The sequence below is a fragment of the Mycolicibacterium diernhoferi genome (genome assembly GCF_019456655.1).
Classification (GTDB): domain Bacteria; phylum Actinomycetota; class Actinomycetes; order Mycobacteriales; family Mycobacteriaceae; genus Mycobacterium; species Mycobacterium diernhoferi.
Map to the genome: position 1 here is coordinate 3,421,136 of NZ_CP080332.1, position 54,848 is coordinate 3,475,983.

At 68.6% G+C, this 54,848-nt stretch carries 62 protein-coding genes (2 of these 62 running past the window's edge); 21 read left to right on the forward strand and 41 right to left on the reverse strand.

Features of this window, described 5'->3' with window-relative positions; all coding sequences use genetic code 11:
• The 9 genes from K0O62_RS16240 to K0O62_RS16280 form a co-directional block, all read right to left on the reverse strand.
• On the reverse strand, positions 1-53 hold the start of the coding sequence (locus K0O62_RS16240) for a 4-hydroxyphenylacetate 3-hydroxylase family protein (protein WP_073858122.1). The gene continues 1,396 nt to the left of window position 1, outside the view; only the first 53 of its 1,449 coding nucleotides appear in the window; the start codon lies at positions 51-53; its stop codon lies off the left edge, out of view.
• On the reverse strand, positions 50-577 hold the full coding sequence (locus K0O62_RS16245) for a flavin reductase family protein (protein WP_165637017.1): 528 nt from the start codon (positions 575-577) through the stop codon (positions 50-52). The genes K0O62_RS16240 and K0O62_RS16245 overlap by 4 nt, the downstream gene beginning before the upstream one ends.
• 100 nt (positions 578-677) lie before the next feature.
• The gene (locus K0O62_RS16250) at positions 678-1,694 is read right to left on the reverse strand and encodes a putative NAD(P)H-quinone oxidoreductase, PIG3 family (protein WP_079244107.1); all 1,017 of its coding nucleotides are present in this window, start codon (positions 1,692-1,694) and stop codon (positions 678-680) included.
• Positions 1,691-2,500, reverse strand: a complete 810-nt coding sequence (locus K0O62_RS16255) for an alpha/beta fold hydrolase (protein WP_079244108.1) — start codon at positions 2,498-2,500, stop codon at positions 1,691-1,693. Before K0O62_RS16255 ends, K0O62_RS16250 begins: the two co-directional genes overlap by 4 nt.
• A gap of 136 nt (positions 2,501-2,636) precedes the next feature.
• Positions 2,637-3,560: a LysR family transcriptional regulator gene (locus tag K0O62_RS16260; RefSeq protein WP_234800210.1), complete on the reverse strand. Its 924-nt coding sequence runs from the start codon at positions 3,558-3,560 to the stop codon at positions 2,637-2,639.
• Complete coding sequence (locus tag K0O62_RS16265; RefSeq protein WP_073858124.1) at positions 3,557-4,837, reverse strand: TRAP transporter large permease; 1,281 nt, start codon at positions 4,835-4,837, stop codon at positions 3,557-3,559. Before K0O62_RS16265 ends, K0O62_RS16260 begins: the two co-directional genes overlap by 4 nt.
• The gene (locus K0O62_RS16270) at positions 4,834-5,409 is read right to left on the reverse strand and encodes a TRAP transporter small permease (RefSeq protein WP_079244109.1); all 576 of its coding nucleotides are present in this window, start codon (positions 5,407-5,409) and stop codon (positions 4,834-4,836) included. Before K0O62_RS16270 ends, K0O62_RS16265 begins: the two co-directional genes overlap by 4 nt.
• The gene (locus K0O62_RS16275) at positions 5,406-6,206 is read right to left on the reverse strand and encodes a maleate cis-trans isomerase family protein (RefSeq protein ID WP_079244110.1); all 801 of its coding nucleotides are present in this window, start codon (positions 6,204-6,206) and stop codon (positions 5,406-5,408) included. The genes K0O62_RS16270 and K0O62_RS16275 overlap by 4 nt, the downstream gene beginning before the upstream one ends.
• Entirely contained in the window at positions 6,203-7,099 is an 897-nt protein-coding gene (locus K0O62_RS16280; protein WP_073858125.1) for a TRAP transporter substrate-binding protein, read from the reverse strand. The genes K0O62_RS16275 and K0O62_RS16280 overlap by 4 nt, the downstream gene beginning before the upstream one ends.
• On the opposite strand from K0O62_RS16280, the gene K0O62_RS16285 reads away from it, so the two are divergent.
• Complete coding sequence (locus tag K0O62_RS16285; RefSeq protein ID WP_073858126.1) at positions 7,098-7,358, forward strand: hypothetical protein; 261 nt, start codon at positions 7,098-7,100, stop codon at positions 7,356-7,358. The two genes, K0O62_RS16280 and K0O62_RS16285, sit on opposite strands and share 2 nt — an antisense overlap.
• A gap of 281 nt (positions 7,359-7,639) precedes the next feature.
• On the opposite strand, the gene K0O62_RS16290 is transcribed toward K0O62_RS16285, so the two are convergent.
• The 10 genes from K0O62_RS16290 to secA2 form a co-directional block, all read right to left on the reverse strand.
• On the reverse strand, positions 7,640-8,260 hold the full coding sequence (locus K0O62_RS16290) for a MerR family transcriptional regulator (RefSeq protein ID WP_073858127.1): 621 nt from the start codon (positions 8,258-8,260) through the stop codon (positions 7,640-7,642).
• 195 nt (positions 8,261-8,455) lie between these two features.
• Complete coding sequence (locus tag K0O62_RS16295) at positions 8,456-8,950, reverse strand: bifunctional nuclease family protein (protein WP_073858128.1); 495 nt, start codon at positions 8,948-8,950, stop codon at positions 8,456-8,458.
• Between the two features lie 46 nt (positions 8,951-8,996).
• Complete coding sequence (gene ftsR, locus K0O62_RS16300) at positions 8,997-9,743, reverse strand: transcriptional regulator FtsR (protein WP_073858129.1); 747 nt, start codon at positions 9,741-9,743, stop codon at positions 8,997-8,999.
• Between the two features lie 29 nt (positions 9,744-9,772).
• Positions 9,773-10,303 carry an oxoglutarate dehydrogenase inhibitor Odhl gene (odhI, locus tag K0O62_RS16305; protein WP_276036050.1) on the reverse strand — a complete coding sequence of 177 codons (531 nt, stop codon included), beginning with the start codon at positions 10,301-10,303 and terminating at the stop codon, positions 9,773-9,775.
• 146 nt (positions 10,304-10,449) lie between these two features.
• On the reverse strand, positions 10,450-10,845 hold the full coding sequence (gene gcvH / locus K0O62_RS16310) for a glycine cleavage system protein GcvH (protein ID WP_073858131.1): 396 nt from the start codon (positions 10,843-10,845) through the stop codon (positions 10,450-10,452).
• A 32-nt stretch (positions 10,846-10,877) separates the two neighbouring features.
• Positions 10,878-11,675 (reverse strand): DUF881 domain-containing protein, encoded by a 798-nt coding sequence (locus K0O62_RS16315; RefSeq protein ID WP_073858132.1) that lies wholly within the window; start codon positions 11,673-11,675, stop codon positions 10,878-10,880.
• A 3-nt stretch (positions 11,676-11,678) separates the two neighbouring features.
• Entirely contained in the window at positions 11,679-12,011 is a 333-nt protein-coding gene (locus tag K0O62_RS16320; RefSeq protein ID WP_073858133.1) for a small basic family protein, read from the reverse strand.
• A 43-nt stretch (positions 12,012-12,054) separates the two neighbouring features.
• Positions 12,055-12,975, reverse strand: a complete 921-nt coding sequence (locus tag K0O62_RS16325) for a DUF881 domain-containing protein (RefSeq protein WP_073858134.1) — start codon at positions 12,973-12,975, stop codon at positions 12,055-12,057.
• Positions 12,968-13,567: a CDP-alcohol phosphatidyltransferase family protein gene (locus K0O62_RS16330; protein ID WP_073858255.1), complete on the reverse strand. Its 600-nt coding sequence runs from the start codon at positions 13,565-13,567 to the stop codon at positions 12,968-12,970. Before K0O62_RS16330 ends, K0O62_RS16325 begins: the two co-directional genes overlap by 8 nt.
• Before the next feature lie 10 nt (positions 13,568-13,577).
• Positions 13,578-15,920 carry an accessory Sec system translocase SecA2 gene (secA2, locus tag K0O62_RS16335; protein ID WP_234800216.1) on the reverse strand — a complete coding sequence of 781 codons (2,343 nt, stop codon included), beginning with the start codon at positions 15,918-15,920 and terminating at the stop codon, positions 13,578-13,580.
• A gap of 137 nt (positions 15,921-16,057) precedes the next feature.
• On the opposite strand from secA2, the gene K0O62_RS16340 reads away from it, so the two are divergent.
• Complete coding sequence (locus tag K0O62_RS16340) at positions 16,058-17,998, forward strand: ABC transporter ATP-binding protein/permease (protein ID WP_073858136.1); 1,941 nt, start codon at positions 16,058-16,060, stop codon at positions 17,996-17,998.
• A gap of 103 nt (positions 17,999-18,101) precedes the next feature.
• Here K0O62_RS16340 and K0O62_RS16345 read toward each other — a convergent pair whose 3' ends face one another.
• The 3 genes from K0O62_RS16345 to K0O62_RS16355 are packed head-to-tail and all read right to left on the reverse strand — an operon-like array spanning position 18,102 to position 20,857.
• Positions 18,102-19,601 carry an FAD-binding protein gene (locus K0O62_RS16345; RefSeq protein WP_073858137.1) on the reverse strand — a complete coding sequence of 500 codons (1,500 nt, stop codon included), beginning with the start codon at positions 19,599-19,601 and terminating at the stop codon, positions 18,102-18,104.
• A complete protein-coding gene (locus K0O62_RS16350) occupies positions 19,598-20,092 on the reverse strand; it encodes a VOC family protein (protein WP_073858138.1) in 495 nt (164 codons plus the stop codon). The genes K0O62_RS16345 and K0O62_RS16350 overlap by 4 nt, the downstream gene beginning before the upstream one ends.
• Before the next feature lie 45 nt (positions 20,093-20,137).
• Positions 20,138-20,857, reverse strand: coding sequence for a TetR/AcrR family transcriptional regulator (locus K0O62_RS16355; protein ID WP_073858139.1), 720 nt, complete (start codon positions 20,855-20,857; stop codon positions 20,138-20,140).
• Positions 20,858-20,956: 99 nt separating this feature from the next.
• Between K0O62_RS16355 and K0O62_RS16360 the strand changes: the two genes are divergently transcribed.
• Positions 20,957-21,397, forward strand: coding sequence for a nitroreductase/quinone reductase family protein (locus tag K0O62_RS16360; RefSeq protein ID WP_073858140.1), 441 nt, complete (start codon positions 20,957-20,959; stop codon positions 21,395-21,397).
• Here K0O62_RS16360 and K0O62_RS16365 read toward each other — a convergent pair.
• The 5 genes from K0O62_RS16365 to K0O62_RS16385 form a co-directional block, all read right to left on the reverse strand.
• Positions 21,310-22,056 (reverse strand): Rv1815 family serine proteinase, encoded by a 747-nt coding sequence (locus K0O62_RS16365; protein ID WP_079244112.1) that lies wholly within the window; start codon positions 22,054-22,056, stop codon positions 21,310-21,312. The genes K0O62_RS16360 and K0O62_RS16365 overlap by 88 nt on opposite strands.
• 205 nt (positions 22,057-22,261) lie before the next feature.
• Positions 22,262-22,885, reverse strand: coding sequence for a LysM peptidoglycan-binding domain-containing protein (locus tag K0O62_RS16370; protein WP_073858141.1), 624 nt, complete (start codon positions 22,883-22,885; stop codon positions 22,262-22,264).
• 117 nt (positions 22,886-23,002) lie between these two features.
• On the reverse strand, positions 23,003-24,409 hold the full coding sequence (locus K0O62_RS16375; RefSeq protein ID WP_073858142.1) for an NAD(P)/FAD-dependent oxidoreductase: 1,407 nt from the start codon (positions 24,407-24,409) through the stop codon (positions 23,003-23,005).
• Between the two features lie 9 nt (positions 24,410-24,418).
• Positions 24,419-25,369 (reverse strand): sterol desaturase family protein, encoded by a 951-nt coding sequence (locus K0O62_RS16380; protein WP_073858143.1) that lies wholly within the window; start codon positions 25,367-25,369, stop codon positions 24,419-24,421.
• 54 nt (positions 25,370-25,423) lie between these two features.
• Positions 25,424-26,974, reverse strand: coding sequence for a carboxylesterase/lipase family protein (locus tag K0O62_RS16385; protein ID WP_073858144.1), 1,551 nt, complete (start codon positions 26,972-26,974; stop codon positions 25,424-25,426).
• A 135-nt stretch (positions 26,975-27,109) separates the two neighbouring features.
• Here K0O62_RS16385 and K0O62_RS16390 point away from each other — a divergent pair, with 135 nt between their 5' ends.
• Genes K0O62_RS16390 through K0O62_RS16405 form a run of 4 tightly spaced genes read left to right on the forward strand, consistent with a single transcriptional unit; the run spans position 27,110 to position 30,149 of the window.
• The gene (locus K0O62_RS16390) at positions 27,110-28,363 is read left to right on the forward strand and encodes an acyl-CoA dehydrogenase family protein (RefSeq protein WP_073858145.1); all 1,254 of its coding nucleotides are present in this window, start codon (positions 27,110-27,112) and stop codon (positions 28,361-28,363) included.
• Between the two features lie 10 nt (positions 28,364-28,373).
• Positions 28,374-29,468, forward strand: a complete 1,095-nt coding sequence (locus K0O62_RS16395; RefSeq protein ID WP_073858146.1) for a hypothetical protein — start codon at positions 28,374-28,376, stop codon at positions 29,466-29,468.
• Positions 29,469-29,487: 19 nt separating this feature from the next.
• Complete coding sequence (locus K0O62_RS16400; RefSeq protein ID WP_073858147.1) at positions 29,488-29,829, forward strand: DMT family transporter; 342 nt, start codon at positions 29,488-29,490, stop codon at positions 29,827-29,829.
• Positions 29,829-30,149 carry a DMT family transporter gene (locus tag K0O62_RS16405; protein ID WP_073858148.1) on the forward strand — a complete coding sequence of 107 codons (321 nt, stop codon included), beginning with the start codon at positions 29,829-29,831 and terminating at the stop codon, positions 30,147-30,149. The genes K0O62_RS16400 and K0O62_RS16405 overlap by 1 nt, the downstream gene beginning before the upstream one ends.
• Here K0O62_RS16405 and K0O62_RS16410 read toward each other — a convergent pair.
• On the reverse strand, positions 30,121-31,311 hold the full coding sequence (locus K0O62_RS16410) for an MFS transporter (RefSeq protein ID WP_073858149.1): 1,191 nt from the start codon (positions 31,309-31,311) through the stop codon (positions 30,121-30,123). The two genes, K0O62_RS16405 and K0O62_RS16410, sit on opposite strands and share 29 nt — an antisense overlap.
• 94 nt (positions 31,312-31,405) lie before the next feature.
• Between K0O62_RS16410 and malQ the strand changes: the two genes are divergently transcribed.
• From malQ to K0O62_RS16425, 3 genes are all read left to right on the forward strand, one after another.
• Complete coding sequence (gene malQ / locus K0O62_RS16415; protein WP_073858150.1) at positions 31,406-33,526, forward strand: 4-alpha-glucanotransferase; 2,121 nt, start codon at positions 31,406-31,408, stop codon at positions 33,524-33,526.
• A gap of 64 nt (positions 33,527-33,590) precedes the next feature.
• The gene (locus K0O62_RS16420) at positions 33,591-34,034 is read left to right on the forward strand and encodes a hypothetical protein (protein WP_073858151.1); all 444 of its coding nucleotides are present in this window, start codon (positions 33,591-33,593) and stop codon (positions 34,032-34,034) included.
• A gap of 22 nt (positions 34,035-34,056) precedes the next feature.
• Entirely contained in the window at positions 34,057-35,448 is a 1,392-nt protein-coding gene (locus K0O62_RS16425; RefSeq protein WP_073858152.1) for a serine/threonine-protein kinase, read from the forward strand.
• 7 nt (positions 35,449-35,455) lie between these two features.
• On the opposite strand, the gene K0O62_RS16430 is transcribed toward K0O62_RS16425, so the two are convergent.
• Positions 35,456-35,935: an NUDIX hydrolase gene (locus tag K0O62_RS16430; protein ID WP_073858153.1), complete on the reverse strand. Its 480-nt coding sequence runs from the start codon at positions 35,933-35,935 to the stop codon at positions 35,456-35,458.
• 109 nt (positions 35,936-36,044) lie between these two features.
• On the opposite strand from K0O62_RS16430, the gene K0O62_RS16435 reads away from it, so the two are divergent.
• Positions 36,045-36,305 carry a hypothetical protein gene (locus tag K0O62_RS16435; RefSeq protein ID WP_131817437.1) on the forward strand — a complete coding sequence of 87 codons (261 nt, stop codon included), beginning with the start codon at positions 36,045-36,047 and terminating at the stop codon, positions 36,303-36,305.
• 10 nt (positions 36,306-36,315) lie between these two features.
• Here K0O62_RS16435 and K0O62_RS16440 read toward each other — a convergent pair whose 3' ends face one another.
• From K0O62_RS16440 to K0O62_RS16450, 3 genes are read right to left on the reverse strand one after another with little or no spacing between them, the layout of a single operon-like run.
• The gene (locus tag K0O62_RS16440) at positions 36,316-36,708 is read right to left on the reverse strand and encodes a DUF732 domain-containing protein (protein ID WP_073858155.1); all 393 of its coding nucleotides are present in this window, start codon (positions 36,706-36,708) and stop codon (positions 36,316-36,318) included.
• Positions 36,709-36,728: 20 nt separating this feature from the next.
• Positions 36,729-37,328: a hypothetical protein gene (locus tag K0O62_RS16445; protein ID WP_073858156.1), complete on the reverse strand. Its 600-nt coding sequence runs from the start codon at positions 37,326-37,328 to the stop codon at positions 36,729-36,731.
• A gap of 30 nt (positions 37,329-37,358) precedes the next feature.
• Positions 37,359-38,192 carry a ketosteroid isomerase family protein gene (locus K0O62_RS16450; RefSeq protein WP_073858157.1) on the reverse strand — a complete coding sequence of 278 codons (834 nt, stop codon included), beginning with the start codon at positions 38,190-38,192 and terminating at the stop codon, positions 37,359-37,361.
• 37 nt (positions 38,193-38,229) lie between these two features.
• On the opposite strand from K0O62_RS16450, the gene K0O62_RS16455 reads away from it, so the two are divergent.
• Positions 38,230-38,613, forward strand: a complete 384-nt coding sequence (locus tag K0O62_RS16455; protein WP_073858158.1) for an Rv0313 family protein — start codon at positions 38,230-38,232, stop codon at positions 38,611-38,613.
• Positions 38,614-38,653: 40 nt separating this feature from the next.
• Complete coding sequence (locus K0O62_RS16460) at positions 38,654-39,058, forward strand: hypothetical protein (protein ID WP_073858159.1); 405 nt, start codon at positions 38,654-38,656, stop codon at positions 39,056-39,058.
• Here K0O62_RS16460 and K0O62_RS16465 read toward each other — a convergent pair.
• Positions 39,055-40,227 (reverse strand): alpha-hydroxy acid oxidase, encoded by a 1,173-nt coding sequence (locus K0O62_RS16465; protein ID WP_073858160.1) that lies wholly within the window; start codon positions 40,225-40,227, stop codon positions 39,055-39,057. The genes K0O62_RS16460 and K0O62_RS16465 overlap by 4 nt on opposite strands.
• Positions 40,224-41,144, reverse strand: coding sequence for a cyclase family protein (locus K0O62_RS16470; RefSeq protein ID WP_073858161.1), 921 nt, complete (start codon positions 41,142-41,144; stop codon positions 40,224-40,226). Before K0O62_RS16470 ends, K0O62_RS16465 begins: the two co-directional genes overlap by 4 nt.
• A 68-nt stretch (positions 41,145-41,212) precedes the next feature.
• Here K0O62_RS16470 and K0O62_RS16475 point away from each other — a divergent pair, with 68 nt between their 5' ends.
• Entirely contained in the window at positions 41,213-42,427 is a 1,215-nt protein-coding gene (locus tag K0O62_RS16475; protein WP_073858162.1) for a cytochrome P450, read from the forward strand.
• 21 nt (positions 42,428-42,448) lie between these two features.
• Here K0O62_RS16475 and K0O62_RS16480 read toward each other — a convergent pair whose 3' ends face one another.
• Positions 42,449-43,054: a TetR/AcrR family transcriptional regulator gene (locus tag K0O62_RS16480; protein WP_073858163.1), complete on the reverse strand. Its 606-nt coding sequence runs from the start codon at positions 43,052-43,054 to the stop codon at positions 42,449-42,451.
• Between the two features lie 141 nt (positions 43,055-43,195).
• Between K0O62_RS16480 and K0O62_RS16485 the strand changes: the two genes are divergently transcribed.
• The 6 genes from K0O62_RS16485 (at position 43,196) to K0O62_RS16510 (ending at position 48,553) form a co-directional block, all read left to right on the forward strand.
• On the forward strand, positions 43,196-43,816 hold the full coding sequence (locus K0O62_RS16485) for a carboxymuconolactone decarboxylase family protein (protein WP_073858164.1): 621 nt from the start codon (positions 43,196-43,198) through the stop codon (positions 43,814-43,816).
• Positions 43,813-44,337, forward strand: a complete 525-nt coding sequence (locus K0O62_RS16490) for a nuclear transport factor 2-like protein (RefSeq protein WP_073858165.1) — start codon at positions 43,813-43,815, stop codon at positions 44,335-44,337. Before K0O62_RS16485 ends, K0O62_RS16490 begins: the two co-directional genes overlap by 4 nt.
• Before the next feature lie 12 nt (positions 44,338-44,349).
• Positions 44,350-45,552, forward strand: coding sequence for a cytochrome P450 (locus K0O62_RS16495; protein ID WP_073858166.1), 1,203 nt, complete (start codon positions 44,350-44,352; stop codon positions 45,550-45,552).
• A gap of 112 nt (positions 45,553-45,664) precedes the next feature.
• Complete coding sequence (locus K0O62_RS16500) at positions 45,665-46,225, forward strand: hypothetical protein (protein ID WP_073858167.1); 561 nt, start codon at positions 45,665-45,667, stop codon at positions 46,223-46,225.
• A 1-nt stretch (position 46,226) separates the two neighbouring features.
• Complete coding sequence (locus tag K0O62_RS16505; RefSeq protein WP_073858168.1) at positions 46,227-47,552, forward strand: Dyp-type peroxidase; 1,326 nt, start codon at positions 46,227-46,229, stop codon at positions 47,550-47,552.
• Entirely contained in the window at positions 47,549-48,553 is a 1,005-nt protein-coding gene (locus K0O62_RS16510; protein WP_073858169.1) for a hypothetical protein, read from the forward strand. Before K0O62_RS16505 ends, K0O62_RS16510 begins: the two co-directional genes overlap by 4 nt.
• 5 nt (positions 48,554-48,558) lie before the next feature.
• Here the strand turns inward: K0O62_RS16510 and K0O62_RS16515 are convergent, their stop codons facing one another.
• The 5 genes from K0O62_RS16515 to K0O62_RS16535 all read right to left on the reverse strand — a co-directional run bounded on the left by K0O62_RS16515 (position 48,559) and on the right by K0O62_RS16535 (position 53,313).
• On the reverse strand, positions 48,559-49,851 hold the full coding sequence (locus K0O62_RS16515; protein WP_220045464.1) for a DUF7159 family protein: 1,293 nt from the start codon (positions 49,849-49,851) through the stop codon (positions 48,559-48,561).
• 176 nt (positions 49,852-50,027) lie between these two features.
• Positions 50,028-50,726: an ABC transporter permease gene (locus K0O62_RS16520; RefSeq protein ID WP_165637024.1), complete on the reverse strand. Its 699-nt coding sequence runs from the start codon at positions 50,724-50,726 to the stop codon at positions 50,028-50,030.
• Positions 50,727-50,827: 101 nt separating this feature from the next.
• Positions 50,828-51,796 (reverse strand): aliphatic sulfonate ABC transporter substrate-binding protein, encoded by a 969-nt coding sequence (locus K0O62_RS16525; protein ID WP_073858171.1) that lies wholly within the window; start codon positions 51,794-51,796, stop codon positions 50,828-50,830.
• The gene (locus K0O62_RS16530; RefSeq protein ID WP_097933545.1) at positions 51,793-52,575 is read right to left on the reverse strand and encodes an ABC transporter ATP-binding protein; all 783 of its coding nucleotides are present in this window, start codon (positions 52,573-52,575) and stop codon (positions 51,793-51,795) included. The genes K0O62_RS16525 and K0O62_RS16530 overlap by 4 nt, the downstream gene beginning before the upstream one ends.
• Before the next feature lie 84 nt (positions 52,576-52,659).
• On the reverse strand, positions 52,660-53,313 hold the full coding sequence (locus K0O62_RS16535; protein WP_073858173.1) for a TetR/AcrR family transcriptional regulator: 654 nt from the start codon (positions 53,311-53,313) through the stop codon (positions 52,660-52,662).
• Between the two features lie 91 nt (positions 53,314-53,404).
• Between K0O62_RS16535 and K0O62_RS16540 the strand changes: the two genes are divergently transcribed.
• A complete protein-coding gene (locus K0O62_RS16540; RefSeq protein ID WP_073858174.1) occupies positions 53,405-54,562 on the forward strand; it encodes an acyl-CoA dehydrogenase family protein in 1,158 nt (385 codons plus the stop codon).
• Between the two features lie 29 nt (positions 54,563-54,591).
• Here K0O62_RS16540 and K0O62_RS16545 read toward each other — a convergent pair whose 3' ends face one another.
• Positions 54,592-54,848 carry the 3' portion of a YdeI/OmpD-associated family protein gene (locus tag K0O62_RS16545; protein ID WP_073858175.1) on the reverse strand. 13 nt of this gene lie beyond the right edge of the window, so only the last 257 of its 270 coding nucleotides appear in the window; its start codon lies beyond the right edge, outside the window; it ends in the stop codon at positions 54,592-54,594.

Sequence of the window (54,848 nt, forward strand, 5' to 3'; positions counted from 1 at the left end):
ATCTCGCGTCCGGTGTTGATGGACTCCCGGTATTCGTCTCCGGTCTTGATCATGCGAGCTGTCCTTCCGTGTTGTGGGCCGAGAGCGTGCGGTACGTGCCGCGCAGATGCAGCAGGGGTTCGGCGTCGGTGTGCACCACATGGCGCACCTCGCCGAGGTAGAGGTGGTGGGATCCGATATCGGTGACGCTGTGCAGCACGCACTCGAAGGCGGCCACGCTGTCGGCGTAGACCGGCAGACCGTTGCGGCCGTCGGCCCATTCGCCCTCGGCGAAGGTGAAAGGCGCCCGGCCGTCACGCGAGCGTCCGGCGAACGTGTCTGCGGCGACGTGATGTTCGGGCCCCAGCAGGGACACATTGAACGCGCCGGTGGCGCAGATCGCGGCGTTCATGGGGCTGCGCCGGTTGATACAGACGCCCAGGATGGCAGGTTCGTCGGAAACCCGGCTCACCGCGGAGACGGTCTGTCCCCAGCGCAGGTTGTCGGCGTCGGTGGTGACGATGGTGACGGGTGTCGCGGCACAGCTGATGGCGCGGATGAACTCGCGCGTGCCGGTCGGCGTCAGGGTGGATTTCATTGTCATCCCTTGCGTTTCGGATTCGGGATCGGTTCCACGGATGGCAGCGTTGATGTCCGTGGCTTCGATGCTGCCCGAATCGGGGTCATCTGACAAAGAGCTAGATCCGTTGTTCTACATCGGTTTTGGAGATGCATCCGGGCACGGTGACGACGACCTTGCCGACCCGGTCCGGTTCGGTGAACCTGCGGTGCGCGTCGGCGATGCGCTCGAGGCCGAAGGTGGTGTCCAGCACCGGGCGCAGCCGGCCGGCCACCAGCGCGGGCAGGACCTCGGCGGCCAGCTCCGCGCACAACGCGGCCCGCGTCTCATCCGGCAACCGGCCCAGGCTCGACGAGGACACCTCGGCACCGGCGGCCATCAACGAACCCAGGTCGATCTGCGCCTGACTGCCGCCGGCCACCCCGACGATCACCAGCCGCCCCTGCGGAGCGAGCAGGCCGATGTTGGCATCCAGGGTGGAGGCGCCCTGATTGTCCAGGATGATGTCGTAGCCGCCGGGTTCGCACCGGCGGGCCGCCTCGAACACATCCGTTCCGGCGTAGTCGATCACCCGGTGGGCGCCCAGCTCGGTGCACAATGCGGTCTTCGCCGCGCCGCGGGCAGTGCCGGTGACCAGCGCGCCGCGGGTCCGGGCCAGCTGGACGGCCAGCGAGCCCACTCCCCCGGCGGCACCGTGGATCAGTACCCGTTCCCCGGACCGAAGTCGGCCGCGGTGCACCAGGTTCCACCAGGCCGTCGCCGCTGCCTCCGGCACGGCACCGGCGATCACCGGGTCGAGCCCGTCGGGCAGCACCAGGCACGCCCCGGCCGGTACGGCCACGTATTCGGCGTAGGTGCCCGCCCGGGTCAGAGCGGCCACCCGGTCGCCGACCTTCGGTGCGCTGACCGCGCTGCCGACGGCCACCACGGTGCCTGCGCATTCCAGGCCGGGGATGCCACCGGGGGGTGCCGGCATGACGCCGCGGCACTGCAGGATCTCGGCGTTGTTGATCCCGAAGGCCGCCACCGCGATCAGAACCTCCGTCGGGCCCGGCTCCGGGACCGCCACCCGTTGGATGCGCAGGGGCTGCGCACCGCCCGGATCAACCAGCACGGCCGCCGGCATCGTGGTCATCGCAGCACCACCTGCGCGTGGAAATCGAGGATGGCCCGGGCGAATTCGGCCGGACAGGTCTCGGGGCTGGAGATGTCGCCGTCGCCCAGGACGTGCTCGCGGGCCTGCGGGAAGGCCGCCATGATCTGGCCGTGGCGCGGGAAGGCCCGCTTGTCGCGTGCCGAAGCCATGCACAGCACCGGTCCCGGGTAGCGGCCGAGACGATCCTCGGAGCGGTAGGCGGACACCGCCGCCGTACCGCGGTCGGGGTCCGAGTGAGACAGCACATCGCGGATGTAGCGGGCCTGCACATCGGGGGCCGATTGCGTCAGGTACTCGGCACGACGGCGCCACAGTGCGGCGAGGTGGTCGCCGTCGGCACGGGCGGGGATGGCGTTGAACGGTGCTGCGCCGCGGCGACGCTCGCGTTCCTCGGCGTCGATGAAGGGAGTCGACGACAGCACCAGGGACAGCACCCGATCCGGCGCCTCGGCGGCCATCTGATAGGCGACCAGACCGCCGAAGTGGTGGCCCACCAGGTGGGCGCACGGCACACGCAGCGTGTCCAGCAGGTCCAGCACGGCCGTGGCCGTCGCCTCGATGGTGTTCTCGGCCGGTGCTTCCGAGGCACCGTATCCGGGCAGGTCGGGTATCACGATACGGTACCCGTCGATCAGACCGGCAACGTCCCGGAACTCATCCCAGCTGCGCGGGGTCTGGTGCAGCAGCACCAGGCACGGGCCGTCGATGTCGGCACCCGAGGTGACGACATGCATTCTCCCCGAACGGGTCTGGACGTACATGGGTTCCGGCGCTGCGCCGCTCACGTGGCCTCCAAGTCAGTGGACGATGACTCCATCCAAAACCGCGTCGAGCATCTTGGCAAACAGTGAATAGCGTTGCACCGCATCGGATCCGCAGATGCAATGGATCACCGTAGACGATCGCGCGACAGGGTCCGGCTCAGCAGTCGCCGGCCACCACAGCCCGGCAGCGCTCGGCGAAAGCGATGGCGCGCCTGCTCATTCGGATCGACTGCAGGGAGGCCACCACCACGCGCAGTGGGCGCACCTCGTCGGTGATCGGTACCGCTACCACCCGGCCGCCGGCGTAGGTGCTGTCGGTGGCCGGGAGCTGGTGCAGCAGGCTGTACCCGTGGTCCTGGGCTACCATGGCGCGCACCGTCTCATAGCTGCTGGACCGGTACTGCACGTTCGGCGTCAGACCGCGCTCGCTGAACACGCCGATGAAATAGTCACGGCTGAACGGGAGATCGACCAGGATCATCGGTTCGTCCACCAGGTCGGCCAACCGGATGCCGGTCTCCCCGGCCAGCCGGTGCGAGGCGGGAAGCGCTGCGTAGGGCTTGATCTCGGCCAGCACGTCCCGGTCGATGTGATCCCCGAGGGCCAGGTCGTAGGTCAGGGCCACCTCGGCCCGTCCCGACTCCAGGTATTCGCCGACTTCACCGGCCACCGCCTCGGTGACGTGCACCTCCAGGCCGGGGTGGTCGCGCTTGAGCCCGGCCAGGATGGACGGTAGGTAGAACGGTGCCAACGGGCTGAAGCACACCACCTGCAGCGGTCCCCAGAACGCCTGTGTCTCACCGGCTATCGACTCCAGCGATTCGGCCAGCGCGGTGAGGGTCTGGCGGGACCGCAGCAGCAGTTCCTTACCCGCCGCGGTGAGGATCAGTCCCTTGGCGTGCCGGCGGATGAAAAGCTGGACACCGAGTTCCTTCTCCAGGTGCGCGACGGCCGAGGACACCGCCGACTGCGCGACGAACAGGTCCTCGGCCGCCCGGGTCATGCTCTCCCGCTCCGCGACCCGGATGAAGTAGCGCAGCTGGGTCAGCGAGATCCCGCGCAACTGGTCGACACCGGTCACGGGCCACCCATGACCGAGGGCAGCCAGGTCGCCAGTGCCGGGAACAGGATCACCAGCACCAACACCGCGATCGTGGCCAACAGGAACGGGGTGTTGGCACGCAGCACACCCCACGCGTCGACCTTGGCGATCTTGGCCGCCACCACCAGTGACATCGCCACCGGTGGGGTGACCTGGCCGATGATGACGGTCAGCACGATGATGACACCGAAGTGCAGTGGGTCGATTCCGACGGCCAGCATGGTCGGCAGCATCACCGGCATGATCACCGGAATGAGCGGGTCGAACAGCATGCCGGCCAGGATCGCCGTGAGCGCCAGCACCACCACGTAGCCGATCTGCACATCGCCCGGCACGATCATGGTGGCGAAGTCGGTGAGCGCCTTGGGCAGTCCGGCCATCGCGAGCACCGCGCCCAGGGCGACCGAGACGCCCACGATCAGCATCACCTCGCCGGTGAGCACCGCGGCCTCGACCAGGCAGCGGTAGAGGCGGCGGAATCCCAGGGACCGCATCACCACCATGGAGATGACGACGGCGTAGACGACGGCGAAGGCACCGGATTCGGTCGGGGTGAAGATACCGAGCACGAGGCCGCAGATCACCAGGACGGGAACACCGAATGCCAGGATCGAGCCGCGCAGCGTCCGCCAGGCCTCGCGGCCGCTGAACTCGATCTTCTCCCCCCAGCCGTTGCGCTTGGCCTGGACGGCGACCACCACCATCAGCACCGCGGTGAGGATCAGGCCGGGAATGATGCCGGCCAGGAACAGCGCACCCAACGAGGTGCCGGTGGCCGCGGCGTACAGGATCATCGGTGAGGACGGCGGGATCAACGGCCCGATGCCCGATGACGAAGCGGTGAGCGCGGCGGCGTAGGGCCCGGGATAGCCGTGCTTGCGCATCTGCGGGATGATCGTCGACCCGGTGCCGGCCAGATCGGCCACCGAGGTGCCCACCATACCGCCGAAGAACAGGCTGGTGGACACGTTGACCTGGGCCAGGCCGCCCGGCAGCGGACCGAAAACCGCTCTGGCGAAGGCGAAGACGCGCTCGGCGATACCACCGGCGTTCATCACCACACCGGCCAGGATGAACAGCGGCATGGCCAGCAGCACGAAGCTGCTCATCCCGTCGGTCACCTGCTGCGGGTACTGCAGCATCCAGGAGCCGCCCATCGTCGCGTACAGCGCGACACCGCCGGCCATCGCGATGATCAGCGGGGTGCCGAGCAGCAGCAGGCCGACGATGACGGCCAGTGTGATCGCCAGCGTCACGGCTGTTCCTCCTCGATCTGACGCAGGATCGCCGCCCGGCAACCCGGCAACTGGAACAGCACGATGAGCGCCGCGGCCAGCGCACCGACCGGTAACGCCGCGGTGAAGAACCCGGACGGCAGCCGCAGGTACGGGACGGGGTCGTCACCGAACGTGGTGACGTACAGGTAGGCGAACCAGGCCAGGTGCAGCAGCACCGCCGCGGTGAGCAGATCGGTGAACAGCCGCAGCCACACCTGTGCCCGCACCGACAACCGGCCGACGAAGGCCCGGATGGCGATCGACTCGCGGCGGCGCACACCGAGCGTGAAGCCCAGCATGGTCAGCCACAGCATCAGCCCGGTGACCAGTTCCTCGGTCCACCCCAGCGGGGAGTTGAATCCGGCCCGCAGCACCGCGTTGGCGAACAGGATCAGGGTGATCGCCGCCAGCGTCGTCGCCGCGAGCAACTCCAGGACCCGGTCGATCAGCTTGTGGGTGCCGGGATCCGGATCCACCCCGGTGGTGGAATCCAGCACCATGGCGACGTCACCGGGCTCGGCGACCGGCGGATGCGCCCCGACCGCCGTCATGCGCCGGCTCCGGTCGCGGCGGGGTCGAGCCGGTCGTCGAACAGCCTGCCGAAACCGGGACGCGCCGCGCGCACCCCGGCGATCTGGAGGGCGTACCAGAACGAGGCCTGCACCGCGCTGATCACCGGCTTGCCCAACTCGGCCTCCAGCGCCGCGATGGCGCCGACACTGGCGAAGTTGGTGCAGCTGATGAATACCGCGCTCGCCTCGTCGGTGTCGGTCTCGACCGCGAGATCGTAGACCCGTTCCAGCGGGACTTCGGCGAGCTCCTTGTCACTGGTGATCCCCAGCCCGACGCTGGCCACCACCGGGTGCCCGTTCTCGCCGAAAAACCTTGTTGCGCGGTCGATCACCTCTTGCTTGTAGGGGGTGACCAGGCTGATCGGTCCGGCGCCGACGGCCTTGAGGGCGGCGATGCTGGCGGTCGAGGTGGTGGTGCACCGGCCGGTGAGCCCGCTCCATTCCTCGAAGTGGCCGACCAGCATCCGGTCCCAGGCCGTACCGTGCAGGAACGATGCACTGGTCCCGCCGAAGACCAGCACGTCCAGCGGGGCCTGGGCGACCAGTTCGACAGCGGTGCGCAGTTCCGGTGAACGCATCATCGCGTCGATGCCGTCCACGGTGACGCTCGGCAGCGTCACCCTGCTGGTGTGCACGGTGGCCGACGGGGTGGCCATGGCGTACATCTCGGCCTCCATCAGCGTGCTGGAGGCCATGTAGACCAGGCCGATCCGGGTGGCGGTGTTGAGCGCACCGAGCGGCAGGTGTGGCCGGGACAGCCGGGAGGTGGCGTTCACTGGCGGTACTCGGCGATCACGCGGTCGGCGAAGTCACCGGGGATGCCCGCGGCGATCTCGTCGCGCACCCCGCTGACCGCCTCGCTGAGCTGGTTGACGTCGGCCTCGTTGACCTGCACCCCGGCCGCCTCGAACTTCGACAGCAGCTCTTCGTCGGCCTCGGCACCGGCGGCGCGGCTGGTGGCCGCGGCGGCCGCGGCGGCCTTCTCCAGTCCCTGCTGGACCTCGGGCGAGAGCCCCTGCCAGGTGTCCTCGTTCATGGCCAGGTAGACGGGGCTGTAGATGTGCGAGGTCAGCGACAGATAGGGCTGCTTCTCGTAGAAGGAGAATGCGTCGATGACCTTCAGCGGGTTCTCCTGGCCGTCCAGCACTCCCTGGTCCAGCGCCAGGTAGGCCTCACCGATGTCGATCTGGGTCGGTGCGGCACCGAGCGCCTCGAACAGCGCGACGCGAGCCGGGTTGCCCGGCACCCGGATCTTCAGGCCCGTCAGATCCGACGAGGTGACGATGGGGCGCTTGCTGTTGGTGATCTGCCGGAATCCGTTCTCGCCGAAGCCCAGAACACGAGCGCCGATCGTTTCCACCAGCGATTCGCTCAATTCATCCCCGTAGGGCCCGTCCAGGAACTCCGCGACCGTCTCACGGTCGGTGAACAGGAACGGCATGTCCATGATGGTGAAGGTGGGGTCCAGATTGGCCACCGAACCGCTGACCGCGGCGACGTCGATGGCGCCGGCCCGCAGCCCTTGCAGCACCGCCTCCTCGTCGCCGATCGCCCCGCCGGTCTGCACGGTGATGTCGACCGAGTCACCCAGTTCGTTCTCGACCTCCTCTGCGAAGGCAAGCAGCATGTCCGCCAACGGATCTCCGGCGCTGGTTTCCACTGCGAACATGAGACTCGTTGCGCCGTCCTTGTTTTTGCTCGAATCGGAGCAGCCGGACAGCACCAGCGCGGCGGCCACGCCACACATCGTGATCGCCCTTGTCAGTGACTTCATCGTTTTCCTCTCATGGCCCAACGATTTTCGGGTGGAACTGGAATCCGCCGCCGGCGCCGATGCCAACGCGATGGAGTCAAGGTTCCGAGACCGACTGGACCGCGTCAAACAGTCAAAAGCGAGCGCCTGCATCTGTCAAACAGATGCTCTGTAACACGAATTTAACTGCGGCAGAGGACACTTGGATGTGACACGGACGTAACGCGAATACGGTTCACTACTCTGTTGCGATCATCGGCCAGAGTCCGGATGCTCGGTAAAGGCGATGGTCACCGACCGCTGCATGCCGGATGGTGCGGGGCCGATCGCCCGACATCGGCGGCGTGTGATCAACATCATCAACACGGCGGGACCGGGACTGTGTCCAACGCCATGTTGTTTGCAAACGAAAAAAGCCGCCCGTAGGCGGCCTCTCTCAGGTCTGGCGGTGCGAACTCAGCCGATCTTGCGGTCGCGGGTCTTGCGCCGCGAGGCCAGCTCGTCCTCCGGCGCGGCGATCGACTCGCCGCCGTCCGCGCGCTCCCCCGGGAAGTCGGCGATCGCGCCGGTCAGTTCCCGCATGGCACCCGACACCGCGATGCCGAAGACGCCCTGGCCGCCCTGCAGCAGGTCGACGACCTCTTCGGCGGAGGTGCATTCGTAGACGGTGGTGCCGTCGGAGAACAGGGTGATGTTCGCGAGGTCCTGGACGCCGCGCTGGCGCAGGTGATCGACCGCGACACGGATGTTGTGCAGCGAGATACCGGTGTCCAGCAGCCGCTTCACGATCTTGAGGACCAGGATGTCCTTGAAGGAGTACAGCCGCTGGCTGCCGGATCCGGCGGCGCCGCGGATCGACGGGACCACCAGCGAGGTGCGCGCCCAGTAATCCAGCTGGCGGTAGGTGATGCCGGCGATCTGGCAGGCGCTGGGCCCGCGGTACCCGACGAGTTCGTCCGGCACCGAATCATCGGGGAAGAGCCCGCCCTGCACGGGCTCGCTGGGAGCGCTGCTCACCGGCGGTCTGGTGCCGCTGGAAGACAAGTCCAACTCCCCCTGATGTGGCGTGTCGCCCACAGTCCATCCTCTCGCCGTCGACCCCGGACCGTGACCGATATCGCGTCAGATCCAGGTTCGATTGTGTCGAGCATACGCTCAACACATTGCTGCTACTGCTCGTCGTCGATCAAAATTATGGCTGCCCGTTTCCCACGCCGCTCACACTCGACCCGCGTGTCGAACTCACGAGACGCATCCGTGACGTTCCCTTGATCAGGTGGCTTTGAAGTCGTCCGGGGACACACTGTCGAGGAACTCCTTGAACTTCTCCACCTCGTCCTCGCGCACCGGTCCGTCCGACTCGTCCTCGGTCTCGTCCGGGATCAGCAGCCCGGCCTCGGCCAGCACGGCCTCCTCGACGTAGATCGGCACCCCGACCCGCAGCGCGATGGCCACCGAGTCCGAGGGCCGCGCGGACACCTTGATGTCCCGGTCGAAGATCAGGTCGGCATAGAAGGTGCCTTCCTGCAGGTCGACGATGCGTACCTCTTTGAGCGAATGGCCCAGCGCAGCAATCAGATCGCGGATGAGGTCGTGCGTGAGCGGGCGGGGTGTCTCAATACCCTGCTGCTCCTGCGCGATCGCCTGAGCCTCGGACTGGCCGATCCAGATCGGCAGATAACGGTCACCATTGGACTCGCGAAGCAACAGCACCGGCTGGTTCTGGGGTTGCTCCACGCGTATCCCGACTACCCGAACCTCACCCATCAGCGCCTGCCCTTCGCGATTCAGCCGTCGAGGAAAAGTCTAGTCCTCAACGATCGAGAACGTCTCGCACCGCCGACTTGATCAAGGACGTGTGCAAGGTGATGGCCAGGGCCGCGACTTCCCGGGCCAGATCGTCGGCGCGGTCCCGCGCGCCGGCCTTCCCCGCAGCGGCCACCGGGCCCGCGATCTGGGCGATCAGATCCGACTGCCGGTCGGCCGCGGAGCGGAAGGCACGCAGGTGCCGCGGCTCGACGCCGTAGTCGGCCAGCGCCCGCGCACACTGCGCGATCGTCACCGAATGCTCGTCGAAGAAGCCCGCCGGCCCGGGTTTGATGACTCCCGCGGTGACCAGCGCGCCCAGAAGGGCGTTGTCGACACCGGATCGGGAGAGCAGATCCTCACGGCTGAGCCGCACCTGTGCCGGGGCCACCGCGTCGGTGCCTGCCGGGCCGGCCCCGTCTGCACCGGATTCCCCGGTCACCTGCACCAGACGCGGCACGGCGTACGCGGAGCCCAGCGCCGGCAGCTCGCCGTCCGGCTGGGCGTCCAGCTGCGCCTTGATGACTTTCAGCGGCAGGTACTGGTCACGTTGCGCGGTGAGCACGAACCGCAGCCGCGCACAGTCGTAGGCGGTGAACCGACGGTAGCCCGCGGCCGAACGCTGCGGTGTGACCAGCCCTTCGGCCTCCAGAAACCGGATCTTGGAGATGGTCACATCCGGGAAGTCCGGACGCAGCAGGTCCAGAACCGCTCCGATGGACATCCCGGCCGGTGCCGGTTCGGGCTGGGTCATGTAGTCCTGGCCTATCAGTTGCCGGCCAATCAGCTACCGGCGGCGTCGTCCGTCTTCGGCCCGGTCAGGAACACCAGGCGGAACTTGCCGATCTGAACCTCGTCGCCGTTGGCCAGCACGGCCGAGTCGACGGGCTCCCGGTTGACGTAAGTGCCGTTGAGGCTGCCCACGTCGACGACCTGGAACTCGCTGGACTCCAGCCGGAACTCCGCATGGCGGCGGCTGACCGTGACGTCGTCGAGGAAGATGTCGCTGTCGGGATGGCGGCCCGCCGACGTGGTGGCCTGGTCGAGCAGGAATCGCGACCCTGCGTTCGGGCCGCGCTTGACGACCAGGAGTGCCGAACCGACCGGCAGTCCCTCGACGCCCGATACCGAGCTCTCGGCACCGGTTGCCGGTGGGGCATCCAACTCATTGAGGAAATCAGCGCGGAAAACCGATGTCGTCTCCACTGTGACTTCGTCGGACGTCTGGTCGGCTTGAAAGTTGCTGTTTTCCGTCACCCGCTGCTCCTCTACTGGCTGCTGTGGCGTGTCTGTCCGGCGGCCGTCCGGGGTCATGCAGCGACCCCTTCGGACTCCTGGATGCGTCTTACGTCGACCGTACCGCGCCGGGCAGCCCATTGGGTCCACCACCGCCGGATCTGGTCACGCAGACTCGCTCACGCTTGTCGCTGATCAACCGATCCGCAAAACCCTAACAACTGCTACTCGGGCAGGATCCCGCGGTAGCCGTCCGCGTCCAACAGGCCAGGCAGCGGGCCGGCCGCCGGGGCGTCCTCGATCTGCAGTTCGACCAGCCAGCCCTCGCCGTACGGATCGGAATTGACCAGCTCGGGGCTGCCTTCCAGCTCGCCGTTGACGGCAACGACTTTGGCGGTGACCGGGGCGTACAGGTCCGACAGCGACTTGGTGGATTCCACCTCGCCGAACGAGTCGCCGGCCGTGACCGCGGCGCCGACATCGGGCAGCTGCACGAACACCACGTCGCCCAGGGCGGCCTGCGCGTAATCGGTGATGCCGACCCGCACGGTGTCCTCGCCGGTGCGTCGCACCCATTCGTGCTCGGCGGTGTACTGCAGATCGGACGGGATCTCGCTCACGGGGCTCCTTCAGCGGCTCGGACTCGAGCGGACTATTTGACTGGCTGAGCGTATTGGCGAGGTTTCGGTTGCCGCAAGGCGGTCACCTCGACGGTCTCCGCTTGTGTCACCGTCATCACTCCGCCGACCCGTTTCACGCTGTCCATGGCGCCGCCGGGAATGTTCATCGCGGCTGCCAGCGTCGGCGGGTCACCAATGGCCAGAACCGAATACGGCGAGCCCACGGTCACACCGTCGATGATCAGCTCGCCGGGCGCGCCCGCCACCCAGGTGTCCACACCCACCCGGACCCCCTGCGAATCGCGGGCGCGGATCTCCATCGCCTCCGCACCGGCGGCCCGCAGCTCGTTGATCACATCCAACAGCGTCTCGGCCGACACGCCGCGGGTGCTGTCCTGGATGTCGATGGTGACGCCCGGCCCGACGGCGGCCACCGTGCCGATCAGGATGGACAGCGCCGCCAGCCGGGCCTGAGCGTTCTCGATGGCGGCCTGATCGCTGCTGCCGGATGCCTGCAGCGAATTCAGCGTCTGCTGCAGATCGGCGACCTCGGTGTTGAGGGTGGCCTCACGTTGTTGCAGTGAATCCAGCAGCACCAGCAGGTCGGCCGGGCGGGCCGTCTCCAGCGAGTCCCCGGATCCGGTCTGGCGCACCTGGGTGACGATGGCGATCCCGAGCAACACGCACAGCAGCACGCCGAGCGCACCGAACGCCCACTGAGACCTGGTGCGTCGGGTGGGCGCGACGGCATCGTCGGGCAGCTCGTGGCGGCCGTGCTCGGGTTCGGTGTGCTTTGGTTCGCTGTGCTTTGGTTCGCTGTGCTCAGCCATGGCTCACGCCCCGAACAGCCTGCGGCGCAACGCCGCGGCATTACCGAAGATACGGATGCCGAGCACCACGATGATGGCGGTCGACAGCTGGGTGCCCACCCCGAGTTGGTCGCCGACGTAGACGATCAGCGCCGCGACGGACACGTTGAACACGAACGACACCACGAACACCTTGGAGTCGAAGATCCGCTCCAGATAGGCGCGCAGACCACCGAACACCGCGTCCAGCGCCGCCACCACGGCAATGGGCAGGTACGGCTGAATCGCCTCCGGCACGCTGGGATGGAAGACCAGCCCGATCACGATGCCGACGACGAGCGCGGCGATTCCGATCATGTCGTAGCCACCGACGTCGCCCGATCAGTCATGTCCCATGCCTTCAGCGTCCAATCTCTTTGGCAAAGCGGATCTCTCGCACCGAGGCGCCAGGCACATTGAGCGCCTCGCCGGTACTGACCGTAACCCCGACACCGTAGGACTGCTGCAGCAGCGTCAGCCGCTGCATACCGGGGCTGCGGTTGAACACATCCTGCATGGCACGCGGCGGGCCCAGCGCGACGATCTCGTACGGACTGGTGATCGGCCGGTTGTCGACCAGGATGCCGCCGCCGGCCTGCCGGATCGTGACATTGGGCCCGATCCGCGCACCCCCGACCGAGACCGCTTCGGCGCCGCCCACCCACAGCGAATTGACCACCAACTGGAGATCGCGGTCGAGGATCACCTGCTGACTGCCCGCGACCCGCTGCTTGGACACGTCGGACAGGTCCGGTGACATGCCCGGGTCGGTGACGGTGACGGTGACGCCGGGACCGATCGCCGGGGTGGCGGCGGCGGCGAACTCCGCGCCCTCCAGGGCGGCGAGCAACGCCCGGCCCTGCTCGTCCCCGGCGAGCCGGCTGCGCCGCTCGGCCTCCACCTCGGTGGCCAGCGCATCGCGGTGGGCTTCCACCGCGTCGGTGCGGGTCTCCCCCGCCCGGACACTGTCGGCCAGCACCTGCTGGGTGTGCCGGTTCACCGGGGCCACCGACTGCGCCTGCGAGGCCGCAGCGGCGAACACGGCCGCGATCGTGAGCCCGCCCAGCAGTGCCCAGCCACCGGCACGCAGCCGGGCCGGCAGGCTCTCGGCGCGCGGATCCGTACGCTTCGCGGCGGCCGCCGCATAGCCCGGGTCCAGATGATCGGTGAGCAACGACCGCAGCAGGGATGGCACCGGAATGCGCTGGGGCGCACCCGCTTCGTGGTGGTTCAGGCCGGCGTCCGGCCGGAAACCACCCAGCGAACTCGTGGGATCAGTCATCCCCGGGTGTCCTCTGCGGCAGTTGTCTGACCACCATGCCCACCTGGATCAGATAGAGCGCCCCCGACCACAGGTACAGCGCCATGCCCCAGATCAGGAAGGCCCAGCCACCGGCCAGGATCACCCGGCTCCACTGGCCGTCGAACTGCCCCAGCAGCACCAGCGGCAGCCCGGACATCAATGCGAAGGTCGCCGCCTTGCCCACGTAGGTGACGGGCAGGGCGGTCAACCCGCGGCTGCGCAGCACCGGCAGCGTCGCGGCCAGCGCCAGGTCCCGGCCGATCAACACCGCCACGAACCACCAGGGCACCATGCCCGCGGCGGCCAGGGCCACCGGGATGACCACCATGTAGATCCGGTCGGCGGCCGGGTCGAGCAGTTCGCCCAGACGCGAGGACTGGTCGGCGACGAGCCGGGCGATCTTGCCGTCTGCCCAGTCGGAGAACCCGCTGGCGATCAGCACCGCGACGGCCCAGCCGGTCTCCCCGGTGAACAGCAGATACAGGAACACCGGCAGCAACAGCAGCCGCAGCACGCTGAGCGCGTTGGGAATGGTGAGAACCCTGTCCTGGAGATTCTCGGACCCACCCATGACGGTCAACCTAGCGGAACACGCCCGGCAGGCTCAGCGCCGACATGACGTTGTCGGCCAGCGGGTCGTCGTGGATCATGTACGTCCACGTCGAGGTCGGCCGGGCCAGGCGGGTGAGATCCAGACCGGTGTCGCCGCCGACGATATCGGCGGTGTCGAAGGTCTGCTGCGCCGCTTCGATCGCATCGGCGGCCAGCGAAGCGAACGCGTCGACCGCCATCCGGTGGAACTCGTCGAGCGGATTCTGGTTACCCAGGGCGCGCAGGCTGATGCTCTCCCGGATGTCGGACAGATAGGCCAGGTGATCGGCCCAGGCGCGGTCCAGGTGGTACAGCATGATCAGCCGGCAGATCTCGTCGAGGCGTTCCTCGGACACCGATTCGGCGATCTGCTCGTACCGCTTCGGGGACCGTTCCTGCAGTTCCTCGCGGGCCACCGAGGTGCGCAGCAGCGTGTCCCGGCGCTCCACCAGGATGGCGCGCTGCTGGGCGGTCAACTGGTTGTAGCGCCAGGTGTTGGCGTGCAGGTCCAGCGTCTTGCCCTCGGCCACGCGCTGCGCGTGGTCGAGCATGGTTGCTGCCTTGTCGCTGGTGATCTTGCCGTCCTGGTCGGTGTTCAGCGGCAGCTTGTTGGGTTCCAGGAAGGACACCACCACGTCGTCCTCCCAGCTGGAGAAGAACACCGACGATCCGGGATCGCCCTGGCGTCCGGCGCGGCCGCGCAGCTGATTGTCCAACCGTTCGGTGTAGTGCCGACCGGTGCCGATCACGTGCAGCCCGCCGAGTTCGGCCACCTCGTCGTGGCCCGATTCGTCGGACCCGCCCAGCCGGATATCGGTGCCGCGCCCGGCCATCTGGGTGGACACCGTGACCCGGCCCTTGGCGCCGGCCTCGGCGATGACGGCGGCTTCCTCGGCATCGTTCTTGGCGTTCAGCACGACCGCCGGCACGCCCGCCTTGAGCAGCCGCTCGTGCAGTTCCTCGGACTCGGCCACATCGCGGGTACCGACCAGGATCGGCTGCGAGGTGGCGTGCACCTCGGCGATGTGTTCGACGATGGCGTCGTTCTTGGCGGCGACCGTGATGTACACCCGGTCGGCCTCGTCCTCGCGGATGTTGGGCTTGTTGGGCGGGATCGGCGACACCCCCAGCTTGTAGAACTGCCGCAGCTGCTCGCCGGCGGCCAGCGCGGTGCCGGTCATCCCGCATACCCGCGGGTACCGGTTGATCAGCGCCTGCACGGTGATGGTGTCGAGCACCTCCCCGGTCTCGGTGATGTCGATGCCCTCCTTCGCCTCCACCGCGGCCTGCAGACCGTCGGGCCAGCGCTGCAGGGAGGCGATCCGGCCGCGGGAGGCGTTGATCAGGTGCACCGCGTTGTCCCGGACGATGTAGTGCACATCGCGTTCCAGCAGCACATGGGCGTGCAGGGCGACGTTGATCTCGGTGAGCGTCGACCCGACGTGCTCCTCGGAGTACAGGTCGATGCCGCCCAGCGCCGCTTCCAGCCGCCGCGCACCGGCATCGGTGAGCTGCACGTTGCGCCGATCGGCATCGGTCTCGAACTCGGCGCCTTCACGCAGTTCCCCGACCAGCCGGATGATCTCCAGCCGCGGGGTCTCCCGGTGCGAGGTGCCGGCCAGCACCAGCGGCACCAGCGCCTCGTCGACGAGCACGGAGTCGGCCTCGTCGATCAGGGCGACGTCCGGGGTCGGGGACACCAGGTCGTCGACCGAGGTCACCAGCTGATCGCGCAGCACGTCGAAGCCGATCTCGTTGACCGAGCCGTAGGTGATGTTGCAGGCGTATGCCGCGCGGCGCTCGTCGCGGGTCGAGTCGGCGGTGATCCAGCCGACGGTCAGGCCCAGCGCCTCCAGCAGCGGACCCATCCACTCCGCGTCGCGGCGGGCCAGGTAGTCGTTCACCGAGATGACGTGCACGCTGCGGCCGCCGATGGCGTAGCCGGCGGCGGCGATGGCCCCGGCCAGGGTCTTACCCTCACCGGTCGACATCTCGACGACGTCCCCGGCGAGCATGCGCAGGGCGCCGAGCAGCTGAACGTCGAACGGTCGGAGCGCGATCGAGCGTTCGGCGGCCTCCCGCACCAGCGCCAGGAACTGCGGGACATCGGAGGACTCGGCCAAGTCGTCCAGATTCAGCAGACCGGCGGCCTTGCGGAGCTGCTCGTCGTCGAGGCCGGCCGCCTTCTCGTCGAACTTCGCCGAGGCACGCACCTGGGTCATCGAGCGCGCCTGGTCCTTGTCGGTGCTCGCACCGAGCAGCTTCCAGAATCGGTTGCTCAGCCCGCCGGATTTCGTACCGGACTTGGACGCCTTCGAAGTCTTGGAACTCACAGCCACAGTCATACGGTACGCGGGCGCCCCGCTGCAGTGACCTCGCTGTGGACAGTCACCGCGTCCGGTGTCGCCGCGGATCCGTCTCTGCCACCCTCTGGCCACCTTCGGACGGCTCCGCGCGGTACCTTGCCCGCATGGAAATGTTCACCACGTCCCTGGACTGGGGCAGTGAGCTTGTCACCTCACTGCTGTGGATCGCCAAGGCGTGGGCCATGGCGGCCGCGGGCACGTTGGTGGTGCTGGTTCTGCTCGGCCGCTTCACCACCTGGGGCCGGCAGTTCTGGCGGATCACCGGCCGGTACTTCACCGGCCGGGAGTCCATCAAGGTCTGGGTGTGGCTGGGCGTGCTCCTGCTATCGGTGATCTCCGGTGTCCGGTTGAACGTCTTGTTCAGCTACCAGGGCAACGACATGATGACCGGCGCTCAGGTCGCGGTGCAGGGCCTGTCCAGCGGTGACGAGGCCGTACGCCAGTCCGGTGTCGACGGATTCTGGGCAGCGCTGTGGATGTTCGCACTGCTGGCCACGATTCACGTCGCGCGGGTGATGCTCGACCTGTTCATGATGCAGCGGTTCATGCTGGCCTGGCGGGTGTGGCTGACCGACCGGCTGACCGGGGACTGGCTCGACGGTAAGGCCTACTACCGCAGCCGGTTCATCGACGACACGATCGACAACCCGGATCAGCGCATCCAGGCCGATATCGACATCTTCACCACGAACGTCGGCCCGCTGCCGAATACACCGAACAACACCAGCGGCGCGACCCTGTTGTTCGGTGCCATCGACGCCATCGTGTCGGTGATTTCGTTCGGCGCGATTCTATGGAACCTGTCCGGCGACCTGAGCCTGTTCGGTGTCACGATGCCCCGGGCGATGTTCTGGATCGCTTTCATCTACGTGGGCATCGCCACCATCATCGCGTTCTGGATCGGCCGCCCGATCATCCGGTTGAGCTTCGACAACGAGAAGTACAACGCCGCGTTCCGCTACGCGCTGGTGCGTCTGCGCGACGCCTCGGAATCGGTGGCCTTCTACCGCGGTGAGCTCGCCGAGCGGATGCAGTTGCGGAGGCGGTTCGAGCCCGTCGTCTCCAACTACCGGCGCTTCATCAATCGATCCGTCGGTTTCTACGGCTGGAACTTGACCATCAGCCAGATCATCAACCCGCTACCGTGGGTCATCCAGGCCCCGCGACTGTTCACCGGCGACATCAAACTCGGCGACGTCTCGCAGACCTCGTCGGCGTTCGGCAACATCCAGGATTCGCTGTCGTTCTTCCGTAATTCCTACGACGCGTTCGCCGGGTGGCGGGCCTCGATCATCCGTCTGCACGGTCTGGTGGTAGCCAACGAGGAAGGCCGCGCACTGCCGGAGCTGACGGTGGAGCCGTGCGGACACTGCACCGTCGAGCTGAAGGACATCGACGTGTACACCCCGACGGGTGAGCTGCTCATCGACGGCCTGAGCCTGGAGTTGCAGCCCGGCGACACGCTGATCATCACCGGCCGATCCGGCACCGGCAAGACCACGCTGCTGCGCAGCCTTGCGCAGTTGTGGCCGTACACCTCGGGCACTCTGCGCTGCCCCGCCGGCATCAACGAGACCATGTTCCTGTCCCAGATGCCGTATGTGCCGCTCGGGGAACTACGCGGGGTGGTCTCCTACCCCAAGGGCCCCGATGTGCTCTCCGATGACGAGTTGAAGGTCGCGTTGGACAAGGTGTCCCTGCCTCAGTGCTCGAAACGGCTTGCCGAAGTGGCGGATTGGGCGAAGGTGCTCTCCCCCGGTGAGCAGCAGCGGATCGCGTTCGCCCGGGTGCTGCTGACCAAGCCGCGGGTGGTGTTCTTCGACGAGGCCACCTCGGCACTGGACGAGGGCCTGGAGTACAGCATGTACAACCTGGTACGCCGCGAACTTCCGGACACCATCCTGGTCAGCGTCACCCACCGCAGCACGGTCGGCCAGCATCACGAGCAGCATCTGCATCTGCTCGGCGGCGGTCAGTGGATCCTCGGCGACGTCGACGACGACATCGCCAATGACGACCGGGACCGGGCCCCCGAACCCAGCTAGCCGGACCTGAACTCAGTCTCGGCGGCCAGTGACCGCCGAGCCTGTCCTCAGGGACGTCGCCGCACCGGAATCGCTACCTCACTTCAGTTTCGGCACCGCAGCATCAGGCGCGGCGGGCCGCGGCGTGCTGCCCCGCCCGCCGGCCGAAGAAAGATCCCTCGCCCAACTGGACGCCGCTGGCGTAGCCCTTGCCGTCGCGCGCGATATTGGACGCGCACGCCCCGGCCGCATACAGCCCGGCGATCGGGGCGCCGTCGGCATCGAGTACCTCACCGTCGATGGACACCGTCAGCCCACCCATGGTGAAGCCGGAGTACATGGCCACCCCGAGGGTCAGGTCGAAGGCCGCCCACGGCCCGGTGTCCTGTGCCGCGACGTAGTCGGGTTGCTTGTGGAAGTCGGGATCGGTTCCGGCGGCGGCATTCTCGTTGTAGCGATCCAGCGTCGCAGCGAGCTTGCCCGCCGGGATACCCAGCGCCGCTTCCATCTCGGCGACGGTCTCCCAGCCGTCGATGAACTTGATCAGCGGCATCTCCGGCATCTGCATGTGCGCCTCGTCGACGATCAGGTACGCGGCCTGATCGGGTTGCTCGAGGACGAACGCCGAGGTGCGCGAATGGTAGGAGTCCTCGGCGACGAAGCGCTCGCCGTTCTTGTTCACGATGATGCCGGTGAGCAGGATCTCGGGCGGGTAGGCCGCGGCGGTGATGAACAACTGGTCCAGGTTCTTGGCGACGCCCCCGGCCGAGACGCCCAGCTTGATGCCCAGCCCGTCGTCGTACGGGTTGCCCAGGATGTAGGGCGCCACCGTGCCGTGATGCTTGGTCTTGCGCTCCTGCCCCAGCGCGGGTGTGTACTCGGCCACCATGTCCGGATTCATCGCGAATCCGCCGGCCGCGATGATCACCGATTTCGCCTTGACGGCACCTGTTTCGGTGAAGTGCTTCCAATTGACGCCCACCACGGCGCCGTCGGAGACGACGAGGTTGGTGGCGCCGGTCTCGTACCGGAACTGCACGCCGAGCTGCTCGGCACGCTTGAGCAGCAGGTCGATCACCATGGCCGCCCCACCCAGTTCGCCGGGAACGGGAACCGAATGACCCCGCGGGGCGGGTGCGGCCTGCTCGCAGAACGGCCACACCTTCTCGTTACCGGTGTAGGACAGCCCCTCGGTGCCCGGCGGCACCACCACCTTGCCGGGGTAATAGCTGCGCTCGAACTGAAAGCCCAGGGCCTCAAGCCAATCGAAGTGCTCGACGCTGCCGTCGCAGTAGGCGCGGATCTTGTCCAGCTCGGGATCCTCGGTCACCGCGACCAGGTACTTGTACATCTCGTCGGCGGTGTCGGCGTGGCCGGTCGCTTCCTGCACGGCTGTGCCGCCGCCGAGATAGAAATGCCCGCCGGCCATCGCGCTGGTGCCACCGGCGGCCGCGGCGCGCTCGAGCACCAGCACCCGGGCACCGGCCTCGGCGGCGGTGACCGCCGCGCAGCCTCCCGAGATACCGAACCCGATGACCACCACGTCCACCTCGTCGGACCACGCCGCCTCGGCGGTGTCTGCCGCGTTCACGGTGGCCGGGATGTCTTTGAGGCTGGACGTCACTGCTGCTCCTGTTTGATGTGGTCGAACATTGCCTGGATATCGGAAGGTATGTAGGCGATCTCGATGAACGGCACGCCGGCGTGCTCGGCGCCGACGTAGGCGAACCGCATGCCGCCCGCCATGGTGCCCGCCGCGACGACGGTGGCGCCGGCCGCCTCGGCCTCGCCCACCCGCGCCTCGAAGGCGGCCTCGTCGGCGGCGGCGACACAGATGTGGTGCAGGCCGGGGCCGGAGGCGTCGAGGAACTCACGGTAGATGCTCTCGCCGCGCACCGGCACGATGAGCTCGAGCTGGGTGTCACCGGCGTAGCTCAAGGAGATGTCGGCGACGAAATCGGCGGGCCGGCCGCGGTGGGTACACGTCTCGGGGCCGAAGTGGATGCCGGCCATGCGGGTCCATTTCCTCGCGCCGAGCAGCGCGCTGAGCGTGCGCTCGGTGGAGTCGAGGTCGCGCGTCACCCAGGCGATCTGGACAGGTGTCTGGTCGGGCATCGCTGTGAGGATATAGCCACCGGCCCGGCATTGCTAGAACGTGTTCTAGTTCGTCCCGGTGTGCGGCCACACCCCGGCGGCCGGCGAGGTGAGGGTCTGCACCAACAGGCGCATCTGTCCGTCGAACACCACACCCGGCGCCGAGAGCGTGTCGGGGCCGTACTGCCCGAACACCTCAAGACTGATCGCCCCCACCAGGCTTGCCCACACCAGGACGCACCGCAGCAGCGCCGGATCCCCACCGGCGAAATCGAACTCCTCCCGGATTCGGCCGAAATCCTCCGATACCGGCTGCGGCGCAGCATCTTCGGGGTCGGGCACCGCCCCCTGACGGATTCCGTCCCCGATGGCCGCGAACAGTGCGGCGATCACCCGAGTGCCCGGCCCGACCGTCGACTCGGCGGGCGCCCGATACCCGGGCACCGGACTGCCGTAGAGCAGCGCCCAGCGGGCCGGTTGATCGATGGCCCAGGCCCGGGCGGCGTGCGCCATCGCGAGTAGCCGCTCGGCCCAGTCGCCGGAGGCCACGCCCGCACCGGCGGCGTCGACGGTGTCGGCGAGTTCGGTGTAGGCGTCCACCAACAACAGGGTCAACAGGTCGTCACGACTGGCCACGTAGCGGTACACCGCCGAGGACACCAACCCGATCTCACGGGCGATGGCCCGCAGAGACAGGCCCGCGGCCCCGTCGCTGACCAGATGCCGCCGGCCCACCTCGATGATCTGCGCCTCGATCCGATCCCGCGACTCCTGCCGTTTGCCCACCGGGCCAGTGTGCCAGAAAGGAGATCAGTGCTCTTGAATTTTCGGGCAGCGGGTGCCATGGTGGCTTTAAGAGCACTGCTCTCTAATTGAGGAGACGATATGTCCGAGCGTTATGACGAACCCGACCGCGCTGCCCGGGCCTTCAATGCGGCGGTGCGCCGACTGGCAGAACTGGGCATCGGGATCGCGGGCAGCCGGGCGCTGCGGGTCCGCGGCCGGGCCTCCGGCCGGTGGCGCTCGGTGGTGGTGAATGTGCTGACCGTGAACGGCCGCGACTATGTCGTCGCCCCGCGCGGTAACACCCAGTGGGTGCGCAACGCCCGGGCCGCCGGCCGCGTGCAGACCGGACCGCGCTGGCGTCGACGCGACGTGCGCATCCGGGAGATCCCCGACGCCGACAAGCCGGAACTGATCCGCCGGTACCTGGATCGGTGGTACTGGCAGGTCAAGGGTCACGCAGGCGGGTTGACGCCGTCCTCGACCGAATCCGAGGTGAAGCGGATCGCCGCCTCGATCCCGGTGTTCGAGCTGGCCGGCTGAGTCGCGACCGCCTCGCGGATGCGCTGGCCGGTGGACTGCCAGGACACCGCGGTCGGGGCGCCGCCCCAGGTGCTGTTGAACAGGCCGACGATGGCCGCCCGCCCGTCCGGGGTCAGCGTGTACACCGGGCCACCGGAGTCGCCCTTCTGGCTGACCACTCCGTTACCCATCGTGAACCAGCCGTTGTTGACCGCTGCGACGGTGCCGCAGCTCTCGCCGGTGATGACGCCGAAATGGCAGACCTGCTGACCGGGTTCGTGCACCGCGTGCGCCGCGTCGATCACCAGCGTGCGCCCGCCCGGCAACACCGGGTTGATGGCAACATCGTCGGCCAGCGTGATGGCGCCCCAGTCGGCGAGCTGGTGGTCACCGGTGACGGTGGCGCCGTTGGGAGTGTTGTCGTCGAACAGCGCCATCGCGCCGATCACATTGCCGGCCTTGTCGGTCACCGGGCCGTCGCCGCGGCAGTGACCGGCGGTGAATGCCGCGCGGGCCACCGGGTCGACGAAGCCGAGGGTGCACAGGGTGCTGCCCTGGCGGATCTCCATGCCCGGGTAGACGGTCACGGCAGGCTCGGCGGCCGCCACCGGGGCGGTCATCAGGGCGAACACCGCAGCCGGCGCCGCCGCCATCAAGCCCAGGAACTGACGTGCACGCATCGAGCCCTCCGATCCTCCACCCCTCAGGAATCGACGCTACCGGGGTGCTGTGGAGTCAATCGGATAACGAACAGATCTCGTTACACCACAAGTCTCGTAACAACTCGCGTGTCACATAGGCCACATTCCCGAGGCCACATTCCCGGCCCGAAGCCGACGGCCGGACCCCGGTCATCCAGGGGCCCGGCCGTCGTCGCTCCGGGTCTTACGGGATCGTCAGCACCTGACCGGGATGGATCAGATCCGGGTTGGCCACGCCGCTGGCGTCGGCGATCCGCTGATACTGGTTGCCGTCCCCGTAGAACCGATCCGCGATCGCCCACAGCGTGTCGCCGGAGACCACGGTGTAGGTGCGTGGCGCCGGCGGAGGCGGTGGTGGCGGCGGTGCAGCGGCTTCCGGGGCCGGCGTGGACGCCGGTTCCGCGGGCGCTTGCGCGGCGGCCGGTTCGACCTCGGGCGCCGCGGCCGGCGGCGCTGCCGGGGTGGGCGGCGCCTCGGTGGTGTCGGTGCCCGACGCCCAGGCCACCCCGTCGAACCCGTACAGCACCAGGTTGCGGTCGTCCTGCAGGATCAGCCGGGCATCCTTGGCGCCCTTGGTGTCGGTGTGCCAGACCGGTTTGTCGGGCGTGTACAGCACGAAGTTGCCGTCCTTCTGCACCTCGGCCCGGACCACGTTCTGGCCGTTGGTCTCGGTCGACCACACCGCACTGTCACCGCTGTAGAGCACCAGATTGCCGTCATCCTGCAGGACCAGTCGGTAGGCCCCGTTCTTGGATGTCAGCGACTCCCCCCGTGTGAGCTTCTCACCCTTCTGAAGTCTGTCCGTCATGTCGCACTCCCCTTTCGACAGTTCTCGCGCGGCTCAGCCTACTGACCCGGGGACCGGGAAATACCCGTTCTGATCACCAGAAATGCAATCTCTCGGCGAGCGCTCCACGGCACGGGTTCAGGAGTCGAAGCCGAGCCCCATCGCGTCCAGCGTCCGCAGCAACACGTTGCGCTTTCCCGCCGCATGATCCGCGCGGTTCAACGACCACCTGGTGGCCTGAATGCCCACGCTCGCAACCGGTTCCGGCGGGAACGGCAGGGGCCTCTTGCGGACCATCTCCAGTTCGGTGCGCGGTGTGGGCGCCCCGTCGAGCAGATCGAGGCAGACGTCGGCGGCGAACCGGGTGGCGCCCACCCCGAGTCCGGTGAAGCCGTTCACATAGGCGACCCGGCCGCCGTGAGCGGTACCCCAGTGCGCGCAGAACCGGGTGTTGGTGTCGATCGCCCCGGCCCAGCGGTGACTGAACCTGATGTCGTCCAGCTGCGGGAAGGTGATGAAGAAATGCTCAGCCAGCGTCCGGTAGGTCTGCTGCCGGTCCTCGTACACCGCGTCCACCCGACGCCCGAAGTGGTAGATGGCGTCGTAGCCGCCCCACACGATCCGGTTGTCGGCGGTGAGCCGGTAGTAGTGGAACTGGTTCGCACAATCCCCGACGCCCTGCCGGTTACGCCAGCCGATCCGGTCGATCTGATCGTCCGACAGCGGCTCGGTGGACAACACGTAGTCGTACACCGGCACTGTGTACCAACGATTTCGGCGGATCAGGCTGGGATACACATTGGTGGCCAGCACCACGCGCTCGGCGTTCACCACGGCATTGTCGGCACCAACCCGCAAGCCGCCACCCGCCGACGCCACCGACACCGCCCGGGTGTGTTCGTGGATCTGCACGCCGGCCTCATGACAGGCCCGGGCCAGTTCGACGGCCAGCTTCGCCGGGTGCACGATCGCGCAGGTGTCCGGCTCGTACAGGCCCGCCCGGTAGGTCGGTGATGCGACCTCCTCCCGCACTCGGGCCTGGTCGAGGTACTCCCCCTCCCCCGCTCCGGCGGCCTCGGCCAGCCAGTCGACCTGGTGTGCCTCGGTGGCCACCGTCAGCATGCCGGTGCGCTGCCACTCCACGTCGAGGTTCAGCCGTTCGATATCGGCGGCCATACCGTCCAGATTCTCCAGCCCCATGGCTTGCAGGGTGTCGAATTCACTTGGCCAGCGCGACTTCCCGTTCTCGGCACCGTGCGTCAGGCTGGCGTCGACGAATCCGCCGTTGCGTCCCGACGCCGCCCAGCCGATCCGGTTCGCCTCGATCAGCACGATCTTCTGCCCCGGATTGCGCTCGGCGGCGTGCAGCGCCGCCCACAACCCGGTGTACCCGCCGCCGACCACCAGCAGATCGCAGTCCAGCACGCCAGTCAGCGGTGGGTAGTCGGGGCGCAGGATGTCCAGCCACATCGGCGCGAACGTGCTTGCCGCCAGCGAACGATCCACCAGCGCCGGATCGACGGCGACGTCGAAAACTGTTTTCACAACGCGAGACTACGGGGCGCCCGCCTCGGCGGCCACGGTTGCGCCCGCACTGCTCGATACCGGCCGCCGCGCTTCCCGCGGCGCCCACCCCGGTGGGCCGAAGATGTAACCGAGCTTGTCCCGCCACCTGCGCGCGGCGCGGACATCCCGGCCGATGGCGACGTATTCATGGGTCTGCAGTTTCCAGATGTTGAACGTGTCGACCTGCTTGGTCAACCCGTAGTGCGGCCGGAACACTTCCTCTTGATAGGTGCCGAAGAGCCTGTCCCACAGGATGAAGATGCCCGCGTAGTTCTTGTCCAGATACTCCGGATCCATTCCGTGGTGCACCCGGTGGTGCGACGGGGTGTTGAAGATGAACTCGATCGGCCGCCACATCCGGTCGATGCGCTCGGTGTGCACCCAGAATTGGTAGATCAGGTTCAGCGAGAACGCGAAGAACACCATCCAGGGCGGAACGCCCAAGAGCGGCAACGGTGTCCACATCAGGATCTCGCCACTGTTGTTCCACTTCTGCCGCAGCGCGGTGGCGAAATTGAAGTACTGGCTGGAGTGGTGCGCCTGGTGCGTAGCCCAGATCAGCCGAATCCGGTGTGCGATCCGGTGATAGAAGTACCACAGCAGATCGATGCCCACGATCGCGATAACCCACGTGTACCACTTCGACGGCGACAGGTGCCAGGGCGCGACGTAGGCGTAGAGCGCGACATATCCGAGTAATGCCAGGAACTTCCAGCCCGCGGTGGTGGCCACCGACACCAGACCCATCGACAGACTGGTCCAGGCGTCACGACCGTGATACGACCCGGCCGGTGCGCGATCGGCGGACTCCAGACTTTCGAGCTTGCGCGCCGCCGTCCACTCCAGCACCAGAAGCAGCAGGAAAAACGGGATAGCGAACAACACCGGATCGCGCATCTGCGGCGGCAGCGCATCCAGCAAACCCAGGAACGGTTCCATGACGATGAGCCTATCCGTAGTGCCCGGGCACCGGAGCCATGGCGCCGATAACCATCATCGGAAGCTCAGCACGTCGGCACCCCACGTCGCGCGCTGCACGTGGTCGGGGTCGTCGACGAGCGTGTCCTCGGCGCCGATCAACAGCGTCGCCCGGTCCTCGGGACGGTAGGGCCGCCAGCGCACCTGCCCCGGGCCCGCCGTGGGTTCCTCGCCCGCGGCGAAGCTGCACCACCGGGCCCGCATCCGGCGCGACACCGCCCTGCCGGTCGCCAGACCACCCAACTTGAATGTCGGATCCTTCGGCCCGGCCACCAGATTGCCCCACACGTACGGTAATTCGGTCGCGTGCGCGCCACCGAGCCGCAGGGTCCGCAGCATCGGGGTGGCCCAGTCGAACCGGTACATGTACACCGGGGCGACCTGACTGTGCCCCTCGGCGAACCAGATCGAGGGCATCCGGAACCCCACGTCGCGCGCCACGCCCATGCCGGGCTTCTTCCCGCGGCCGCGGTACACCGCCCCGATCTGCGCCTGGGTGGGGATCTGCAGGCCCGGCTGCTCGGTGGCGATGGCCGCGAACATGTCGGTGATCGCCTGCGGGGTGATCGGCAGCAGCGGTGAGCGCATCCAGCGGAACAACGCCGCCTCGTGCTGATTGGTCCCGATGATCAGCGGCACCGCTGCAGTGCGCCCCTCCCGCGCCAGCTGCGCCGGATAGTCGGGCACCACGTCGCCATCCACGATCGGGACGAAGGCCAGGGTGCCGGGCGACTGCTGCGGGACGTCGTTGAACAGTGCCTTGGTGGCCGTCACGAGCGCGGTCTCGGGCACCGTCAGCAGCTGCGCGGCGTCATCGGCCGACATGCCCAGTTCGGTGAGGAACAGCTCGGCGGTGCGGTGGGCACGGTTCTGGTCGTACACCGAGGTCACCGGCGAACTCTGCGCGATGGCACGGTGGAACAATCCCGCGGCGGCGGGGCTGGCCAGCAGCGTGGTGACGACGCCGCCGCCCGCCGACTCCCCGAACAGGGTGACCCGGTCGGGGTCGCCGCCGAATGCGGCGATGTTGTCGCGCACCCAGTGCAGGGCGAACAGCACGTCACGCAAACCAATGTTGGTTTCGAAGTCCGCGCCGAAGGAAGACAGGTCCAGGAAACCGAAGGCGCCCAGCCGGTAGTTCAGCGTCACCACCACGACGTCGTCGCCGACGGCGAGCTCCCGGCCGTGATAGAGCGGCTGTGCGCCCGAACCCAGCACGTACGCCCCGCCGTGGACCCACACCAGGACCGGCTTGGGCCGGTTCGGTCTCCCGTCGCTTCGCTCGCCCCGGTCGGCCGGCACCCAGACATTCAGGTTCAGACAGTCCGCGCCCTGCCGGGCGCCCAGATCGATCGGGATCCGCGGATCGGTGGGCTGCGCGCAGACGGGCCCGACCTGCGAGGCGTCCGCCGGTTCGATCCAGGGCTCCGGCGGCCGCGGGGCCCGCCAGCGCAACGCGCCGACCGGCGGTGCGGCGTAGCGGATGCCCAGCCACGCCGATACGGTTCCGTCGCTGATACCGCGGACGGGCCCGTTGGTGGTGTCGACGACGAGCGCGTCGGTCATGGTCCTCTCCCTTCACCCGAACATTTCCACGGTACGCACCCGTTCCACGGCTCGGGTCGACCTGCCGCAACGAGATACATTCGCGCTGCTCACAACCCTCTGCGCGGGCGGCTGCGGACCGTAACCTTCACGGCCATGGCCATCGACATCGCTGAGACAGTCACCTCCATCCCGGTTCTGCACACCGCGCAAGAAGCCCTGGCGGCGGCCGACGCGGTCGCCGCGGAACTCGCGATCGGCGCCGCCGAACGCGAGCGCACCGACACCTCACTGCTGCCGCAGTTGCAGCTGGTCGCCGAGTCCGGACTGCTCGCCGTCCCGGTGCCGGCCGCCCATGGCGGGCCGGGTCTGCCCGCCTCGGTCCAGATCGAGGTGCTGCGCCGGCTCTCCCGCGGTGACGGTGCACTGGGTCAGCTGCTGCTGGCCCATTTCGTGGTGTCCCAGGCGATCGGCGGGTTGCCCGTCGACCAGCACCCGGCACCGCGGATCTACGGCGACATCCTGGCCGGCGGCCAGCTCGGCAACGCCACCGCCGAGCGTGGCACCGCCAGCGCGCTGGACCGCCGCACCAGCATCACCCGGCGCCCGGACGGCAACTGGGAACTCAACGGTGTGAAGTACTACGCCACCGGCACTTTGGGCGCGCGCTGGATCGCGGTGGCCGCTCTGATCGCCGATAAGCCCGGTGAGACGGCCACCGTGTTCGTCCGTCCCGACCAGCCCGGTGTCACCCTGGACCTGGAGAAGTGGTCGGCGTTCGGTCAGCGCGGCACCAAGAGCGGTGAGGTGCGCCTGGAAGGGGTGGTGGTCGAGAATGATCTGGTGATCGAGGAGGGCGCCGCACCCGACCCGGTCGACGCGCCGCCGAGCGTGCTCGGCGCCTACGACCAGGCCCTGCACGCCGCCATCGACATCGGCATCGCGCGGGCCGCGCTGGAGGACGGCGCCGAATTCGTGCGCACCAGATCCCGGCCGTGGAAGGAGGCACTCGACGCCGGTTTCGAGCGCGCCGACCAGGAGCCGCACATCGTCCGCCGCTTCGGCGAGCTGACCGCACGGCTCTACGCGCTGGAGGCGCTGCTGGCCCGCGGCGCCGCACTGGTCGACGAGGGGCAGGCCGCCGAGGAACTGTCCCGCGACGCGGCCGCGGACGCCAGCCTCACCGTCGCCGCCGCCAAGGCGCTGGCCCAGGAGTTCGGTGTCGAGATCGCCGGCGGCATCTTCGAACTCACCGGAACCTCGGGCACCGACGGCGAAGTGAACCTCGATCGGCACTGGCGCAATGTGCGCACCCACTCCCTGCACGACCCGGCCCGCTGGAAGTACGTCCACCTGGGCAATCACATCCTGCACGGCACCCGCCCGCCGCGGCTCGGCCTGCTTCTCTGAGGAGCGAATCATGGGATACCGGAACCGTTTCTACCTGACCGGCAGCATCAACCAGCCGACCGTGCAAGACGCCTTCCGTTTCGTCGGACAGCGTCTGCAGGGGCACGGGGTGGGTCAGACAGCGAAAGTGACCCGCGTTCCCGACGGCGAACCGGGCAATCGGGCCAACTGGGTGCTCACCCAGACTCCGCACTTCCTGGACAACCCGACACTGGACGTCGTCGACAGGGGCGGCCGAGAACTTGCCCGGCTCAAGCCCGGAACCACCGGCGCCGACGTCCGTTTCCCGGCCTTCGACTACGCCGACCACGCCATCGCGTCCTACGCGTTGTTCCGGGCCGCACGCGAACGCGGCGAACTGGCACCGGAATCGAAGTTCCTGGTGTCCCTCCCGACCCCGTTCAACGCGGTGAACTTCTTCGTCGAATTCGGCTCGCAGGTCGAGGTCGCCCGCGCCTATGAGGCACCGCTGCGTGACAGCGTGCAGGCGATCCAGGATGCGATCCCGCACCGGGATCTGGCCATCCAGTGGGATCTGCCGGTCGAGGACGCGACCATCGAAGGCTGGTTCCCCAACCCGTACAAGGACTTCGAGGAGATCTACGCGGTCACCGCGCGGCCGGCGTCCTGGGTGCACGAGGACGTCGAGTTGACCTTCCATCTCTGCTACGGGGATTCGAAGTTCGGCGCGTCCCCGTTCATGGGTGACCCACCGGACGCGGAGGCCGCCGCCCGCGGCGGCAGGCACATCTATCCGCGCGACGCCTCGGTGATCGTCGCGGTGTCCAACGGCCTGTCCCGCCATGTGCCGCGGCGCATCGACGCCATCCATGCGGCCACGGTGACCGCGTGGAACCGGCTGGCACACTGGCAGCCGCTGGCCAACCTGGCCATCGAACCGGAGACCGAGTTCTACCTGGGCCTGCTGCACGCCGAGGACGGCGCTACCGGTGCACGATACCGGGCGGCGCTGGCCGCAAAGTTCTTGCCGCAGTTCGGCATTTCGACCGAGTGCGGCCTGGGCAGGCACTCGGCCGAGCAACTCGATCAGGTCGCGACCGCGGTCACCGAACTGTTCGAGGCCAGGGAGAATGCCCTGGCCTGAGAACCGGATATCATCCGGCGTGCGCAAATGGACGCTGCTCGGCGCAGCCATCGCCGCGGAGGTCAGCGGCACCCTGTCCCTGCGGGCTTCCCAGGATCACTGGGCCTGGCTGATCCTCGTCGTCATCGGATACGTCTCGTCCTTCATCCTGCTGGCCGCGGTGCTGCGGGCCGGGATGCCGGTCGGGGTGGCATACGGGATCTGGGGCGCGACAGGCACCGCGGTGACCGCGGTGGCGGCCTCGGTGATCTTCGGCGAGGCCTTCACCTGGCCGATCGCGGCGGGCATCGCGCTCATCATCGCCGGCGTGCTGTTCATCGAATTCGGATCGCATGACCGGCGGGCCGAGGTGACCCGATGATGTGGCTGATCCTGGCCGCCGCGATCGGGGTGGAGGTGCTGGCGACGCTGTCGCTGCGGGCCTCCGACGGCTTCCGCCGCAAGAAGTGGCTGGTGCCGGTGATCGCCGGGTACGTGCTGTCCTTCTACCTGTTGTGGCTGTCGCTGTCGCTGGGCATGCCGGTGGGCGTGGCCTACGGCGTCTGGACGGCGTGCGGTGTCGCTCTGGTCGCCATCGCCGCCCGGTTCCTGTTCCGTGACCCGTTGACCGTGCGGATGGTCATCGGCATCGGGCTGATCATCGCCGGGGTGCTCACGATCGAGATGGCCGGCGTGCACTGAGCACTCCGGCCAGCATCGCGACCAGCAGACCCGCCACCGGGACCAGCAGCAACCCGGCGCGCAGACCGGCCGCGTCCGCGATCAGACCCACCACCGGCGGGGAGGCCACGAACCCGACCCGCATCAGCCAGGCCACCGCGGTCAGCCCGGTACCGCGGCGCAGGCCGGGCAAGCTGTCGGCGCCGTGCATGGCGGCCGGTACCAACGTGGCCACTCCGAGCCCGACCGCGGCGAAGCCCGCGACCGTGCCCGGCACGCTGGGAAAGGCCAGCGCCGCACCCATACCCACGGCGATGAGCAGTCCCCCGGCGCGGGCGAGGGTGCGCTCACCGAAACGGTCCACCAGCCGGTCCCCGGTGAGCCGGCCGACGAACATGCAGACCATCAACGCCAGGTACCCGGTCACCGCGACAGCACCCGGCGCACCGACGCCGTCCCGCATGTACAGGGTGGCCCAGCTGCTGCCGGCATCCTCGATCACCGCGCCGGCGGTCGCTATCCCGATCAGCGCCGCCAGCGCGGCGTAGACCGCGAAACCGGGGCGCAGGCCCGCCTCGGCGTGTTCCCGGCCGTCATCCACGTGATCGGGTCCGGGCAGCAGGTGCGGGTAGGCGGTGATCGCCACCGTCGCGAACAGTGCCGCCGAGATCCCCAGGTGGGTCGCGCGGCCGATGTCCAGCGCGATGGCCGCCGCCCCCATCAACCCGCCCAGGATGGCGCCCGCCGCCCAGACCGCGTGCAACGAGTTGATGATGGACCGCCGGTAATGCTGCTGCACCCGTAGTCCGTGCGCGTTCTGCGCGACATCGGTGACCGCGTCGCAGGCACCCGCCGCGAACAGCGCGGCCCCCAGCACCACCGGGGTGGTGGCGAAACCGGCGGCCAGGATCAGCACCGCCATCGCCACCGTGGAGACGACCGCGGCCCGCGCCGACCCCGCCCGGCGGATGATCGCGCCCGCCGCGAGCCCGGCGACCAGCGCACCGGCGGCGAATGCCGCGACGATGACCCCGTACACGGCGTTGGTCAACGCCAGGTCGGTCTTGATCTCCGGGTATCTGGGCAACAGGTTGGCGAACACCGCCCCGTTGGTGAGGAACAGGGCCGCAACCGCGATCCTGGCCCGGCGGTCCGGCACGGAGACGGGCCGGGCGCAGGACATCCTGCCGAGGTTACCGACCGTCCGCTGCGCGCACCGACGGGCCGGGGGACGCCGAGTCCAGCGACGGCCGCGCGAATCCGGCAGTATTGCGCCCATGAGCGAATTGGCCGACCTCGCACAGTTGTACGGCGTGGCGACCGAGTTCGTCGACTGGCGCGGGCGCAACGTACCGGTCTCCGAGGACACCCTGGTCGGCGTGCTGGCCGCACTCGGAGTGCCCGCCGGCACCGAGGCCGAGCGCATCGTGGCCCGCCGCGCCCATGAGCGTGACTACTGGGCGCACGTGCTGCCGCCGACCATCGTCGCGCGGTCCGGCACCGCCTCCTCGTTCTGGGTACACGTGACCCACGGCGACCCCGTCGAGCTGTGGATCCGATTGGAGGACGGGACGGTGCACAGCGGGCTACGTCAGCTCGAAAACAACCGTCCGCCATATGATCTGGACGGCCGTCCGGTCGGCGAGGCGTCCTTCGAACTGCCCGCCGGGCTGCCTGCCGGCTATCACCGGTTGCACGCGCAGAGCGGCGGGGTGGACAGCAGCACCGTGCTCATCGTCGCCCCTGCCACGCTGCCGGCACCGCCCGGCCGGCACTGGGGCCTGGCCACCCAGCTGTACAGCGTCACATCCGAAAACTCCTGGGGCACAGGAGATATCACTGACCTCACCGATCTGGCCGTCTGGTCGGCGACGCGGCACGGGGCGGGATTCATCCTGGTCAACCCACTGCATGCGGCCGCTCCGGTGGCCCCGATGGAACCCTCGCCGTACCTGCCCACCTCCCGTCGCTTCGTCAACCCGCTCTACCTGCGCGTGGAAGCCGTTCCCGAGTACGCGTTCCTGCGTAAACGGGGCCCGCTGCGCAAGGCCCGCGCCGACCTGGCCGCCCGCGCACTCCGCAGCGACGGGATCGACCGGGACGCCGCGTGGAAGGTCAAGCGGGCGGCCCTGGCGCAGCTGTACCGGGTGCCCCGTTCGGCCGGCCGCGAACTGGCATACGCCGGCTACCGGGAACGTGAGGGCCGCAGCCTCGACGACTTCGCCACCTGGTGTGCACTGGCCGAGGTGCACGGCCCCGACTGGCATCGGTGGCCCGCGGAACTCGGCCACCCGGACAGCCCGGCGGTCGCGGCGTTCGCCGCCGCGCACCCGCAGGCCGTCGACTTCCACCGCTGGCTGCAGTGGCTGCTCGATGACCAGCTGACCGCGGCGCAGGCCACCGCGGTGCAGTCCGGGATGTCGCTGGGCATCATGCACGACCTGGCGGTCGGGGTGGACCCCGACGGCGCCGACGCGTGGGCGCTGCAGGATGTGCTGGCGCTCGGGGTCAGCGCCGGCGCGCCACCGGATGAGTACAACCAACTCGGGCAGGACTGGTCCCAGCCCCCGTGGCGGCCCGATCAGCTCGAGAAGGTCGGGTACGCACCGTTCCGGGCCCTGGTCAACGCGGTGTTGCGGCACGCCGGCGGGGTCCGCATCGACCACATCATCGGCCTGTTCCGGCTGTGGTGGATCCCGGAGGGCGCCCCACCCACCGAGGGGACCTACGTGCGGTATGACCACGACGCACTGATCGGCATCGTGGCGCTGGAGGCGATGCGGGCCGGTGCGGTGGTGGTCGGCGAGGACCTGGGCACCGTCGAGCCATGGGTGCGCGATTACCTGGCCGCACGCGGCCTGTTCGGCACGTCGATCCTCTGGTTCGAGCGGGACCGAGAATGGGGCCGCGAGGACAAGCCGCTGCCGGCCGACCGCTGGCGCGAGGCCTGCCTGTCCTCGGTGACCACCCACGACCTGCCGCCCACGGCCGGCTATCTGGCCGGCGAGCACATCCGGATACGCGAGGAACTCGGACTGCTGACCCGCCCGGCCGAGGACGAACTCGCCCACGACCGCGCCGAGCAGGCCGCCTGGCGCGACGAGCTGCGTCGCCTGGGACTGGTCGGCGAAGCCCCGGACACCGACGAGATCATCCGCGGTCTGTACGCCTACCTGGGCCGCACCCCGTCCAAGCTGCTCGCGCTGGCGCTGCCGGATGCGGTGGGCGATGTCCGGGCGCAGAACCAGCCGGGCACCACCGACGAGTACCCGAACTGGCGGGTGCCGCTCACCGGACCCGACGGCCGCCGTCTGCAGTTGGAGGACATCTTCGCCGACCCGCGCGCCTACGCGCTGGCGGAAGTAATGAAAACCCAGGTCCGGACGATGGAATCGTGACTGGAGTTTCTACAGGTGCTCTTCTGCGATATCTTCGCAACGCACCGCGACACCCGGAGGGCACGTGAACAAGGTACTTGCGTTGGGGCTCGGCACCAGCGCCGCAGCTGTGGCGATGATGATCGCCGCCGGCGGCACCGCCCATTCCGCTCCGGCCTCGGAGAGCGACAGCCCCTACAACGTCGTGGGCCAGACCTACGGCCGCGCCGTGCAGATCCTCGCCGGCTCCGGCATCAAGGCGACCTTCGGCGGCGCCGTGGGCAGCGACCTGCAGCAGAGCCTGTGCGTGGTGGACAAGCAGAAGTTCAACACCTCGGGGCGGATGATCCTGATGCTCAACTGCACCCAGGAGGCCTTCGACGAGGCCGGGCTGAGCAACTCGACCGGTTCCGGCCCCGGCGGGCGCACCGTCGGCGCCAACGGCGTCACCACCGTGACACCCACTCCGATGCCGCCTCCCGGCGCCGGGGTCCCGACGTCGCCGGCCCCCGTCCCGCCACCAGCCTGAGCCCGGCGCCCGGGATTCGCCCATGCCGCTGGCAGCCGGTGCCGACTTCGCGGGGTACACCGTGGTCCAGTGCCTCGGCACCGGCGGAATGGGCGAGGTCTACCTCGCCCAGCATCCCCGACTGCCCCGCCGGGATGCGCTGAAGATCCTCAAGGCCGGCGTCTCTGCGGATGACGAGTACCGGCAACGGTTCGAGCGCGAGGCCGATATCGCGGCGACACTGTGGCATCCGCACATCGTCGGCGTGCACGACCGCGGCGAACACGACGGTCAGTTGTGGATCGCCATGGACTACGTGCCGGGCACCGACACCGCCCGGTACATGCGTGAGCAGCACCCCGGCGGGCTGCCCGCCGAACAGGTCGACGAGATCGTCACCGCGGTGGCCGCCGCGCTGGACTACGCACATCAGCGCAATCTGCTGCACCGCGACGTCAAGCCGGCCAACATCCTGCTCTCCGACACCCGCTCACCCGATCATCGGATCCTGTTGGCCGACTTCGGTATTGCCCGGTGGTCCGATGATGTCAGCGGACTGACCGCCACCAACATGACCGTCGGCACGGTGTCCTACGCCGCCCCGGAACAGCTGATGGACACCGCGGTGACCGGCCAGGCCGACCAGTACGCGCTGGCCGCCACCGCCTATGAACTGCTCACCGGTAAGCCGCCGTTCCAGAACTCCAATCCCGCGGTGGTCATCAGCCAGCACCTGTCGGCGTCGCCCCCGGCCGTCGGGGACCGCCGCCCGGAACTCGCGCACGTGGACCCGGTGTTCGCCAAGGCGCTGGCCAAGGACCCCGCCGACCGGTTCCGGAGCTGCACCGAATTCGCGCAGGCGCTGAGCCACCAACTGGCCGGCGACTCGCTCGGCCTGACCCAGATGGCGCCGGCGAGTCCGGTGGCCGCACCGGCGCGCAGGCTGCGCGGTGCCATCATCGTCGCGTCGGTCCTCGCCGTCGCGCTGTGCGCCGCGACCGCGGTGGCCCTCTACGAGCTCAACCGCGCGAACAAGGACGAGCGCACCTCGTCCCCGGCCGCCCCGGGGTCCGCCACCGGGACGGCGACGACCACCACGGCGACGGTGACCACCAGCGCGGCCGACCCGGCGTCGACCGGCGCCGCAGCCCCGACGGCCACCGTGGCCATCGGGGCCGACTGCCTGCCGGTGGGCGCCACCGCCCGCACCGCCGACGGTGCGACGGCCCACTGTGCGACCCTGCAGGACACCGAGGCCACCATCTGGTCGCTCACCCCCGGCTCAGTCCCCATCCCGACGGTCACCAGCACGGATCCGACCGAGGAGCCGCTACCGGCCGCCGAGGAGTCGCCGGTGCGGGTGTGCATGGAGCAGACCGGACAGACTCGCCGGGACTGCCGCGAACAGATCCGCCGCAGCAACGGGCTGCCCTGATCGGGAGTCAGTCACCGCAAACCCGGTCCCCCAGTTCCTGCAGCAATGAATCCAACAGCGGCCGTTGACCTTTGAGTAGCTTCTCGCGCGCGTCGACCACACTGAACCAGCCCACCCGGTCCAACTCGGGGTACTCCCGGAACGTGCCGGACCCCTTGGGCCACTCCAGCGTGAACGTGTTGCTCACCGCATCGCGGACGTCCAGGTCGGCCTCGACGGCGTAGACCGTGACCACCTTGCCGCTGGGTTGGCGCAATGGGGCGAACTCGATGCGCGGGCCGTCGGGCGCGGGGAGTCCGACTTCCTCGGTGAACTCGCGCCGGGCCGCGACCCACGGGTCCTCGGTGTCGTCGTACTCGCCCTTGGGGATGCTCCAGGCACCCTCGTCCTTGCGCGCCCAGAACGGGCCGCCGGGATGACCGATCAGCACCTCCGGGATGCCGTCGATGACGCGGTACACCAACAGACCTGCGCTCAATCGCGGCATACCGCAGGCTAATGCGCACCGCAGGCCGGTTGTCAAGGATTGTCGGCCGCCGGAATTTAGCGCCCGTACCGCCGGTTACATCGTGCAGAAGCGAAAGAAGGCACCGGCCATGAGGGCAAGACGATTCATCACAGCGCTCGGGGTAGCGCTGGCGGGTGCGTCCATCGGGTGGGCCGCACCCGTGGGCGCGGCACCGGAGGGACCGGACAGCGTCGAGCAGACGGCCGGCGACCTCCAGGTCCCGGCCGGCGTCATCGTGGTGGAACGACCCGGCGGTATCTCAATGGAGCGGACCAGAATGTCCGGTGTGCTCCCCGGTCTCGAACCGATGCGGCTCGTCGGCGGCAGCGTCCTGTTCGAGGTCGGCTGACGCGCTGCGGTCAGAAGCCCGCCAGGCCGCGCGAGACATCGAGCAACCCCGCGGGTTCGAGCCCGAACACCTTGCCGTCACCGATGCCCGCCACGGCCGCCGGGCAGAACATCGAGATGGCCACCCCGGTGAACATGGTGGCCGGGCCCAGCGACATACCGGCGGTATCGGCCACCTTGGCGGCGACGTTGGCCGCGTTCTGTCCCGGCTCGGACAGCATCGGGCAGACCGACTGTCCCAGGGCGACGGTGTCGATGGCCGCGGGTGCGCTCACCCCGGCCTGGTCGAGCGCGGTCAGGAAGCTGTCGGTGACCGGGTCTGCGGACGCCGGGGCCGCGACAGCCAGTGCGGCGCTCGCCGCAGCAAGGGTGGACAGCAGGCAGGTCGGGGTGCGGCGCAGCATGGTTACCGAGTCTACGGGGCTCACATGCCCGCCCACCCGGCATCGATCTGGGTGGCGATGTCGATGATCCTGGCCTGCCGCGCGCCCAGGCTGTCGATCTCCCCCACCACGTGCGCGGCGATGAACCGTTTGATCTCGGCGTCGATACCGGCCAGCACCCGCAGCACCTCGGCCCGCAGCGTGCCCGAGGTGACGTGGATGGAGATGTCGCGCGGGCCCGGCCTGTCCACATCGATGATGAGCAGCAGCGGGGCGGCCGCGCGGGCGGTGGCCGTGAGCGCGATCTCGCCGAACACCTGGAACCGGGGCTTGTCGATCCGCAGGTCGACGACCATCTTGATCTCCAGCGGGATCCGGATGTCGAAGGTGATGGCGCGGCCCACCTGCCGGGTGACCCGCGGCGCCTGCACCTTCACCCGTGCCGTGACCTTGGCGATGCCGCCCGGCCCCTGACCCATCGGGCCCATCTCGAACTCTTCGCCGGCGATCGCACCGATCGCATCCGCGACGCGCTTCTCGGTGACCGCGACTTCGAAGAACCGGCGGCCGAACTCCTCGTAGCTCAGATACTGCAGCGCAGCGTCGGCTGCCGGCGGTTCGGAGGGCGAAGAACTGTCCATGGTGCCTACAACCGTCTCATGCCGGGCGCCTCAGTCCGGGGTTCGGTCCCCGGCGTGGCCCTCTTCGAAGAACACACGCAACCGGCGGATCCGGGTCGGTCGAGACCCCACATCGGCGATCAGCACCGCATCGCCGCCGGGTCCGGTCACGCTGACGGCGACATGGCGCCCGGCCACGATCGTCGTGCGCCGCCGCGCTCCCGCCAGCGCCTCCACGAGTTCGGCCGGCCGTAGCCGACCGCTGTCACCGGCGGTCAGCTCGGCATCCGACCCGAGCACGCGCCGCACCGACATCTCGTTGCCCGAACACGCATCGTCGACCACCTGCGCCACATACCGTTTTCCGCGGGTCCCCACCCCGGCCAGCCCCGACATGAACCCGGCCGCCCCTGCAGGCCCCTGGTTGGTCAGCAACGCGCGGGTCAGCTGCACCGACGCAGGCACCGCGGCCGGCCCGTTGCGGGCGAACTGCCACGCCATGGCCGGCAGTTCCCAGTACGCCTGCAACCGGGAGATGCGCAGGTCCTCCGAGGTGAGTCCGGCCGGTCTCACGTCGTACCGGAGAATCGCCGGGATGCGCATCGACACCGCCGGGCCCATGGCCACTTCCAGCACCAGGTCGCGCAGCATCGTCTGGCCCCGCACGATGTCGATGTCTCGGTGGAAGGTGATGTCCCGCGGGCCGATGAAGGTGTCGTAGAACCGCTCGATCTCGGCCTGCCCGACATGCGGCCGCGAGCCCACCGGGTCCTCGATGGTGGCCGCGTCGGTGAACAGCCCGACCCAGCCGGTCCGGTCGTGCGCACCGGCCGCCGCGGGCGAGCGCTCCACCGTCGCCAGAACCGCACTTCGAGATGTGGACATATCCTTGGTTACCACCCCTGTGTGAAGGAGGACGGCGATGAGCCAGAACGGGCCGTTCGGTATCGACCCTGAAGATTTTGACAGGCTCGCCCGCGAAGCCGGCGAGGGGCTGCGTGACGCGCTCGACCGGTTCGGCAAGCGCGCGGGCTGGGCCACCCTGATCGACCAGTTCACCGGTCAGGCGCAGCCGTCCAAGCCGGAAACCACCGGTGACACCGGCGACGGGGTGTGGGCGATCTACACCGTGAACGCCGACGGCGGAGCCCACATCGAAGAGGTCTATCCGACCGAACTGGACGCGCTGCGAGCCAACAAGAACAACACCGACCCGGCGCGACGGGTCCGCTTCCTGCCGTACGGGATCGCGGTCAGTGTGCTCGACGCGCCCGAACAGCCCCGCGCGGACGGCTCACCTCACTAGACTCTGCCGCGGTACGGGGACAACCGGCAAAGGGTGGGACATGATCAGAGGACTGGCGGTCGCCGCAGCGCTTGCGGCGGTCACGTTGGGTTTTGCCCCGGCCGCGCTCGCCGACGACGAGTCGGGCCGCTATCCCACCGATGTGCCCGGCATGAACTACCAGGCCGCCCTCGGCGCACCCTGCGAGAACACCCAGCTGTTCACCTTCGGCCGCGGCCGCGGCGGTCAGCCGATGAAGTGCAGCTGGATCCCCAACCAGTGGCCGCCGGTGCACACCGGGTTCTGGACGGTGTCCTACGACCTGCACGGCGTCCAGGAGGTCGGCGCGCCCTGCTCGGTGGCCAAGGGCGCCGCGCAGACCACCGACGGCCGGCCCATGCTGTGCCTGGGCGCGCGGGGCTGGCAACCCGGGGTGCTGACCGGCGACGGGTTCTTCCCGGCCTAGTTCATCGCGATCAGGTGATCGCGGGACAGGTCGGCGACGCTGCCGACGCCCATCAGGGTCAGCGTCTGCCGGATCTCCGCGGCGAGAATGCCCAGCACCGCCGCGACACCGTCGGCCCCGGCGACCGCCAGCCCGTACAGACAGGGCCGGCCGACCATCACCGCGTCGGCGCCCAACGCCAACGCCGTCACCGCATCGCTGCCCGAGCGCACGCCCCCGTCGAGCAGCACCGTCGCCCGGTCCCCGACCGCGTCGACCACCGCCGGCAGCGCCGCCAGTGACGGCACCGCCGGATTGAGTTGGCGGCCACCGTGATTGGAGACCACCACCCCGGTCGCACCGATCTGCACCGCGCGCTGCGCATCCGCGGGGTCGAGAATTCCCTTGACCACGAACGGGCCTTCCCAGCGGTCCCGCAGTGCGGCCACGTCGGCCCAGGTCAGATCGGGCCGGATCTGACGCTGCTGCACGGCCACCGACTCCACCGCGCCGGCCGCCCCGCGGGTGCCGGTGACGTTGGCCATCGTCATCCGGCGGTGCCGCAGCAGCCCGTACCACCAACCCGGGCGGACCGCGGCGTCGGCGATGCGGCGCGGCGTGAGGATCGGCGGATGCCCCATCCCGGTGCGACGCTCCCCCACCCGGTTTCCCTGCACCGGGACGTCGACGGTCACCACCAGGGTGCGGTAGCCGCTGTCGCGGGCGCGGTCGAGCATCGACGTCATGAAACCCGCGCGCTCACCCCACGGGTACAGCTGGAACCAGTGGTCGTGCCGGGTGCCCGTGGCCACCTCCTCGATGGAATACGACGACGCGGTGCTCAGTGTCAGCCGGGTGCCGGCCTGCTCGGCCGCGCGGGCGGCACCGAGTTCACCGGTCCAGTGCGCCAACCCGGTCAGCCCGGTGGGCGACAACAGCACCGGCAGGTCCAGCCGTTCCCCGAACAACTCGACGCCGATGTCGGCACCGCTGTGCCCGGCCAGAACGCGTTGGCGCAGTGACCAGTTCGTGAACGCCGTCCGGTTTCCGTACAGGGTCCGCTCATCCTCGGCGCCGCCGTCCAGATACGCCCACACCATCGTCGGCAGCGCGCGCCGGGCGGCGGCGCGGTAGTCCTCGACGCAGACCAGCGGCGGCCGGGTGCGCAACCGGTACCCGAAGGCCGTCATCTGATCGCGATCGGGGTGGTCGGCGAACCGACCGCATTGCTGATGTGCAGCGGCGGCGCGGCCAGCAGGAAACTCCACCGGCCGTCCTCGGCGCAGGCCGCCGACAGGGCCTCCAGGTCCAGAATCTCGGCCAGCGGCATACCCATATCGCGGATCAGCACACAGTGCAGCGGCACCACGGTGCCGGACTGCGCGCTCGGCAGGACCTCGATGGCCCAGTTGTCCGAGCCGAGCGCCGCCACCGATCGGTCGTGCAGCCAGCGCGCACAGGCCAGGTCGAGGCCCGGCTCGGTCTTCATCCATCCGGCCGGACCGTCGGCGAGAAGTTTTGCCCGCCAACCAGTGCGGATCAACAGGAAGTCCCCTTCGGCCACCGTCACGCCTTGCGCCCGCTCGGCGGCGTCCAGGTCATCGGGGGTGATGGCGGTGCCGCCTTCCAACCACGGCACATTCTTGAGCCGGGCGATGTCGAGCAGCACGCCGCGGCCGACCAGACGATCGGTCATCGCATCGACGGCGAGCTTGCGGGCGCCGAACCGGGCGCCGACCTCATCGGTCGAATACCCGTTGTACATCCGGTCGTCGTAGGCGACGTGGGCCAGGCCGTCCCACTGCGTGCCCGACTGCAACGGCATGATGATCCAGTCATCGGAGATCTGCACACCGTGCGGATCCGACCAGTCGTGCGGCGCCATCGACATCAGGTGCACCGGGTTGAGCCGTCCACCGATGCCGCTCTGCGGGCCGCTGCTGCCGACCGGGATGCTCAGCTGGAACACCCGGCCCGAGCGCACCTCGGTGGCCGCGGCCCGGATGTGCTCTCCGGTGACGAAGTTCAGAGTGCCCAGTTGATCGTCGGGACCCCAGCGCCCCCAGTTCGAGAGCTCCCGGCCGATGTCCCTGAAGTTGACACTCATGCGTTACAGAATTGCATATCATTGTCAACCTCGGTGCAACCTTGCCGAACCCACCTCTGGAGGTATCCGTGCCGAACGCCCCGGTGCTCACGTTCGATACCGCCGACCCCGAATTCGTCCGCGACCCGTGGCCGCGCTATCAGCAGATCCGCGACCTGGGCGGGGTGGTGTTCAACGAACGGGTCAATCGGTGGATGGTTGCCGGTTTCGACGATGCCCGCACAATTCTCACCACTGCAACGGTTTTCGGATCCGAGCGCGGCCAGGCCGAGCAGGCCGGGGTGTTCGGCGGCCCGACGATGGAGTTCTACGACGGCCCGCATCACGACCGGATGCGCGCCATCTGGTCCGACGACTTCCGGCCGCGGACCCTCGCGGCGCTGCGCCCGGCGATCACCGAGGTGGTCCGCGCGCGACTCGCCCCGTGCCTGCGCCGGCTGCGGGCCGGCGAGACCGTCGAGGTGGTCGCCGAACTGACCCGCGGCATCCCCACCGAGGTGATCGCGCACCTGCTCGGTATCGAGTCGGACATGGCCGGCCGGTTCGCCGAGTGGAGCGACGCGATGGGCGCCTCGGCCGAGGGATACACCAACCCCGGTGAGCGCGGCGCCCGGTTGATCGCGGTCGGCAAGGCGGCGACCGCCGAACTCAACGAGTACATCCGTGCGCAGATCACCCGGCGGCGCTGTCCGTCCTTCACCGGCGACGATCTGATCACCACGATGGTCCGCCACGACTACGCGTGTACTCACATGACCGAGCAGGAGATCATCGCGTCCAACACCCAGTTGGTGTTCGCGGGGAATGAGACCACCGCGAAGTTGCTCGCGCAGATCGTGGTCACACTGGCCGCACATCCCGAGCAACGCGACGCCCTGGCCGGGGATCCGGAACTGATCCCGGCCGCGGTCGAAGAGGTACACCGGCACGAGACCATCACCCATTCGGTGTTCCGGGACGCCATCGGCGAACGGGCGTTCGTCGGCGGGGTCCGGGTGCCGGACGGCCGGCGCATCACCTTGCTGTTGGGTGCGGCCAACCGGGACCCGGCCCGCTGGGAGCACCCGGAGCGTTTCGATGTGTTCCGGAAGAAGTTGCCGCACCTGGGTTTTGCGTTCGGCCTGCACAGCTGCCTGGGCATGAATCTGGCCCGGCTGGAAGCCCAGATCTTCGTGGAAGAACTGCTCGCCACACTGCCCCGCTGGCGGGTGCACGGGCAGGTCGACTACGGCAGGAACTTCGCGGTACGCGGGCCGGCCGCGGTGTACATCAGCGCGGCCTAGCGGTGGGACGGCTTGAGCGCGTCAGCCCTCCGGCGGTCCGACGCTGGACATCACCAGCTGCAGGAACGTCCGGTAGAGGTCTTCGCCGTCGAGGTGGCTGGCCAGCGTGACACCGTCATTGGTCGCCAGCAGCACCCGGGCCAGCGATTCCGCCGGGATCTTCAACGAACCACCCAGCCGCGCTACACCTTTGGTGATGTAATCGGCCAGCGAGCGCACCGTCTCGCGACGTTGGGCGGCCACCCGGTCCCGGGCCGCCGGATTGCGCATCAGGAACAGGGTGAACTCGTAGTTCAACGCCGCCGCCTGCTGTGCGTCGGTACCGCTGAGCACCCGCCACCGCTCGGCGAATCCCTCCACGTCGATGTCGGCGAACCGGTCGAAGGACTCCATCACATCGGCGAACCCGTCCAGGAAGCGCTGACGGTGCCGTTCGATCACCGCGAGGAAGAGTTCCTCCTTGCCGCCGAACTGCGCGTAGATGGCGCCACGGGTGTATCCGGCGGCCTCGGCGATGTCCTCCAGCGAACCGGCGTATCCGCGGCCGGCGAAGATCTTCTCGGCCGCGTCGAGCAGGACGATGCGGGTCTGCTCCATGCGGCGTTCCCTGGTCCAGCGCTCGGTCATCGGCCCATCCTCCCAGAGATCAATCTCAAATACAGCCTTGTATCTGAGATTCAAATCTGTACTGTCGTGACTGGCGTCACAGCCCTGACGTCGCCATCTCTTCGTGAACGCCCGCCCCGAGGAAGGGAACCCGTTGCCGTCATGAGCGAACTCCAGCAGATGGCGCCGCTGACCGCCGAGCAGTGGGGCGATGCCGAGTACGCGGCGTTCGGCGCGCTGCTCGGCCTGCCCGCCGACAAGGTGCCCCGAGCCGGATCCGGCGAGGCGTATGACCCGCTGAACTTCGACATCATCGGCATGCTCGCCCACCACCCCGAGATGGCGCGACTATTTCTGCGGTTCAACGGATTTCTACTGCAGCGCGGCGAGCTCGCCGGGCGGCTGCGCGAACTGATCATCCTGCGGGTGGCGCTGCGGCACCGGTCGGCATTCGAATGGGGTCAGCACGTCCGGATGGGCGCCGCCGTCGGTGTCACCGACGACGACGTCGCCGCCCTCATCAAGGGCAACGATGGGTTCAGCGGCGCCGATCGGATCGTGCTCGACACGGTCGACGAACTGATCGCCGACGGAAAGGCGCAGTGGGACACCTGGCAGCGCCTCGTCGACACGGTCGGCGAGCGGGCCGCGATGGAGGTCGTCTTCCTCGTCGGCACGTACGCCATGACCGGAATGGCGTTCAGCACCTGGGGACTACAGGCCAAACCGGGCAGCGCACCGCTGCCACCGCAGGACCCGACAACAGAAGAGGGACATCGATGAACCTGGAAGAGCGGATCGCCAAACACCGCCGGATGGCGGAGAGCTACCGCGACAAGTACGTGCTGCAGAAGATCGCCGACGGGGAGAACTACGACGAGTGGGAGTTCACCGACGACGCGGTGTACACCTCGCCCTACTTCGCTGCCGGCCAGGAGTTGGTGCTCAAAGACGTGGCGACGCATTGGGATATGGCCGCCACCATCGAGGCCAAGGCCTACGGCATCACCTTCCCGGATTGGAAGCCGGTGGACTTCAAGCTGTGGCCGGCCGAGAACGGATTCGTGCAGCGCTACCGCTGGCAGGGCACCAACGTGAACACCGGCGAGGTGATGGGCTTCTACTCCATCAGCTTCGTCGACACCAACGAGGACGGCCAGATCACGCACTGGTCGACCTACGTCAACGACGAGGAATACGGGCCCTTCCTGGAGGCCGCCATCGGCGCCCGCGGACCGTTCCGCGGCGAGGATTACATGCAGGCGCTGGCAAAGCATTTCGAGAAGCACGGCCTGAGTTTCTAGAGGGAGCCCACGATGACGACCAGTGCCACCGACAAGCTGTACTACGACCCCTGGGACACCGATCTCAACGCCGACCCGTACCCGATGTTCGGACGCCTCCGCGCCGAAGCGCCGTTGTACTACAACGAAGCCCACGACTTCTACGCGGTCAGCCGCTTCGAGGACGTCAACCGTGCGCTGGTCGACCACGCCACGTTCAGCTCGGCGCGCGGCGCCGTGCTGGAGATCATCAAGGCCGGCGTCGAGATCCCGCCCGGCTCGCTGATCTTCGAGGATCCCCCGATCCACGACATCCACCGCAACCTGCTCTCGCGTGCCTTCACCCCACGCAAGATCAACGCGCTGGAACCGAAGGTCCGCGAGTTCACCCGCCGCTGCCTCGACCCGCTGGTCGGCGGGGACCGGTTCGATTTCGTCAAGGACCTCGGCGCGGTGATGCCGTTGCGGGTGGTCAGCGAACTGTTCGGCATTCCGGAGGACTACCAGAACCGGGTGACCGAGGACGGTGACAAGTACGTGCGCACCGAGCGGGGCGCGCAGATGACCGACAATCCGGACGGCCCGATCACCGACGGGCAGCTGTTCGCCGAGTTCATCGACTGGCGGGCCGACCATCCCGCCGACGATCTGACCACCGAGTTGCTCAACGCCGAGTTCACCGACGAGACCGGCACCACCCGCAAGTTGCGCCGGGAAGAACTGCTGATGTTCATGAACGTGGTGGCGGTCGCCGGGTCGGAGACCACCACCCGGCTGATCGGCTGGGCCGGCAAGTTGCTGTCCGAGCATCCCGCCCAGCGCCGCAAATTGGTCGAGGACCGGTCGCTGATACCGGGCGCGGTCGAGGAGATCCTGCGGTTCGAGCCGCCGGCGCTGCAGGCCGCCCGCTACGTCACCGGCGACACCGAGTTCCACGGCACCACGGTGCCGGCGGGCAGCGCGATCATCCTGCTGATCGGCGCGGCCAATCGGGACGAGCAGCGGTTCGGCGCCGACGCCGAACAGTTCGATGTCACCCGGTCCGTGCGTCAGCACCTGACGTTCGGGGTCGGCGCACACTACTGCCTGGGCAATGCGCTGGCCCGCATCGAGGGCCGTATCGCGTTGGAGGAGATCATGAATCGCTTCTCCGATTGGGAGGTCGACCTGGACGCCGCGGTGTTCTCGTCCTCGTCGGTGGTCCGCGGCTGGGACAGCATGCCCGCCACCGTGTAGCCACCCGCCGGTGTCCGGCGGATATTCGTTGCGTGCACCTTGTCGATCGCCGAGTGTCCGGCGCCCCAGGGTGCTACGTTTCGCGCGAGCGAAGTCGACAGGGGGGCACGTCATGGCGTCACAGGAACCGGTCTGGTCCAAGCCCGCGGCGCTCGCCCTCCCGCCGGAGGGCTATTTCGAGGAGGAGCGCGGCCGATACGGCCCGGTGTTCCCGCGCACACCCGCCTGCCACGGCTTTTCCATCATCGCCAAGGTGAAGGAGGGCCGCGAGGCTGCAGTACGTGCGTACGGGAAGCAGATCGAGGAGACCATCGCCGCGAGCCCGGACGCGCTGGCGCCGCTGCGGCTGCACTACCTGCGGTGGAATCTCTTCGATGTGGGCTCCGGCCTGCACTTCCAGTACATGGGCATCTTCGACACCGATTTCGACAAGTACACCGAGGATGCCGTGCAGCTGTTCAGCGCCACCGGCATCACCACCGTGTTCACCAATCTCGAAGGGTTTCCCGAGGATTGGAAGGAGAACCCGGAGGCCTTCATCAGGTTCGTCCGTGAACACCAGGTGCCGAGCTTCCTCGAGTACGGCGAGTACCCCTATGTGACCGCCGACGAGATCAAGAAGGCGCTGCGGCTCAAGGCCGCGTTCTCCGACATGCTCGATCAGATGCAGTGACGTGCTCGAGCTCGACGATATCCAGCACATCCTGCTGACCCGCACCCCGGCCATCACCGGGCGCTACGAGTTCCTGACCTTCGACACCCCCGCCGGCGGGCGGGCCTGGCTGGCCGCGCTGACCGAGCTGGTGCAGTCGGCGGCCGAGGTGCACGCCTCCATGGACTCGGCGGACCGCTGGGTGACGGTGGCGTTCACCTGGAACGGTCTGCGCGCTCTCGGCGTTCCCGAGGATTCGCTGGCCACGTTCCCGGACGCGTTCCGGGAGGGCATGGTGTCGCGGGCGGCCATCCTCGGTGACATCGGCAGCCACGCCCCGCAGCACTGGGTCGGTGGGCTGGCCGGTGAGGACCTGCATGCCATCGCGATCCTGTTTTCCCGCACCGACGAACAGTGCCGACGGTCCATCGAGAACCACGACGCGCTGTTGGCCCGCACCGACGGGGTGCGCAGCCTGTCGTACCTGGACCTCAACGCCACCCCACCGTTCAACTACGCACACGATCACTTCGGTTTCCGGGACCGGTTGTCGCAGCCGGTGATGAAGGGCTCCGGCGAGGAACCGACACCCGGATCCGGCGACCCACTGGAACCCGGCGAGTTCATCCTGGGCTACCCCGACGAGAACGGACCGGTGGCCAACCTCCCCCAGCCGGCGGTGCTGTCCCGTAACGGCAGCTATATGGCCTACCGGCGACTCGAAGAACACGTGGCGGTGTTCCGTGACTACCTGCGTGAGAACTCCGACACCAACGAGGGACAGGACCTGCTGGCCGCCAAGTTCATGGGCCGGTGGCGCAGCGGCGCACCGCTGGTGCTGGCACCGGACTCCGACGATCCCGAACTCGGCGCAGACCCGATGCGCAACAACGATTTCAACTACCAGCAGATGGATCCGCACGGCTACGCCTGCCCGCTGGGTGCGCATGCGCGGCGACTCAATCCCCGCGACACGGCGCACTACATGAACCGGCGCCGGATGATCCGCCGCGGCGCCACCTACGGCCCGGCGTTGCCCGAGGGTGCACCCGACGACGGTCAGGCCCGTGGTATCGCGGCCTTCATCATCTGCGCGGATCTGGTGCGCCAGTTCGAGTTCGCGCAGAACGTCTGGATCAACGACAAGACGTTCCACGAACTCGGCAATGAACACGATCCCATCTGTGGACAACAGGACGGCAGCCTGGACTTCACCGTGCCGCGACGACCGATCCGCAAGGTCCACAAGGGAATACCGGCGTTCACCACACTCACCGGCGGCGCGTACTTCTTCCTCCCCGGCCTCGAGGCGCTCCGCTATCTGGCGGCTTTGGAGGACGAGTCATGACCGGAGCGCGTACCTACAACCAGACCCACGTCGCCCGACCCCACGATGGTCGGCGAAGGGTCAGCGTCTACTGGACATGGAGCTATCCGTGGGAGGCCCAACGGGATCCGGGCGCCATGGAGAACCGCTTCTCCACCATCACCGAAGTGCGTAATGCGTTGTGGCCTGCCTATGAGACCCCGGAATACCAGGTCGAGCACTTCCTCCAGGGCATCGCCGGCACCCTGGAGCTCTTCCACCGGTCCACGCTGGCCTTCCAGGAGGTGGCCGAGGCGGCCACCGGGCATCCGGTCGCGGTGTTCCAGCGTATCGACCAGGCCGGCTACCGGTTACCGATCGATGAGCGGGTGCTCGACGATTGCGACACCCTGATGGTGTTCGGGCTGGATCATCTGCTGTCCCAACAGGAAGCCTCGGCCGACGAGATCGACGCCGTCCGCCGATGGTTGCGCCGCGAGGGCACCTGCCTGCTACTGGCCCCGCACCATGACGTCGGCAACACCGACGACTATCCGCGCAGACAGGTCGAGTACCTGCACCACGGCGATCCGCTGGTCCCCCGTCAGCAGCGCTTCGGCCGGTACACCCGATCGCTGATGACCGCGTTGGACGTTGCGGTGCACAACAACTGGGGTTTGCGACCCGCCGTGGTCCCCGGCACCCGGGAGATCGCTGCGCTGGACGCGCGGCCCGACCTGGACGACCTGGGACTACTGACCGGTGTCAGCACCTTCAACTTCCACCCGCACCTTCCGCACTATGAACTGACCGCGCCGGAATCCGGTGCGCTTCGGGTGCTGGGCCGCCAACCTGTCGACGTGGGCCGCCCCCACCCCTACGTCGATGCGGGCAACACCGACTTCAACGCGCTGATCTGGATGCCGCCGACCGGTGAGCGGGCCGGCGACATCGTGGTGGTGGACTCCACCCACTTCACCACCTTGTTCGGTGGCACCGACAGCCTCAAGACGTTCTGGCACAACCTGGTGACGATGCGCTAGTCGAATCAGGGCAGTGCGCTGAGCACCGGGTCCGCCGGCGGCGCCGGCGGCGGGGGCACCTCGGCGGGTACCGGGGCCGGCGGGGCCTCGACCGGGACCGGCGGCACGAACGGCGGCAACAACCAGAACGGTGGTGGCGGCGGCGGGGCGACCGGCGCCGGGGGAAGGATCTCGGCGGGAGGGGCGGCGGCCGGCTCGACCAGCAGGGGTTCCGCGACGGGTGTGGCCGGTTCCGCGACGACTGCCGGCGGCTCAGGTACGGCAGGCACCGCGTCGGGCACCGGCACCGACTCGGCCACCGCAACCACCTCGGTCGCCGCAACCTCCGGCGCCGCCAACGGTTCCGCGCTCACCGGCGCCTCGGCGGTGGCCGACGGTTGCTGCACCACCGGCCGGGGCTGCGGGAGCGCGAGCTGCACCGGCGGTGTGCTCACGTTCTCCTGGACCGGGCCCGGGTTCGGGGCGGCGGCCATCGGCTGCGGTGCGGGCGGCGCGGAACGCACCACCGCCGTGGTCTCGGCGGTCGATGCGGAGGAACGGCCGGCCAGCGCCGCCTCGCCGGGCTGCTCGGTGCCCGACCCGACGAACTGCGAACCGACGGCGAACAATGCGACGAGCGCGGTCACCGCGACGGCGGCGGCGGCCGTGGAGGCCCGCCCGGCCGGCACGGGCAGCCGCCAATTCGGCACGGCCGGCACCCGGGGCCGCCAGTTCGGGGCGGTCACCTTCGGCGGCGTCCAGGTCCGGCGGGGCCGGGTGATCGCGATCGGTGCCGGCGGTGCCGCATCGGTCACCACGGCCTGGCCGGCGGCGTAGGCGGGGGTCTGCCCGGCATCCGGGCCACCGGTCATGTCGTGCCGGCCGAACGCCTCGTCGTCGTCGGCATCGATCTCGGATCCGGACACCGAGGCGAGCATCTCGGCGAGTAGCCCACACGGGTCCACCCGGTCGGCGCGCGCAGTGAGCGGCACTTCGCTGTCGGGTCGGGGAACGGGCGTCACCTGCCGGACCGGGCGCACATCGGCGTATCCGGCGGCGCGCAGTTCGGCGAGCAGCGCAGCCATCCGGTCCTCGACCTCGGCGCTCCAGCAGACCCCGATGGAGGAGATCCGCCGCCCGGTGCTCGCCGCGATGGCTGCCGCACCCCGCACCGCCGCGACGCACCGCGGCAGGAGTTCATCGAGGTCACGCACGGTGAACTGGTCATCGTCGAGCGGCCCGGCACCCGCGGCGGAGCCGTCCACCAGAACCCAGCCGACACCGGCCGCTGTCACCGATAGCCCAAGTACGGTCTTCACCCTCGGCCCCGACTCCCGTCCTGTGTCACGTTGCCCCGGCATACCGGCCGCGACGAGCTTAGTTTGCTCGCCCGAGCTCGGCATCTCGGCGAAATGACGATTTACTGGTGCTGTGTTCCTCTTTATCGACGCAGCCCACGGGAGTGTTACCTGGTGCAACGGTCTGTCGATCGAGGTCAGCTGCGGTGCGCCACCATCCGCCGCTCGAACACCCCGAAGATGCTGTCGCTGAGCTTGCCGAGCACCGCCAGCAGCACGATGGACAACACCATCACGTCGGTTCGTCCGGTGTTCTGGCTGTCGATCAGCAGGAAGCCCAGCCCCTTGGAGGAGGCGATCAACTCGGCCGCCACCAGGAACAGCCAGGCGTTGGCCAGGCCCAGCCGAAGGCCGTTCACCAGCGCGGGTGCGGCCGCCGGCAGCAAGACGGTGGCCAGCAGAGCGGGCCCGCGCCGGCCGTAGGCGCGGCCCACCTCGACCAGTTGCGGGTCCACGTGCGACAGCGCCGAGGCCGTCGTGGTGTAGACGGGGAAGAACGCTCCGATGGCGATCAACAACACCTTCGGTTCCTCGCCGATGCCGAACCACAACAGCAGCAACGGCACCCACGCCAGCGACGGCACCGTCCGGAGCGCGGCGACGGTCGGCCCGAACAATCGCTGCACGGTGACCGACAGGCCGACCAGCGATCCCAGTGCCAGGCCGACCAGCGCCCCCGATGCGTAGCCGGCGGCCACCCGGGACAGGCTGGCGCCCAGGTGCGTCCACAACTCACCGCGCTGGATCAACTCACCGAGGGCCCCGACGACCTCGCCGGGTGGCGGCAACTGGCTGGGTGAGAAGACTCCCCTGGCCACCGCGACCTGCCACACGATGAGCAGGGCGATCGGCACGATCAGCCCCACCAGCGCCGCGGGCACGCGGCGCAACAACCCAGCCGCGCGGGCGCGGCGCACCGCCGGCGTCAGGGCGAGGGTCAGCTTGCCGACTGCTGGGCGAACTCCGGATCGATCAGCGTCTCCAGGGCCTGCTTCCCGGCCTGCTCGGACTTGATGTCCCCGTCGGCCACCGCGATCGGCAGGATGATCGTCAACACGTCGATCTGGGCCTGTCCCGGCGTCGGATCGACCTGCAGGTCCGTGCGTTCGAGCACTTCCTTCGCCACGCTCGGCGTGATCTTCGCCTCGGCTGCCAGCAGTTCGGTCAACTCGTTGGGGTGCGCGATAGCCCATGCGCGGGCCTCCTCATAGGCGTCGACGACGGACTGCACTGCTTCGGGATTGTCGGCGATGAAGCCCTCGCGGGCGTTGAGCGTGCCGTAGCTGTTGAAGTCGGGGTTGCGGAACAGCAGGCGCGAACCCGACTCCTGCACGGTCTGCGCGATGAACGGGTCCAGCCCCGACCAGGCGTCGACGTCCCCGCGTTCCAGCGCGGTCTTGCCGTCGGCGTGCTGCAGGTTGACGATCTCGACGTCGTTGCGGGACAGCCCGTTCGCCTTCAACGCCTGCAGCAGGAAGTAGTAGGGATCGGTGCCCTTGGTGACCGCGATCTTCTTGCCGCGCAGTTCGGCGACGCTGGTGACCGGGGAACCCTCGCCCACCACCAGCGCGGCCCATTCCGGCTTGCTGTAGATGTCGACGACCTTGATCGGGGTGCCGTTGGCGCGGGCCACCAGCGCCGCCGCGCCGGCGGTCGAACCGAGATCCAGGGCATTGGACCGTAGCGCCTCGTTGGCCTTGTTGCTGCCCGCCGACAGCACCCAGGTGACGTTGTATCCCTGGTTCTCCAACAGCTTCTGGTCGCGGATGACCAGGCTCAGCGGGTTGTAGTAGGCGTAGTCGAGCCGGATGTCCTTCGCGGTGTCCGCACCGTCGCCGGAACTGCACGCCGCGGCCGTCCAGGCCAGAGCGGCGATCACCAGGGCTATCAGCCCACGTGCCTTCATGCCGAGATTTCCTTCCGAGGTGGATGTGCGGGGTCGCCGGCCTGTCGGCGCGGCATCCCGAGTTCGTCGAGCAGGGTGATACGCAGTGCCGCCAGCTCCGGGTCGGAGCGGTCGCGCGGCTTGTCCAGCGAAACGTGGTGTGTCGCAGCGATTCCGGCCACCCCCGAATCGTCGGCGCGCAGGATCAGCACCCGGTCGGCCAGGATGAGCGCCTCGTCGACGTCGTGGGTGACCAGCAGGGTGGTGATGCCCGCCTTCTGTTGCACCTCGTCGAGCAGATCCTGCATGCGCAGCCGGGTCAGTGCGTCCAAGGCGGCCAGCGGCTCGTCGAGCAGCAGCACGCCGGGGCTGCGGGCGAGTGCGCGGGCCAGCCCGGCCCGCTGGGCCATCCCGCCGGAGACCTGCCGCGGGCGGTGATCGGCGAACCCCTGCAGCCCGACGACCTCCAACCAGTGCGCCACCAGTTCGGCGCCGTGGCTTCGCGAGGTGCCCGCGGGCAGTCCGTAGGCGACATTGGCCGCCAGCGCCCGCCAGGGCAGCAGACGGGGTTCCTGGAAGACGACCGCGCACCGAGGATCGATGCCGCGCACCGGTTTTGCATTGATCTCGATCTGCCCGACGCTCGGCTCGTCGAGACCGGCGATCAGTCGGAGCAGGGTGGATTTGCCGCTGCCGGAGGCGCCGAGAAAGGCGACGACTTCACCGGGGGCGATCTCGATGTCGATTCCATCGAGGACGGTGCGAGCGCCGAAAACCTTTCCGACGCCGCGCAGGGACACGCCCGCGGGCGTCGGGCTATTCGACGTCACCGCTGAAACTTAGAAGCGCAGGCGCTGCCCGGCCAGGGTTGAAAGCAGCATGATTTAAACCGGGGTGGACCGACGCTTGCGGCGATCTTCCACCTCGGCGAACTGCACCCGCAGACCGTCGACGAAGGCCCGCAGGGCCAGTTCGAAACTCGCGGAGGCGATCTGGGAGGCCTTGCTACGCAACAGGTGCGCCTGCCCCATATGCGGATACTTGCCCCGGTACACCTCGGCATCGTCGGCCAGCCTCCGGGAGAACGAGCCGAACGTCGAGCCCAGCACCAGCGACCGGACGGCCTCACCGATCAGCGTCGACTCCCGGGGCGGCCAGCCGGCACGCGTCAGGCCGCCGTGCACGGCGTCGGCGATGCGCAGGCTCTCGTCGCGCTGGCCCGGACCGCTGGCCAGGAACGGCACCAGGTTCGGGTGCGACACCAGCGCGCCGTGGTAGGACCGCGCCCACGCGGTCAGCGCGTCGGGCCAGTCCACGTCCGTATCGAACGCCGAGATGTCCACCGCGGTGATGATCTGACTGGCGACGTCGTCGAGGACGTCGTCCTTGGTCGGATAGTGCTTGTACAGCGAGGCCGCCTGCACGCCGAGTTCGGCGGCGAGCCGGCGCATGGACAGTTCACCGAGGCCACCGCGGTCGATGATCATCAGCGCCGCGTCGCGGATGCGTTCACGGCTGAGCACGCGTGGTCTGCCCACCTCGGTTCCCTTCCCCGATGTTGCCTAAGTGAACGACGTTAGCTTATAGTGCGTGTCAATAGCTAACACCGTTCACTTAGGAGAGGCACCGATGCAGAGGACCGTCTACACCCAGGAGCACGAGGACTTCCGCGCGATGATCCGCGCGTTCATCGAGTCCGAGGTGGTCCCGGTGCACGACGAGTGGTTCGAGGCCGGCATCACGCCCCGCGACTTCTACTACAAGCTGGGCGAACTGGGCCTGTTCGGCATCGAGGTTCCGGCCGAGTACGGCGGCTCCGGGATCGATTCCTACAAGTTCCAGGCCGTCATCACCGAGGAATGCTCGCGTGCCGCGGTGTCCTTCGGCGGCTCCAGCGTGCACATCGGCCTGTGCCTGCCCTACCTGAAGTCACTGGCCACCGACGAACAGAAGCAGCGCTGGTTCCCCGGCATGATCACCGGCGAGATCATGTTCGCCATCGCCATGACCGAACCCGGCACCGGGTCTGACCTGGCCGGCATGCGCACCACCGCCAAGCTCTCCGAGGACGGCACGCACTACGTCCTCAACGGCTCGAAGACCTTCATCACCGGTGGCGTGCACGCCGACCGGGTCATCGTGTGCGCCCGCACCGCCGCCCCACGCGAGGACGACCGCCGCTTCGGCATCTCGCTACTGGTGGTCGACACCAAGTCCGAGGGCTACACGGTCGGACGCAAGCTGGACAAGCTGGGTCTGCGCACCTCCGACACCGCCGAACTGAACTTCTCCGATGTCAAGGTGCCGGTCGAGGACCTGCTCGGCGAGGTGCACATGGGCTTCTCGTACCTGGGCCAGAACCTGCCCCGGGAGCGGCTGGCCATCGCCGTCGGCGCCTACGCCCAGGCCAAGGCCGCCGTCGCGTTCGCCGCGCAGTACACCAAGGACCGCACCGTGTTCGGCAAGCCGGTCGCCGCGTTCCAGAACACCAAGTTCGAACTGGCCGACTGCAAGGCCGATGTCGACGCCATGGAGGCCGTCGTCGACCGCGCCATGGACGCCCACGACATCGACGAGCTGACCCCCGCCGACGCCGCGTCGGCGAAGCTGTTCTGCACCGACCTGGCGTCCCGCGTGATCGACCGGTGCCTGCAGCTGCACGGCGGCTACGGCTACATCAACGAGTACCCGATCGCCCGCCTGTACGCCGACAGCCGCGTCCAGCGCATCTACGGCGGCACCAGCGAGGTCATGAAGATGATCATCGCCAAGGACATGGGCCTCTAAACCCCTGGCCCCCGTCCCCCGCTCAGCGTTCAGGCCCTGCCGTTGCGCTCCCGGTGCTTGCACCCGGGCCAACAGCAGGGCCTGCGCTTTCCCTCTTCGAGTTCCTCCTGGGTTCGCCGGATGCGGCGCTCCCGGGTCTTGTCCTGCTTGGCGTCCTCGACCCAGCAGATGAATTCGTTACGCGCCAGCGGCGTGATGTCCTGCCACGCCGCCAGCGCGGTGTCGTTGACGAGCAGCGCGGCCCGCAGATCGGTGGGCATCTCGTGCACCACCCCGCCGGGTACGC

What these genes read in the sequence shown, in the direction of transcription:
- K0O62_RS16245 (WP_165637017.1), bottom strand. Translation starts at nt 577, where the DNA reads ATGAAATCCACCCTGACGCCGACCGGCACGCGCGAGTTCATCCGCGCC.
- K0O62_RS16250 (WP_079244107.1), bottom strand. Translation starts at nt 1,694, where the DNA reads ATGACCACGATGCCGGCGGCCGTGCTGGTTGATCCGGGCGGTGCGCAG.
- K0O62_RS16270 (WP_079244109.1), bottom strand. Translation starts at nt 5,409, where the DNA reads ATGACGGCGGTCGGGGCGCATCCGCCGGTCGCCGAGCCCGGTGACGTC.
- K0O62_RS16285 (WP_073858126.1), top strand. Translation starts at nt 7,098, where the DNA reads ATGAGACTCGTTGCGCCGTCCTTGTTTTTGCTCGAATCGGAGCAGCCG.
- K0O62_RS16280 (WP_073858125.1), bottom strand. Translation starts at nt 7,099, where the DNA reads ATGTTCGCAGTGGAAACCAGCGCCGGAGATCCGTTGGCGGACATGCTG.
- K0O62_RS16295 (WP_073858128.1), bottom strand. Translation starts at nt 8,950, where the DNA reads ATGGGTGAGGTTCGGGTAGTCGGGATACGCGTGGAGCAACCCCAGAAC.
- ftsR (WP_073858129.1), bottom strand. Translation starts at nt 9,743, where the DNA reads ATGACCCAGCCCGAACCGGCACCGGCCGGGATGTCCATCGGAGCGGTT.
- odhI (WP_276036050.1), bottom strand. Translation starts at nt 10,303, where the DNA reads ATGACCCCGGACGGCCGCCGGACAGACACGCCACAGCAGCCAGTAGAG.
- K0O62_RS16315 (WP_073858132.1), bottom strand. Translation starts at nt 11,675, where the DNA reads ATGGCTGAGCACAGCGAACCAAAGCACAGCGAACCAAAGCACACCGAA.
- K0O62_RS16320 (WP_073858133.1), bottom strand. Translation starts at nt 12,011, where the DNA reads ATGATCGGAATCGCCGCGCTCGTCGTCGGCATCGTGATCGGGCTGGTC.
- K0O62_RS16325 (WP_073858134.1), bottom strand. Translation starts at nt 12,975, where the DNA reads ATGACTGATCCCACGAGTTCGCTGGGTGGTTTCCGGCCGGACGCCGGC.
- K0O62_RS16330 (WP_073858255.1), bottom strand. Translation starts at nt 13,567, where the DNA reads ATGGGTGGGTCCGAGAATCTCCAGGACAGGGTTCTCACCATTCCCAAC.
- K0O62_RS16340 (WP_073858136.1), top strand. Translation starts at nt 16,058, where the DNA reads ATGGAAATGTTCACCACGTCCCTGGACTGGGGCAGTGAGCTTGTCACC.
- K0O62_RS16350 (WP_073858138.1), bottom strand. Translation starts at nt 20,092, where the DNA reads ATGCCCGACCAGACACCTGTCCAGATCGCCTGGGTGACGCGCGACCTC.
- K0O62_RS16360 (WP_073858140.1), top strand. Translation starts at nt 20,957, where the DNA reads ATGTCCGAGCGTTATGACGAACCCGACCGCGCTGCCCGGGCCTTCAAT.
- K0O62_RS16365 (WP_079244112.1), bottom strand. Translation starts at nt 22,056, where the DNA reads ATGCGTGCACGTCAGTTCCTGGGCTTGATGGCGGCGGCGCCGGCTGCG.
- K0O62_RS16370 (WP_073858141.1), bottom strand. Translation starts at nt 22,885, where the DNA reads ATGACGGACAGACTTCAGAAGGGTGAGAAGCTCACACGGGGGGAGTCG.
- K0O62_RS16380 (WP_073858143.1), bottom strand. Translation starts at nt 25,369, where the DNA reads ATGGAACCGTTCCTGGGTTTGCTGGATGCGCTGCCGCCGCAGATGCGC.
- K0O62_RS16385 (WP_073858144.1), bottom strand. Translation starts at nt 26,974, where the DNA reads ATGACCGACGCGCTCGTCGTCGACACCACCAACGGGCCCGTCCGCGGT.
- K0O62_RS16390 (WP_073858145.1), top strand. Translation starts at nt 27,110, where the DNA reads ATGGCCATCGACATCGCTGAGACAGTCACCTCCATCCCGGTTCTGCAC.
- K0O62_RS16395 (WP_073858146.1), top strand. Translation starts at nt 28,374, where the DNA reads ATGGGATACCGGAACCGTTTCTACCTGACCGGCAGCATCAACCAGCCG.
- K0O62_RS16405 (WP_073858148.1), top strand. Translation starts at nt 29,829, where the DNA reads ATGTGGCTGATCCTGGCCGCCGCGATCGGGGTGGAGGTGCTGGCGACG.
- K0O62_RS16410 (WP_073858149.1), bottom strand. Translation starts at nt 31,311, where the DNA reads ATGTCCTGCGCCCGGCCCGTCTCCGTGCCGGACCGCCGGGCCAGGATC.
- malQ (WP_073858150.1), top strand. Translation starts at nt 31,406, where the DNA reads ATGAGCGAATTGGCCGACCTCGCACAGTTGTACGGCGTGGCGACCGAG.
- K0O62_RS16425 (WP_073858152.1), top strand. Translation starts at nt 34,057, where the DNA reads ATGCCGCTGGCAGCCGGTGCCGACTTCGCGGGGTACACCGTGGTCCAG.
- K0O62_RS16430 (WP_073858153.1), bottom strand. Translation starts at nt 35,935, where the DNA reads ATGCCGCGATTGAGCGCAGGTCTGTTGGTGTACCGCGTCATCGACGGC.
- K0O62_RS16435 (WP_131817437.1), top strand. Translation starts at nt 36,045, where the DNA reads ATGAGGGCAAGACGATTCATCACAGCGCTCGGGGTAGCGCTGGCGGGT.
- K0O62_RS16440 (WP_073858155.1), bottom strand. Translation starts at nt 36,708, where the DNA reads ATGCTGCGCCGCACCCCGACCTGCCTGCTGTCCACCCTTGCTGCGGCG.
- K0O62_RS16445 (WP_073858156.1), bottom strand. Translation starts at nt 37,328, where the DNA reads ATGGACAGTTCTTCGCCCTCCGAACCGCCGGCAGCCGACGCTGCGCTG.
- K0O62_RS16450 (WP_073858157.1), bottom strand. Translation starts at nt 38,192, where the DNA reads ATGTCCACATCTCGAAGTGCGGTTCTGGCGACGGTGGAGCGCTCGCCC.
- K0O62_RS16455 (WP_073858158.1), top strand. Translation starts at nt 38,230, where the DNA reads ATGAGCCAGAACGGGCCGTTCGGTATCGACCCTGAAGATTTTGACAGG.
- K0O62_RS16460 (WP_073858159.1), top strand. Translation starts at nt 38,654, where the DNA reads ATGATCAGAGGACTGGCGGTCGCCGCAGCGCTTGCGGCGGTCACGTTG.
- K0O62_RS16465 (WP_073858160.1), bottom strand. Translation starts at nt 40,227, where the DNA reads ATGACGGCCTTCGGGTACCGGTTGCGCACCCGGCCGCCGCTGGTCTGC.
- K0O62_RS16470 (WP_073858161.1), bottom strand. Translation starts at nt 41,144, where the DNA reads ATGAGTGTCAACTTCAGGGACATCGGCCGGGAGCTCTCGAACTGGGGG.
- K0O62_RS16480 (WP_073858163.1), bottom strand. Translation starts at nt 43,054, where the DNA reads ATGACCGAGCGCTGGACCAGGGAACGCCGCATGGAGCAGACCCGCATC.
- K0O62_RS16485 (WP_073858164.1), top strand. Translation starts at nt 43,196, where the DNA reads ATGAGCGAACTCCAGCAGATGGCGCCGCTGACCGCCGAGCAGTGGGGC.
- K0O62_RS16490 (WP_073858165.1), top strand. Translation starts at nt 43,813, where the DNA reads ATGAACCTGGAAGAGCGGATCGCCAAACACCGCCGGATGGCGGAGAGC.
- K0O62_RS16495 (WP_073858166.1), top strand. Translation starts at nt 44,350, where the DNA reads ATGACGACCAGTGCCACCGACAAGCTGTACTACGACCCCTGGGACACC.
- K0O62_RS16500 (WP_073858167.1), top strand. Translation starts at nt 45,665, where the DNA reads ATGGCGTCACAGGAACCGGTCTGGTCCAAGCCCGCGGCGCTCGCCCTC.
- K0O62_RS16510 (WP_073858169.1), top strand. Translation starts at nt 47,549, where the DNA reads ATGACCGGAGCGCGTACCTACAACCAGACCCACGTCGCCCGACCCCAC.
- K0O62_RS16525 (WP_073858171.1), bottom strand. Translation starts at nt 51,796, where the DNA reads ATGAAGGCACGTGGGCTGATAGCCCTGGTGATCGCCGCTCTGGCCTGG.
- K0O62_RS16540 (WP_073858174.1), top strand. Translation starts at nt 53,405, where the DNA reads ATGCAGAGGACCGTCTACACCCAGGAGCACGAGGACTTCCGCGCGATG.